Origin of the sequence: Enterococcus sp. AZ091 (assembly GCF_051714805.1) — a bacterium.
GTDB classification, from domain to species: domain Bacteria; phylum Bacillota; class Bacilli; order Lactobacillales; family Enterococcaceae; genus Enterococcus_D; species Enterococcus_D gallinarum.
Window position 1 is genome coordinate 635,001 of the sequence record NZ_JBIOSO010000001.1, and the last position, 57,671, is coordinate 692,671.

General features: G+C 40.5%; 54 protein-coding genes and 1 riboswitch (2 of these 55 cut by a window edge). Of the genes, 46 read left to right on the forward strand and 8 right to left on the reverse strand.

The window, feature by feature from the left end; all coding sequences use genetic code 11:
- The 13 genes from rsgA to IGJ28_RS03310 all read left to right on the forward strand — a co-directional run.
- On the forward strand, positions 1–730 hold the 3' portion of the coding sequence (gene rsgA / locus IGJ28_RS03250) for a ribosome small subunit-dependent GTPase A (RefSeq protein WP_081131190.1). 155 nt of this gene lie to the left of the window's left edge; 730 of the gene's 885 nt are visible here — the last part of the coding sequence; its start codon lies beyond the left edge, outside the window; it ends in the stop codon at positions 728–730.
- Between the two features lie 11 nt (positions 731–741).
- Positions 742–1,395, forward strand: a complete 654-nt coding sequence (gene rpe / locus IGJ28_RS03255) for a ribulose-phosphate 3-epimerase (RefSeq protein WP_081131189.1) — start codon at positions 742–744, stop codon at positions 1,393–1,395.
- On the forward strand, positions 1,396–2,028 hold the full coding sequence (locus tag IGJ28_RS03260; RefSeq protein ID WP_431382501.1) for a thiamine diphosphokinase: 633 nt from the start codon (positions 1,396–1,398) through the stop codon (positions 2,026–2,028).
- A gap of 146 nt (positions 2,029–2,174) precedes the next feature.
- Complete coding sequence (gene mreC, locus IGJ28_RS03265) at positions 2,175–3,032, forward strand: rod shape-determining protein MreC (protein ID WP_005469711.1); 858 nt, start codon at positions 2,175–2,177, stop codon at positions 3,030–3,032.
- Between the two features lie 2 nt (positions 3,033–3,034).
- The gene (gene mreD, locus IGJ28_RS03270) at positions 3,035–3,544 is read left to right on the forward strand and encodes a rod shape-determining protein MreD (protein WP_060815004.1); all 510 of its coding nucleotides are present in this window, start codon (positions 3,035–3,037) and stop codon (positions 3,542–3,544) included.
- A 187-nt stretch (positions 3,545–3,731) separates the two neighbouring features.
- Complete coding sequence (locus IGJ28_RS03275) at positions 3,732–5,045, forward strand: C40 family peptidase (protein WP_347082952.1); 1,314 nt, start codon at positions 3,732–3,734, stop codon at positions 5,043–5,045.
- A gap of 144 nt (positions 5,046–5,189) precedes the next feature.
- On the forward strand, positions 5,190–6,860 hold the full coding sequence (locus IGJ28_RS03280) for a PTS transporter subunit EIIC (protein WP_409531050.1): 1,671 nt from the start codon (positions 5,190–5,192) through the stop codon (positions 6,858–6,860).
- Positions 6,847–8,877, forward strand: a complete 2,031-nt coding sequence (locus IGJ28_RS03285; RefSeq protein ID WP_438845137.1) for a BglG family transcription antiterminator — start codon at positions 6,847–6,849, stop codon at positions 8,875–8,877. Before IGJ28_RS03280 ends, IGJ28_RS03285 begins: the two co-directional genes overlap by 14 nt.
- A 13-nt stretch (positions 8,878–8,890) precedes the next feature.
- Positions 8,891–9,328: a PTS sugar transporter subunit IIA gene (locus tag IGJ28_RS03290; protein ID WP_175413567.1), complete on the forward strand. Its 438-nt coding sequence runs from the start codon at positions 8,891–8,893 to the stop codon at positions 9,326–9,328.
- A gap of 158 nt (positions 9,329–9,486) precedes the next feature.
- Positions 9,487–11,250, forward strand: a complete 1,764-nt coding sequence (locus tag IGJ28_RS03295; protein WP_347082955.1) for a PTS mannitol transporter subunit IICBA — start codon at positions 9,487–9,489, stop codon at positions 11,248–11,250.
- Positions 11,251–11,262: 12 nt separating this feature from the next.
- Entirely contained in the window at positions 11,263–11,700 is a 438-nt protein-coding gene (locus IGJ28_RS03300) for a PTS sugar transporter subunit IIA (protein WP_438845138.1), read from the forward strand.
- 12 nt (positions 11,701–11,712) lie between these two features.
- On the forward strand, positions 11,713–12,861 hold the full coding sequence (locus IGJ28_RS03305) for a mannitol-1-phosphate 5-dehydrogenase (protein ID WP_003128816.1): 1,149 nt from the start codon (positions 11,713–11,715) through the stop codon (positions 12,859–12,861).
- Between the two features lie 132 nt (positions 12,862–12,993).
- The gene (locus IGJ28_RS03310) at positions 12,994–13,287 is read left to right on the forward strand and encodes a hypothetical protein (RefSeq protein ID WP_003128817.1); all 294 of its coding nucleotides are present in this window, start codon (positions 12,994–12,996) and stop codon (positions 13,285–13,287) included.
- Between the two features lie 120 nt (positions 13,288–13,407).
- Here IGJ28_RS03310 and IGJ28_RS03315 read toward each other — a convergent pair whose 3' ends face one another.
- Complete coding sequence (locus tag IGJ28_RS03315) at positions 13,408–13,929, reverse strand: type 1 glutamine amidotransferase domain-containing protein (RefSeq protein WP_003128819.1); 522 nt, start codon at positions 13,927–13,929, stop codon at positions 13,408–13,410.
- 126 nt (positions 13,930–14,055) lie between these two features.
- On the opposite strand from IGJ28_RS03315, the gene IGJ28_RS03320 reads away from it, so the two are divergent.
- The 3 genes from IGJ28_RS03320 to IGJ28_RS03330 all read left to right on the forward strand — a co-directional run bounded on the left by IGJ28_RS03320 (position 14,056) and on the right by IGJ28_RS03330 (position 15,963).
- Positions 14,056–14,607 carry a hypothetical protein gene (locus tag IGJ28_RS03320; protein ID WP_003128821.1) on the forward strand — a complete coding sequence of 184 codons (552 nt, stop codon included), beginning with the start codon at positions 14,056–14,058 and terminating at the stop codon, positions 14,605–14,607.
- Between the two features lie 169 nt (positions 14,608–14,776).
- Positions 14,777–15,202 (forward strand): hypothetical protein, encoded by a 426-nt coding sequence (locus IGJ28_RS03325; protein ID WP_003128822.1) that lies wholly within the window; start codon positions 14,777–14,779, stop codon positions 15,200–15,202.
- Between the two features lie 8 nt (positions 15,203–15,210).
- On the forward strand, positions 15,211–15,963 hold the full coding sequence (locus IGJ28_RS03330) for a DUF6681 family protein (RefSeq protein ID WP_003128824.1): 753 nt from the start codon (positions 15,211–15,213) through the stop codon (positions 15,961–15,963).
- 68 nt (positions 15,964–16,031) lie between these two features.
- On the opposite strand, the gene IGJ28_RS03335 is transcribed toward IGJ28_RS03330, so the two are convergent.
- Entirely contained in the window at positions 16,032–16,439 is a 408-nt protein-coding gene (locus IGJ28_RS03335; RefSeq protein WP_005469744.1) for an Hsp20/alpha crystallin family protein, read from the reverse strand.
- A gap of 169 nt (positions 16,440–16,608) precedes the next feature.
- Here IGJ28_RS03335 and ispE point away from each other — a divergent pair, with 169 nt between their 5' ends.
- The 8 genes from ispE to thiT all read left to right on the forward strand — a co-directional run bounded on the left by ispE (position 16,609) and on the right by thiT (position 24,569).
- Complete coding sequence (gene ispE / locus IGJ28_RS03340) at positions 16,609–17,460, forward strand: 4-(cytidine 5'-diphospho)-2-C-methyl-D-erythritol kinase (RefSeq protein WP_003128827.1); 852 nt, start codon at positions 16,609–16,611, stop codon at positions 17,458–17,460.
- A gap of 235 nt (positions 17,461–17,695) precedes the next feature.
- Positions 17,696–18,640, forward strand: coding sequence for a metal ABC transporter substrate-binding protein (locus IGJ28_RS03345; RefSeq protein WP_438845139.1), 945 nt, complete (start codon positions 17,696–17,698; stop codon positions 18,638–18,640).
- A 12-nt stretch (positions 18,641–18,652) separates the two neighbouring features.
- On the forward strand, positions 18,653–19,333 hold the full coding sequence (locus IGJ28_RS03350) for a metal ABC transporter ATP-binding protein (RefSeq protein WP_003128829.1): 681 nt from the start codon (positions 18,653–18,655) through the stop codon (positions 19,331–19,333).
- On the forward strand, positions 19,306–20,139 hold the full coding sequence (locus IGJ28_RS03355) for a metal ABC transporter permease (RefSeq protein WP_003128830.1): 834 nt from the start codon (positions 19,306–19,308) through the stop codon (positions 20,137–20,139). Before IGJ28_RS03350 ends, IGJ28_RS03355 begins: the two co-directional genes overlap by 28 nt.
- Positions 20,140–20,275: 136 nt before the next feature.
- Complete coding sequence (gene purR / locus IGJ28_RS03360) at positions 20,276–21,100, forward strand: pur operon repressor (protein WP_003128831.1); 825 nt, start codon at positions 20,276–20,278, stop codon at positions 21,098–21,100.
- 125 nt (positions 21,101–21,225) lie between these two features.
- Positions 21,226–22,614 (forward strand): bifunctional UDP-N-acetylglucosamine diphosphorylase/glucosamine-1-phosphate N-acetyltransferase GlmU, encoded by a 1,389-nt coding sequence (glmU, locus tag IGJ28_RS03365; RefSeq protein ID WP_003128832.1) that lies wholly within the window; start codon positions 21,226–21,228, stop codon positions 22,612–22,614.
- Positions 22,615–22,715: 101 nt separating this feature from the next.
- Positions 22,716–23,690, forward strand: coding sequence for a ribose-phosphate diphosphokinase (locus IGJ28_RS03370; protein ID WP_003128833.1), 975 nt, complete (start codon positions 22,716–22,718; stop codon positions 23,688–23,690).
- 142 nt (positions 23,691–23,832) lie between these two features.
- Positions 23,833–23,934, forward strand: a riboswitch (TPP riboswitch).
- A gap of 92 nt (positions 23,935–24,026) precedes the next feature.
- Positions 24,027–24,569 (forward strand): energy-coupled thiamine transporter ThiT, encoded by a 543-nt coding sequence (thiT, locus tag IGJ28_RS03375; protein WP_218927495.1) that lies wholly within the window; start codon positions 24,027–24,029, stop codon positions 24,567–24,569.
- A gap of 39 nt (positions 24,570–24,608) precedes the next feature.
- On the opposite strand, the gene IGJ28_RS03380 is transcribed toward thiT, so the two are convergent.
- Positions 24,609–25,391 carry a hypothetical protein gene (locus tag IGJ28_RS03380; protein ID WP_438845140.1) on the reverse strand — a complete coding sequence of 261 codons (783 nt, stop codon included), beginning with the start codon at positions 25,389–25,391 and terminating at the stop codon, positions 24,609–24,611.
- Positions 25,392–25,620: 229 nt separating this feature from the next.
- On the opposite strand from IGJ28_RS03380, the gene IGJ28_RS03385 reads away from it, so the two are divergent.
- The 18 genes from IGJ28_RS03385 (at position 25,621) to gor (ending at position 45,808) form a co-directional block, all read left to right on the forward strand.
- A complete protein-coding gene (locus IGJ28_RS03385) occupies positions 25,621–26,334 on the forward strand; it encodes a class A sortase (protein ID WP_003128837.1) in 714 nt (237 codons plus the stop codon).
- An 80-nt stretch (positions 26,335–26,414) separates the two neighbouring features.
- Complete coding sequence (locus tag IGJ28_RS03390) at positions 26,415–28,073, forward strand: patatin-like phospholipase family protein (protein ID WP_081131178.1); 1,659 nt, start codon at positions 26,415–26,417, stop codon at positions 28,071–28,073.
- The gene (locus tag IGJ28_RS03395) at positions 28,066–28,281 is read left to right on the forward strand and encodes a YdbC family protein (protein WP_003128839.1); all 216 of its coding nucleotides are present in this window, start codon (positions 28,066–28,068) and stop codon (positions 28,279–28,281) included. Before IGJ28_RS03390 ends, IGJ28_RS03395 begins: the two co-directional genes overlap by 8 nt.
- A gap of 13 nt (positions 28,282–28,294) precedes the next feature.
- Entirely contained in the window at positions 28,295–29,179 is an 885-nt protein-coding gene (locus IGJ28_RS03400; protein ID WP_438845141.1) for a YicC/YloC family endoribonuclease, read from the forward strand.
- A 12-nt stretch (positions 29,180–29,191) separates the two neighbouring features.
- Positions 29,192–29,473: a hypothetical protein gene (locus IGJ28_RS03405; protein ID WP_003128841.1), complete on the forward strand. Its 282-nt coding sequence runs from the start codon at positions 29,192–29,194 to the stop codon at positions 29,471–29,473.
- Positions 29,474–29,592: 119 nt separating this feature from the next.
- Entirely contained in the window at positions 29,593–30,207 is a 615-nt protein-coding gene (gene gmk, locus IGJ28_RS03410; protein WP_003128842.1) for a guanylate kinase, read from the forward strand.
- Positions 30,208–30,212: 5 nt separating this feature from the next.
- On the forward strand, positions 30,213–30,518 hold the full coding sequence (gene rpoZ / locus IGJ28_RS03415) for a DNA-directed RNA polymerase subunit omega (RefSeq protein ID WP_005469752.1): 306 nt from the start codon (positions 30,213–30,215) through the stop codon (positions 30,516–30,518).
- Between the two features lie 131 nt (positions 30,519–30,649).
- Positions 30,650–33,049 carry a primosomal protein N' gene (gene priA / locus IGJ28_RS03420; RefSeq protein ID WP_003128844.1) on the forward strand — a complete coding sequence of 800 codons (2,400 nt, stop codon included), beginning with the start codon at positions 30,650–30,652 and terminating at the stop codon, positions 33,047–33,049.
- Between the two features lie 10 nt (positions 33,050–33,059).
- Complete coding sequence (def, locus tag IGJ28_RS03425; protein WP_438845142.1) at positions 33,060–33,551, forward strand: peptide deformylase; 492 nt, start codon at positions 33,060–33,062, stop codon at positions 33,549–33,551.
- Positions 33,544–34,497: a methionyl-tRNA formyltransferase gene (fmt, locus tag IGJ28_RS03430; protein WP_003128847.1), complete on the forward strand. Its 954-nt coding sequence runs from the start codon at positions 33,544–33,546 to the stop codon at positions 34,495–34,497. The genes def and fmt overlap by 8 nt, the downstream gene beginning before the upstream one ends.
- A complete protein-coding gene (gene rsmB, locus IGJ28_RS03435; RefSeq protein ID WP_438845143.1) occupies positions 34,487–35,845 on the forward strand; it encodes a 16S rRNA (cytosine(967)-C(5))-methyltransferase RsmB in 1,359 nt (452 codons plus the stop codon). Before fmt ends, rsmB begins: the two co-directional genes overlap by 11 nt.
- 15 nt (positions 35,846–35,860) lie before the next feature.
- Positions 35,861–36,604 carry a Stp1/IreP family PP2C-type Ser/Thr phosphatase gene (locus IGJ28_RS03440; protein ID WP_103300522.1) on the forward strand — a complete coding sequence of 248 codons (744 nt, stop codon included), beginning with the start codon at positions 35,861–35,863 and terminating at the stop codon, positions 36,602–36,604.
- Complete coding sequence (gene pknB, locus IGJ28_RS03445; protein ID WP_438845144.1) at positions 36,597–38,588, forward strand: Stk1 family PASTA domain-containing Ser/Thr kinase; 1,992 nt, start codon at positions 36,597–36,599, stop codon at positions 38,586–38,588. Before IGJ28_RS03440 ends, pknB begins: the two co-directional genes overlap by 8 nt.
- 239 nt (positions 38,589–38,827) lie before the next feature.
- Positions 38,828–39,295: a CtsR family transcriptional regulator gene (locus IGJ28_RS03450; RefSeq protein ID WP_003128852.1), complete on the forward strand. Its 468-nt coding sequence runs from the start codon at positions 38,828–38,830 to the stop codon at positions 39,293–39,295.
- A 5-nt stretch (positions 39,296–39,300) separates the two neighbouring features.
- Positions 39,301–41,775 (forward strand): ATP-dependent Clp protease ATP-binding subunit, encoded by a 2,475-nt coding sequence (locus tag IGJ28_RS03455; RefSeq protein ID WP_438845145.1) that lies wholly within the window; start codon positions 39,301–39,303, stop codon positions 41,773–41,775.
- 299 nt (positions 41,776–42,074) lie between these two features.
- Positions 42,075–42,995 (forward strand): peptidase U32 family protein, encoded by a 921-nt coding sequence (locus IGJ28_RS03460; protein WP_003128854.1) that lies wholly within the window; start codon positions 42,075–42,077, stop codon positions 42,993–42,995.
- Between the two features lie 12 nt (positions 42,996–43,007).
- Positions 43,008–44,249, forward strand: a complete 1,242-nt coding sequence (locus tag IGJ28_RS03465) for a peptidase U32 family protein (RefSeq protein WP_005469760.1) — start codon at positions 43,008–43,010, stop codon at positions 44,247–44,249.
- Positions 44,250–44,461: 212 nt separating this feature from the next.
- The gene (gor, locus tag IGJ28_RS03470; RefSeq protein WP_438845146.1) at positions 44,462–45,808 is read left to right on the forward strand and encodes a glutathione-disulfide reductase; all 1,347 of its coding nucleotides are present in this window, start codon (positions 44,462–44,464) and stop codon (positions 45,806–45,808) included.
- A 160-nt stretch (positions 45,809–45,968) separates the two neighbouring features.
- On the opposite strand, the gene IGJ28_RS03475 is transcribed toward gor, so the two are convergent.
- The 4 genes from IGJ28_RS03475 to IGJ28_RS03490 all read right to left on the reverse strand — a co-directional run bounded on the left by IGJ28_RS03475 (position 45,969) and on the right by IGJ28_RS03490 (position 50,063).
- On the reverse strand, positions 45,969–46,955 hold the full coding sequence (locus IGJ28_RS03475) for a polyprenyl synthetase family protein (protein WP_029487375.1): 987 nt from the start codon (positions 46,953–46,955) through the stop codon (positions 45,969–45,971).
- Between the two features lie 11 nt (positions 46,956–46,966).
- Entirely contained in the window at positions 46,967–47,527 is a 561-nt protein-coding gene (locus IGJ28_RS03480) for a Gx transporter family protein (RefSeq protein WP_003128859.1), read from the reverse strand.
- A 10-nt stretch (positions 47,528–47,537) separates the two neighbouring features.
- A complete protein-coding gene (locus IGJ28_RS03485) occupies positions 47,538–47,954 on the reverse strand; it encodes a NusG domain II-containing protein (RefSeq protein WP_003128860.1) in 417 nt (138 codons plus the stop codon).
- Between the two features lie 165 nt (positions 47,955–48,119).
- Positions 48,120–50,063, reverse strand: coding sequence for an NAD(P)/FAD-dependent oxidoreductase (locus IGJ28_RS03490; RefSeq protein WP_438845147.1), 1,944 nt, complete (start codon positions 50,061–50,063; stop codon positions 48,120–48,122).
- Between the two features lie 269 nt (positions 50,064–50,332).
- Here IGJ28_RS03490 and pplA point away from each other — a divergent pair, with 269 nt between their 5' ends.
- The 3 genes from pplA (at position 50,333) to menA (ending at position 53,573) form a co-directional block, all read left to right on the forward strand.
- Positions 50,333–51,274: an extracellular electron transfer flavoprotein PplA gene (gene pplA / locus IGJ28_RS03495; protein ID WP_431392034.1), complete on the forward strand. Its 942-nt coding sequence runs from the start codon at positions 50,333–50,335 to the stop codon at positions 51,272–51,274.
- 249 nt (positions 51,275–51,523) lie between these two features.
- Complete coding sequence (locus tag IGJ28_RS03500) at positions 51,524–52,600, forward strand: FAD:protein FMN transferase (RefSeq protein WP_060815027.1); 1,077 nt, start codon at positions 51,524–51,526, stop codon at positions 52,598–52,600.
- A 13-nt stretch (positions 52,601–52,613) separates the two neighbouring features.
- A complete protein-coding gene (menA, locus tag IGJ28_RS03505) occupies positions 52,614–53,573 on the forward strand; it encodes a 1,4-dihydroxy-2-naphthoate polyprenyltransferase (protein WP_029487376.1) in 960 nt (319 codons plus the stop codon).
- 100 nt (positions 53,574–53,673) lie between these two features.
- On the opposite strand, the gene IGJ28_RS03510 is transcribed toward menA, so the two are convergent.
- Positions 53,674–54,633 carry a biotin--[acetyl-CoA-carboxylase] ligase gene (locus IGJ28_RS03510; protein ID WP_138371378.1) on the reverse strand — a complete coding sequence of 320 codons (960 nt, stop codon included), beginning with the start codon at positions 54,631–54,633 and terminating at the stop codon, positions 53,674–53,676.
- A gap of 439 nt (positions 54,634–55,072) precedes the next feature.
- Between IGJ28_RS03510 and rpoB the strand changes: the two genes are divergently transcribed.
- Positions 55,073–57,671, forward strand: partial view of a DNA-directed RNA polymerase subunit beta gene (rpoB, locus tag IGJ28_RS03515; protein WP_438845148.1) — the 5' portion only. The gene runs 1,019 nt beyond the window's last position; the window shows 2,599 of its 3,618 coding nt (coding positions 1–2,599); it begins with the start codon at positions 55,073–55,075; the stop codon falls past the right edge of the window.

Below are 57,671 nucleotides of genomic sequence, written 5' to 3' on the forward strand. Positions count from 1 at the left end.
TGGATACTTGTTAGAGATACTGCCGAGAAAAAATGAATTGATACGTCCACCAGTGGCCAATGTGGATCAAGGTGTAGTGGTGACAAGTTTGATCCAGCCTAATTTCTCATTTAATCTATTAGATCGGTTTTTAGTTACACTGGAGTATAAAGAGATTGAACCAATTATCTTTTTGAGTAAAACAGACTTAGTGAGTGATCAAAGTGAGGTTCAAAAAATTGCCGCTTTGTACCAACAAATTGGTTACCAAGTCATTGTTTCAAAAGCAGATAATAGCGATCTTCTGGAGTTACAAAGAATTTTCCCGGAACGACTGACAGTTTTTATGGGACAATCTGGCGCAGGAAAATCCACATTGCTTAACCGAATAGTCCCAGAGCTAGATTTGGAAACGGCCGAAATTTCTGAGTCATTAGGTCGAGGGAAACATACAACGCGACATGTAGAATTATTGACATTATATGATGGGTTAGTGGCTGATACCCCTGGATTCAGCTCAATCGATTTTTTGGAAATCGATAGTGGACAATTGCCCAAACAGTTTCCAGAATTTTTAGCATTGGCACACCAATGTCGTTTTCGTGAGTGTATGCATCTAAATGAGCCAAATTGTGCTGTAAAAGAAGCAGTTGAACAGCAAACAGTTGCACTTACCCGGTATAAAAACTATATTCAATTTTTAGAGGAGATTGAAAATCGTCGTCCAATTTATAAAAAGAAAAATAAGTGAGGGAAACGAATATGATTAAACTAGCACCATCAATTTTAAGTGCGGATTTTGCGAATCTGCAACGGGACATTGAACTTGTAGAAAAAAACGGCGCGGATTACATCCATATAGATGTAATGGATGGCCAATTTGTTCCTAATATTACTTTAGGACCAAATGTTGTCAAAGCTATTCGTCCGATAACTAAGTTGCCACTGGATGTTCATTTGATGATTACTCAGCCAGAAAATTATATTCATGCGTTTGCCGAAGCTGGTGCCGATATAATTGGAGTTCATGCCGAAGCTACTCCCCACATTCATCGCGCAATTCAAATGATTTTAAATGAAAATGTAAAGGCGGAAATTGTTATCAATCCTGGTACGCCAGTAGCTGCTATCCAACATGTACTATCCATGTGTGATCAAGTATTGGTAATGACTGTGAACCCTGGATTCGGTGGCCAATCTTTTATCGAAGAAACAGTTGCTAAAATCAAGGAATTAGCACAATTGAAAGAGAAAAACGGGTATCACTATGATATCGAAGTAGATGGTGGAATCGTTCCAAAAACAGCTCGGATCTGTTTAGAAGCTGGTGCCAATGTGTTTGTTGCTGGTAGCTACATCTACGACGCGGACAGTCCTGCTGATCAAATCAAAGCATTGAAAGAAGTGTTGCAATAAATGAATATTCTTCTAGTTGCAGGTGGCAAAAAGCAAACTTGGCCGTCTCTAAAGAAGTATGATAAATACATTGGTATTGATCGGGGATCATTTTATCTGCTTGAGGAGGATTTACCTTTAGACTTTGCGATTGGTGATTTTGACTCTCTTTCTTCTGAAGAAAGAGAACGAGTGCGACAGAATGCAAAAAATTTTTTTCAAGCTCCGGCAGAAAAAGACGATACGGATACGCAACTCGCATTATTGATGGCTATTGAGCATTTTCCCAATGCAAAGATTGATATTATCGGTGCAACTGGTGGAAGAATCGATCATTTTTTAGCAAATTTATGGATTGTAATGGAGAAACGGTTTCAGCCTTTCGCTCATAATATTAGTCTATTAGATAAGCAAAATGTCATTCGGTTCTTTTTGCCAGGGAAGTATTCCATACGTAAAGAAAAGGGCATGAAATATCTGGCATATTGTTGTCTGACTCCCATTGACAATCTTTCATTAATGGAAAGCAAATACCTATTGGAAAATGTGAAGGTTGAACATCCTACATCATTTGCTAGTAATGAATTCATAACGGATGAAGCATCCTTTATATTTGAAACGGGAATTATTGCTGTTATTCAAAGCAAAGATTAAGAGACATTCAAGTCTCTTTTTTTATTTTTGAAAATTTCAGAAAGCTAATTACAAAAAAAGCATTAAGACGTACAACTTAACTTTTGTTTACATCGTTTTAGTGGTAAAATTAAGGCTATCAGTTTGGAACTCATTGAGGTGTCTTTGTGAAAAAGTTTAATCCTAATAAAAATATCATAATCACATTAATTATTGTGATTTTAGTTGTTTCTGTGTTGAGTGTGACGATTGCTAGAAGAGCAGTTGGGAATTCATCCAGTTTTGTGCAATCGGCAGTCAACGACACGATTGGTATCGTGGACAAGGTGATTACAGCTCCAGTACGGTGGATCGAAACCGGTGCAAACTCTGTAAAGAAACTTTTTGTCACGTATGAAGAAAACGAACGTTTAAAAGAGAAAATCGATAGTTATGATGAGATCGCTCGATCAAATGAAAATTACAAGCGAGAAATCGAATCATTGAAAGAAGAGCTTGAGTTAAACGAAACATTGACTAACTATGAAAAAATTACTGCCAATGTTATTAATCGTTCACCAGATACATGGCAAGACATGCTTGTTGTGGATCGTGGCACGAAAGATGGTGTCGAAGTAAATATGGCGGTTATGTCCCAAAAAGGTTTGATTGGGCGTGTGATTGAAGTGAATGCAGCATCTTCAAAAATCGAATTGTTGACTTCTGAAAATCAAAATTCAAATCATTTTCCTGTTCGAATCAGCGGGAAAGACGGCGAAACTTTTGGAATTCTAAGTAGTTATGATCAAAAAGAGAAGTCCTTGGTTATTAGTCAATTGACTGGAAGTACACAATTGAAAGAAGGCGATGTTGTACAAACCTCGGGATTAGGAGGGAATTCTCCAGCCGACCTTGCTGTTGGGACAGTTGTTAGTACCACCAAAGATGAATTTGGATTAGATACAAAAGTATATGTAAAACCTTATGCACAAATGTATGATATTCAAGCAGTTACTATTATCAAACGTTTGGCGGGTGACAAATAGGCATGAAAAAAAATACGTATTTAAAGTACTTTGCCGGAGCATTTTTTTTCTTGATGATGTTGTTAGATGGACAATTAACCCGTTTACTTGAGCGCTGGACGCAAGATAATTATATAGCGAGTGCACATTTACTATTGATTGCCTTCCTATGTGGTGCCAGATATTTGCCTAAAAACTACTTGATTATAACTGCATTGATCATTGGATGCTTGTATGACCTTTACTATATTGGCATAATTGGTATTTATGCTGTCGCATTCCCGATGATTGTGTGGATCATGTATATTTTAAATAAAACGCTATACCAAAACATATTCACCATGTTTTTTGGAATGATTATTTTCGTTACGGGTCTTGAAATGGTAACTTTGGGGATACAGTTGTTATTTAAAATAGCAACAGTCAATACTTCATTTTTTGTCTCTCGTTTCTTAGCACCGACACTGCTATTAAATATTATTTTATTTGTTATTTTAGTTATTCCATTCATGAAGCTATTCAAAGAAGAATAGCTTCATTTTTTTGTTATGTTTTATATCGAATCTGGTAGATTATTTGAAATCTGTTTGTAACATTCTTTTTATCTGCTTGACATGTATCTATGTTACAATCGCTTTATCGTAAAAAGACTTTAGATATTCTTATATATTTTAAAATTAACTTAAACTTTCAATGAAAAGTCAGGCGGAGGAATGAAGGGTGAAAAAACGTATTCTATCAGTAATATTAGTGAGTTCCATTGCGCTTACTTCAGTTGTAGCACCAACACTTGTCGCGGCAGACGACTTTGATAGCAAAATCGAACAAAAAGATCAAGAAATCAGTAATCTAAAAAATCAACAAGCTGATGCTCAAGCACAAATCAAAGCATTGGAAAATGATGTTGCAGCTATCAATGAAAAAGCTGAAGCATTATTGACGCAACAATCTACTTTACATGCTGATTCAGAAAAATTACAAAAAGAAATCGACGACTTGAATGTTCGTATTGAAAAACGGGAAAAAGCGATTCAAGAACAAGCAAGAGATGTCCAAGTGAATGGACAAAGCACCAATTTTATCGATGCCGTTCTTGCAGCAGATTCTTTAACGGATGCTATCGGTCGCGTTCAAGCTATGACGACGATTGTTAGTGCTAATAACGAATTGGTTCAACAACAAAAAGCGGATCAAGAAACGGTTAAAACGAAAAAAAATGAAAATGATAAAAAACTAAAAGAAATTGAAGCAAATCAACTTGAACTTGAGAAACAAGTAGGAGCACTTCAATCGAAGCAAGCAGACTTGAATGTTTTGCAAGCAGATCTTGCTTTGCAACAATCATCTAAAGAAGATGAAAAAGCCGACCTAGAAAAACAAAAAGAAAGCTATCAGGCTGAACAGGCACGAATTGCTGCCGCAAAAGAAGCGGCAAAAGCAGCTCGAGAACGTGAAGAAGCTGCGCAAGCCGAATCAAGCACAAGTAGTACAACAAAAACAGGCGAATCAACTTCGTCGAATGAGTCAAGCTCAAATGAATCAAGCTCAACAAATGAATCTTCCAGTACTAACAGTACCGGAACAAGTGACTCAGTAGAAAATGATACACCAAAACAAGAAACAATTGTAAATAAGCCTGAAAATAAACCAGAAAACAATACAAACGTTCCTTCACAATCTGTAAACGGGTCAGCAATTGTTTCAGAAGCAATGAAATATCTTGGTACACCATATGTCTGGGGCGGAACGACACCGAACGGATTCGATTGTTCTGGTTTTACTCAATATGTGTTTGCAAAAGTAGGAATTTCATTACCTCGTGTGACCTATGATCAAGAGTATTCTGGCACGGTTATCTCAATCAATGAAGCAAAAGCTGGTGACCTATTATTTTGGGGATCGCGCGGAAGTACGCACCACGTGGCTATTGCACTTGGTGGGGGACAATACATTCATGCACCTACCACTGGACAAAGCGTTTCAGTTAGCAGCTACTCTTATTACGCACCAAGTTTTGCTGTGCGTGTTAATTAAATAAAAAATGGTAAAAATAAGGCAATAACTTAAGCTGACGTTTTTCGTCAGCTTTTTTGGTACATTCAAAAGGAGGAAGCATAATCTATGGTTATTCCTTTTTGGAGAAAACCAAATTATACTAGTGTTAGGTAGGTGAGGAGGATGAAGGGAATAAAAGACAGAGGACAAACAATTCAATTTTTAAAACTCTATACTCATTATTTTTCTGATATGATGATGCCAAATGTAAGTATTTTTATTGCATGGGCAGTCATTGCGTTTGCCGTACCCGTACTAGATGCGGATCAGGGGGGGTTGATCAAGTCAGAAGAAGCTATTTTACATTTTCTCTTACCAATATTGCTTGCTTACACTGGCGGAAAAATGGTTGAACCAACAAGAGGTGGAGTTTCAGGAGCAATTGCAATTTTAGGGATGATTTTAACCTCTCAATTTCCACAAGTTTTTGGAGCAATGATTATCGGTCCGTTAACGGGTGGCATGCTTCGATTCTTTGATCATATCTTTTCTCGAAAAGTAAAGACTGGCTATGAGATGCTCTTTCGTAATTTTTCTGCAGGCTTAATTGGAGGTCTTCTATTTTTATGTAACTTTTTTGTATTTGGCCCTTTGCTCGATCAGCTTAGTCAACAAAGTTATCATTTAGTTGATTTTTTTCTCAAGCAGAATTTATTTCCTGCTATTCATCTTTTTCTGGAGCCACTAAAGGTTCTTTTTTTTAATAATATTATCAATCATGGTCTATTTACGCCGTTGGGTGTTGAAGGCGCCAGTATTCATGGAACGTCGATTTTATTTCTGCTTGAAGCCAATCCTGGTCCTGGTTTAGGCGTCTTGTTTGCATGTATGAGGTATGGTTCTAAAAAAGCAAGAAATGGGGCGACTGCTGCTGCATTTGTGCAAGCAATAGGAGGTATTCATGAAGTTTATTTCCCATTTATTTTAATGAACCCATTATTGATTATCGCACCGATTTTAGGTGGAGCTACTGGTACATTTATTTTTCAAATGAGTAAAGTTGGCTTACGATCACCGGCTTCACCAGGTTCTATTTTGGCTATCTTAACAAATACGCCAAATCACATGTGGTCAGGCGTATTAGCTGGAGTATTGGTAAGCACGCTTGTTTCTTTTTTTGTTGCCTATTTTGTTTTGACCTATCACTCAGTGAATGAAAAAAGTACGGAAGGAACAATATGTATGGATAAAGTAAAGAGAATTATCGTTGCATGCGACGCAGGGATGGGATCTAGCGCAATTGGGGCAAGTTTATTAACTAAACATTTAGAAGAAGCAGCCATTTCCATACCTGTCGATTATAAATCAATTTATCAGTTGAAGGATGGAGAAGATCTTTTAGTTATTACCCAATCAGGGCTTGGTGCTTTAGCTCAAACTAAGACACCTCAAGCACAACATTACTTCTTGAGTAACTTTTTAGCGGAATCAGAGTATGAAACACTAGTTAAACTTTTAAAGCAAGAGCAAGAAACGGTAGCAAATGTTTCTTTTAAAGTTGGGGAAAAAATCCCAACATTGATTTTTTTGTATGAAGGCAAGAAAAGAGGCGCTCAAACGATGGCTGTTGCAATCGTTCGTAAAATTGCCAATGAATTAGCCATACCTATTGAGGTAAAGAAAGAAGATATTGAGACAACCCAGTTTAATCCAGAGGCATTATATATCGTTCAAAAAGATTTTCAGCAAATGGCTGCATTAACAAATGTCACCCACTTAGTTGTCGATGATTTAGTGACAACTTCCAAATATCGTCAATTGATGACAGAAGGAGTCGCCTATGTTCTTGACTAAGCGTGAAACTATTTTGTTGACTGAGCTAATGAACAGTAACGGTCCTGTTTCTATGGACCGAATGATGCAGCTTTTGAAAGTAAGTAAGCGGACTGTCTACCGCGAACTAGCCAATTTAGAGAATTCGTTGCGTACTGTAGGGGCATCCTTAGAAAAAGAAGGTCGTGGACATTTTCGAGTCATTGTCGGGAATAGTATCACTCAGCTGCAAGAAGCAATTATGTCTGATCCATCCCAAGAGTTTGCGTCAATAGAGCGACAACATAGGATTTTGCTGCAATTAGCAACTACTGCTAAGCCGATTAGTAGCCATCGTTTTTTAGAGCTCTATCAAATCAGTAATACTACTTTTTTTTCTGATATTAAACAATTAGAAGAAAGTTTGGCGCGCCTTCCGTTGACAATTGTCCGTAATCAAGGATATGAGCTCAAAGGACCAGAAAAACATCGACGTTTAGTAGCAGCGAATACGTTGATGATGGAAATAAATGAATACCAGTTTTTTCATTTTCCTGAAGCAGAACAAACGGCGCATTTTTTATTTGAGTTTATTGAAAAACAGTACTTGATTTTAGCGCAAGATCTTATAAGAGAAGTGGTTGAACCTAAATATCCTGAGTTAAGTGATCGCAAGTTGGCTTTTATTGGTATTATGCTTGCTTTAGCCATGGAGCGAGTAGCAACAGGATTTTCAGTAGAGGAAGAAAGTTATCCAAGTCAAATCAACAAAGATTTGCTGAAGGTAGCTAAACAGATTTTTGCTCAAGTTGCTGAACAAACGAAGCGGTTGTATTCGGTTAATGAAATAGTTTTTTTTGCGATTTTATTAGGGGATTTTTCTAATTCTTTTGACCGCGATTTTTTTGAAGAGAATTTTGATACAACTTTGGCATATCAGGTAAAACGGTTGATCGAACTGATTAGCCAGTACACTGAGGTTGATTTTTTTGAAGATGAAATTTTATATAAAATGTTGCTAACACATATTTCTGGGGTAATGACCCGAGCGATTTTGGAAGAGAACCATCTAAACAATCCAATTTTAGAAAAAATAATGAAACAATATGAGGAGATTGCAGAAGCAATCCGTTTAAGCTTACCGCTTGTTTTCCCACAACAGCAGTTTTCAACAGAAGAAATTGCCTATATGGTATTGCACTTCGCAAACTCATTAGAAAAGAATCCTAAAGTGATGGAAGTCAATATTGCAGGTGTATCACCAAGCGGACTGGCTTCAATTAGTTTGTTAGAGATGCAGCTAAGAAAGCAATTTCCATTTATCAATAAAATTACTTTTTTCCGTGTGGGGGATATCGAACAGGATAAAATTGAGGGCAACTACGACTTGGTGATTTCCACATCTTTGTTGCCAGGTTATCGAGGAAAATATAAGCTAGTATCTCCTATTTTATTGGAAGAAGACATTCAGGAACTAAAAGAAGAATTTCGTCTGCTTAGTCAGAAAAAGAGACTTTCTCATGCAATACCTACGCCAGTTTCTACTAGGGAAGATACCTATGAAGATGTTCTAGCATTTATTGAGGAGATTAACCGCTTATTAGAATTGTTTACTCTTCAAACGATTGACAATGGCCCCAACTTAGAAGAAACATTATCTGAAGTGATGAAACATTTTTCCAAAGCGTTAGTGCAAGACAGAAAAAAAGTAGCCAATAAATTAGTGAAGCGCTATTTACAAGCCCCTGTTGGAATACCGAAGACTCACTTTGCCCTTTTTCATGCGTCAAGTACAGAAATTTTGCAACCAGTTTTCAAAATCTTTGATTTATCACAAGGACTATCACTTTATGCGATGGATAAACAAGAGATTAACGTAACTCGCTTGTTAGTTATGCTCGCTCCTTATCCAATCGATGAGCAAAGCAGTAAAATCTTAGGGAGGATTAGCGGTTCCATCATTATGAATGATCTCAATACAGAAATATTTAATTCAGGAAATTTTTCCATCATTTATCAATTGCTTGCTACGCTTTTGATTGAAGAAATCAAACAATAATGGGGAGGAGAAAATAGTGGATATTCCAGCAACACATATTTTGTTAGATCAGCGATTCCAAAGTGCAGAAGAAGCATTGCATGAGATAGGTACATTCTTAGTAGACCAAAAAATGGTTCAACCTCAGTATATAAACAGTTTAATTCAGCGACACAAAAAATATGGTGTTTATATAGGAAACTTTGTAGCCTTGCCTCACGGAGAAGAAGAGGCAGACAAATGGATTAATGAAGAAGGGATTTGTCTTGTTCAAGTACCAGACGGTGTCGATTTTGGCGATGCAAAAGAATCAAAGGTTACTACGATTCTGTTTGTGGTTGTTCTCAAAGAAAAGCAGTTGTCATGCTTGCAAGAAATTGCTTTTTTTTGTTCAGATATCCAAAATGTAAAACTATTAAGCGACGCCGCTACAATAGAGGAAGTCCAAAAAATACTATCGCTAGAAGAGTAGAAAAGGGCATTTATTGATTAGTCATGCATTATGCATGGCTTTTTTTTGTAGATAAGAGACAAATTTTGGCACAGTTTCCTGTGACAAAGTACGACTTTCGAAGCTTTGGGAAAGCGCCTACAATCAAGGTGTAAAAACAAGTTGGGAGGAGAATGAAGATGGAACAAGTACAAGCAGACAGGAAGGCGTCTTTAAAGTCGAGGGTCCAAAAACTAGGTAGTACATTGTCGAGTATGGTAATGCCCAATATTGGCGCATTGATTGCATGGGGCGTGTTAACGGCTCTCTTTATTCCAGATGGCTATCTGCCAAATGAATCCTTTGCTTCAATGGTCGGTCCGATGCTGACTTATCTAATACCGATACTGATTGGATACACGGGCGGGAAAGTAATTGCTGGAGATCGGGGCGCAGTTGTTGGGGCAATCGCTACAATGGGGGTCATTGTGGGAACAGACATCCCGATGCTTTTAGGTGCAATGATTATGGGGCCATTAGGCGGATATACGATTAAGAAGTTCGATGAATTTTTTCAAGATAAAGTGCGGGCAGGTTTTGAGATGCTGGTCAATAATTTTTCTGCGGGTCTTCTAGGTTTTGCTTTGGCTCTGTTGGGCTTTGTTGTCATTGGACCTGTTGTAAACACATTGACAGAAGCAATGGCAGCAGGCGTTGCAGTGATTGTCAATGCACATCTGATTCCATTAGCAAATATTTTTATTGAACCTGCCAAAATCCTATTTTTGAATAATGCCATCAATCACGGAATTCTGACTCCATTAGGTACGGAACAAGTAAGCGAGTTTGGTAAATCAATTCTATATTTATTAGAGGCAAACCCAGGGCCTGGATTAGGTGTTTTATTAGCATTCACTTTCTTTGGCAAAGGCGCGGCAAAATCATCTGCTCCAGGAGCAATCATTATCCACTTTATAGGTGGTATTCATGAAATCTATTTCCCATATGTGATGATGAAGCCATTAATGTTTTTAGCTGTTATTGCAGGAGGTGTTTCTGGGAGTTTCACTTTTCAATTATTAGGTGCAGGTTTAAGGGCACCAGCTTCTCCAGGTTCGATTATTGCTATTTTAGCGATGACACCGTTGAATTCAGTGATGAGTGTCGTCTCTGTTTTAGCAGGGATTGCTGTTGGAGCAACCGTATCGTTTCTTGTGGCGGCAGCAATTCTAAAAGCCGATGCCAAAGACACTGTAGATAATTTTGATGAGAAGGTACAAGAAATACACCAAGCAAAACAGCGTTCAAAAGGAGTGGCTCTAGAATCGTTAACAGGCATTCAGAAGATTATTTTTGCCTGCGATGCTGGTATGGGTTCAAGTGCAATGGGGGCTTCCATTTTGCGTAAGAAAGTTAAAGATGCTGGTTTGGCTCAACAAGTCACCAATCAAGCAATCAATAATCTGACAGATGATGCGCATACATTGATTGTGACACAAAAAGAGTTACAAGAGCGGGCAAAATTAAAAGCACCAAATGCAACATTTGTTGCTGTAGAAAATTTTTTGAATTCTCCTAAATATAATGAGATCGTGGCCACATTGTCGGGCTCAGGAGTTGAGGAAGAGAAAAAAACGAAAGCAGTAAATTATAAGCCACTGCCTCTAGAGGAATTAAAGGGCATTCATGAAGTTATTCTTGCCCATGACGATCGTGAAGGCTCAGCGACCATGGCGAGAAAGGTTTTTCAAGACTTATTAGCGAAAGAATCTCTCTCATTATCACTTAAAAAGGTTCATATCGATAATCTAAAAGCGGATGCTTCATCATTGGTAATTACCAAAGAAGAGCTGACAAAGCAAGCGCGGTCGCTAGCACCAGATGCAGTCCATCTATCTGTCAGCAATTTGATGCGAACGTCAAACTACCAGCGTGTAATCACAACACTTAAAGAAGCTCTTTAAGGAGGAAGAAAAATGAAACTATTAGAAAAAGAAATGATTGAGCTGAATCAACAGTTTGCGAACAAAGAAGAAGCGATTCGTTATTGTGGGAAAAAACTTGTTGAGGCCGGATATGTTGATCCGGAATACGTCAACGCTATGATCGAACGAGAAGCAATGTTATCTGTCTACATGGGGAATTTCATAGCTATACCACACGGGACAGATGAAGCAAAAAAATATGTCAAAAAATCTGGTATCTGCATTGTTCAAGTGCCTGAAGGCGTAAATTTCGGGACAGATGAGGATGAAAAAATCGTTACGGTATTATTTGGCATTGCTGGAATAGGTGAAGATCATTTGCAGTTGGTACAACAAATCGCTCTCTTCTGTAGCGATATCGATAATGTGGTTGAATTAGCGGATGCTTTGAGTAAAGAAGAAGTCGCCGCTAATCTAACAGTGGCATAGGAGGGGAAAAAGATGAGAGCAGTTCATTTTGGTGCAGGGAATATTGGTCGAGGGTTTATCGGAGAGATTTTGGCAGCAAACGGTTTTGAAATAACCTTTGTTGATGTAAATGAAACGATTATTGCTGCGCTTCAGCAACGTAAATCCTATACAATTGAATTAGCAGATGAGAACCGCGAACAGATTTTTATTGAACACGTGACAGGAATCAATAACGCAAAAGAACCGGATGCGGTTGTTCAAGCAATTGTCGAAGCCGATATTTTAACCACTGCCATTGGTCCTGCAGTATTGCCTCGCATTGCACCGCTCATTGCAAAAGGGCTGGATCAGCGAGCAATCAAGAAAAAGGAGCAAGCAATTGATGTCATCGCTTGCGAAAATATGATCGGTGGATCCACTTTTCTAAAAGAGGAAGTAGAAAAGTATAGCCAACAACTCGCTTACCTGGAGAATAGTGTTGGTTTTCCAGATGCAGCAGTGGATCGCATTGTTCCGATGCAACAACATGATGATCCTTTGTTGGTTCAAGTAGAACCATTTTGTGAGTGGGTAGTTCAAGAAACAGCAATGAAATCAGTACTTCGTCTACAAGGCGTACAATACGTACCAGATCTGAAACCTTATATCGAGCGTAAATTGTTTAGTGTGAACACAGGTCATGCTACAGTAGCTTATACAGGAGCTCTACAAGGCTATGAGACCATCGATGAAGCCATGCGTGACCATCTAGTTGTGATTCAGCTGAAATCCGTTCTAGAAGAAACTGGTCAACTTTTAGTCGCCAAATGGGATTTTGATCCTGATGAACATGAACAGTATATTGAAAAAATTATTCAACGATTCAAAAATAACTACATTTCGGATGCTATTGCTCGAGTAGCCCGCACCCCTTTGCGAAAATTAAGCGCACAAGAACGATTTATCCGCCCCGTCCTTGAATTGCAAATGAGAAATGTGCAACCGTTCCATCTCTATGAAACGATTGGTATGATTTTCAACTATCATGATCCTGAGGACGAGCAAAGTCAACAATTGAGAGAGTTACTGGAAGCAGCTAATCTTTCTCAAGTGATCACAGAAGTCACAGGTGTAGAGGATCAGAGAATCATTGAGAAGATCAAACAAAACATTGAAAAATATGCTTATGTAGCTGCATGATCATTGGCTGCCGATTGCTATTCCAAATCATGGATAAGCCATCGGTAGCCAGTGTTTTTTAGTCTATTTTGGCAGGAAGTTTGACCTTCTGAATCATTCACGTGATAATAAAGGGAGAAATGAGGGATCGGGATGGAGAGATGGTTTGAAGAAGCCCAACTACATGTGATTGAATTACCTATCAGTTGGCAAGATGGTCGTCCTTGTTATAGTGCGTTTATTCGAGAATTGCCAATGCTGCAGGCAGAAGGTGGTTCACGGAAAGATGTCTATCGACAATTGGCGGAAGCCTATCAGATCTATTGGGAAAAACACCAACAAACGGAAGAAGAGGAGATGACTCCTTCTTTGCTATCACTCGATGAATTACTTAAATATTATGATGGTGAGACATTTGATGGTTTTGACATTTCTATGGATGAATAGAAATATTAATAAAAAGAACTTGCGAACAAAAACAGCAGGTAAAATCGCTAAAGGATAGAAAAATAGGGAGTACGATATTCGTACACCCTATTTGTGAGTTCTTCGTTTAAAATTTAGGCTTTATTTGTTGCCTTCAAGTGCTGTTGTAATGGCTTGATTAAATGCATCCAAATCATCAGGATTACGACTAGTGATCAAATGATACGTGTCGTCAATCACCACAGGCTCATCTTTGACAGTAGCACCTGCATATGTTAAATCTGGACGAATGGAATCATAGCCAGTCAATGTTAATTCTTTTGTCAATCCGGTTTGAATAAAGAGTTGAGGTCCATGACAGATAGCAAAAACTGGTTTTTCAGATGTCAGAAACTCTTTGGTCAAAGTGACATAGCGTTCATCTGTACGTAATTGGTCTGGAGAAAAGCCACCAGGAATCAACAAAGCATCAAAATCGGAAAAATTGATTGTATCAATAGACGCGTCAACTGCAAAAGTGGTTCCTTTTTTTCCTGTGACAGAGTCCACGCCTTCATTACTGATAATGACAACTTCATGTCCAGCATTTTCCAGTGCTTCTTTTGGTGAGGTTACTTCAATATCTTCAACTAGATCGGTAATGATAGTGGCAATTTTACTCATCAAATCTCCTCCTTAAAAATTAGCTTTTATTCATCTTCAATTTCTATGCTAACGAAGATTCATACCGTTGACAAATAATCTGTTTAGAGCAAAAATAAATTAGATAAAAAAGAAAGAGAGAAAAAAATGGCAACAATTCAATTATTTATTACAGATGAGCCGCTCGTTTTTGAAAAAGCTGTCTTGCAATTTATGGGCGAAGAGCAAATAGTCGAAAAGAATCTGAGGTTCAAAGATGCTACTATAGAATTATCAAAGGAAGTAGAATCTACATGTGTCTCATTGGTCAAGCAAGGCATTCTATGGCTGGAAGAAACAGGTGAAGAAGAAGACTACATTGACTTGCTTTATTTGGATTTTCAAAATACAACCCACTCAAAGACAACGGCATCTATTTTGTCACGACCTTTTTATCAAGTAGAAGAGACTCTCCAACCTGTTCTTGAGGAAGTTGGAGATGTGCTCGCGGAGAAATTCTTCGAGGAGTGGAGCAATCAACTAGCCGAATTGTCTGATGATGAACTGTCCTATGCTTATTTCATCGACGGTGCTCGGATCACTTTAGAATTGACTGAGCCATTTGAGCTACAAGAATTGATCTTATTAAAAGAGCTGATAGTGGATTATCACTCTGCGTTAACTCGTTCTGTACAAAAGTTTTACGAATTTCTTATTTAGAGCCTAGCAAAAGCTAGTTTTTGTTTGTAACCGAAAACATTTTTACTTTTTTTTAAATCTGTTCCGTTAATCCTTCGTAGTCTTGACCATTTCCAAGGAAAGAACTATAAAGAAAGTAAGTACTCAATGAGTGCAAAAAAGATAAGAATCAAGACAAGGATGGAAAATTATGCGAAAAGTACCTCCTATTTTGAAACCAATTGCTCTCTTGACCATTTCAACCATCATCGCTACTGCAACTGGTGTTGTGAATTCCAGTAGCTATCGGCAGTCAAATGGAACTAGTCACTCGACTGAGATTACTGAAACGACCGAAACCAGCGATGTTAGTCACTCGCAATCGGTAGACAGTCAACCTGTGTCTGAAAGCACAGAACCTTCAACATCAGCTGAAGATCATGGAGGCACTACATCTTCCACAACAAATAATCAGCGAACTGTTCCTTCATCTTCGATAGAGGATAGCTCTACACCACCAGCTACAGATGTCCCTTCTTCAGAGAACGGGCAAAGCGAGGAAACGACGCCGTCAAGTCAGGATCAGAATGCGGCTGACCAAGAAGCAGTCATCAATGAGGATCAAGAAAATGAGTAGGTGAATAAATGACTTTTTTATTAGATATGATCAATGGGATTCATAAGTTCTTAGGTTATCTGGATATTAGTCCTAAATACTTGAATCGGGCCTATACATTACTTAGTTTGATTCCAACGGCTTATATTCTGCGTATTGTTTATGGTCTCTATCTCAATCAAAATTATTTACAGATGGCTTTATACGGGATAGGATTCTGCGTGTTGCTCTATTTCTGGGTTCTAAATATTTTTTATTACTTTTTTGATAAAAATCTTAAGGTAGATATTACTCAGCTTTTTGTGAAGTATTTACCTGATGAAGTATTCAATATTGAAGGAGAAAAAATTAGCACCACACAAATCGATCGTTTATCAACAGAGAAAGCAGTTATTGATTTTGAAGAAGACTATCAACTGGTATTGGCTGACTATTTACAGAAACTCATTTCAAAAGATGAATTAGCAACGAATGCTATCGCACAAGGATTTGTGATTCCTAAAAATACCCTTTATCCCTACTACTTTGTCAAACAACGGTCAGATTCTGAATACTCGTTGCAAATTGGTACGAGCTATAGTGACTTAACAACAATTGGCCGTATTCATTGGAACGGGGAAAAAGCTTTGGAACCAGTTGGGTTGTTCATTACTGGCGGAGATTTTGTCAAAAATGATGTAAAATATCATGAACCTTATAGTTTGAAGCTTTATGTCAAAAAAGAAGAAATACCCACAGCAACAACTCGACAAGCTTATCGTCAAACTGGTAAGGCAAGGTAGAAATACAAAAAAAAAGACTTCAGAAACTGATATTTCTGAAGTCTTTTTTACTTTTTGCGATAATTCAATTATTCGATTGGAATATGCTTACCTGGCGCGTCTTTGTAACTTGCCTTTGGTAAATTCAAGGAAAGGACCCCATCTTCGAACCGTGCTTTGATCGCTTCTTCATCAATGTCAGGTATAGTGAATGCACGTTGATAAGCACTGCTAGATCGTTCTTTACGCAAGTAGTGACCAAGATCATCTTTCTCTTCGCTTTCTTCAATTTGGGAAGCAGAAATTGTTAGAGTATCATTCACGAAACTAACACGGATATTTTCTTTTTTTATACCAGGAAGATCAGCTTTGACTACATAATGATCTTCATATTCTTTAATATCTGTATTCATTTGTCGTTCTTGCCAGAAACTGTTCATCAATTTGCCTAATAGTTCTTCTCCACCAGGTAGATCTCTAGGAATTAGATTTGCCATAATTTCCCCTGCCTTCTTGATCAAATTTGTTACTCTTATTTTACGAGGAACGATTTCAAAGAGCAACCCAAAAGCTGATAAAGATCAAAAACAGGAGAAATATCTCAACTATCTCTAAAGAATCTGCTATGATAGAACTAGTTAACTATCAGATGATTGGGTGAATAAGATGGAAATTATTGAAAAAGCGCCTGCTAAGATAAATCTAGGACTTGATGTTTTGGGTAAGCGAGCAGACGGTTACCATGAATTGGAAATGGTGATGTCCAGTGTTGATCTAGCCGACCGTCTGATAATGGAAGAGCTAGAAGAAGATAAAATCATTATCGAAACCAATAAGGCCTTCTTGCCGATCGATAAACGCAATAATGTATATCAAGCAGCCAGTATTGTCAAAAAACGCTATGGTATCAATAAAGGTATCTTGATTCGGATCACGAAAAATATCCCTGTAGCAGCAGGCCTTGGCGGTGGCAGTACAGATTGTGCAGCAGCGCTAAGGGGGATGGACCGCTTATGGCAATTAGGTCTGACGATGCCGGAATTGATCGATATAGGAATGGAAGTAGGTACTGATGTCCCTTATTGCATTTATGGAACGACTGCGTTCATCTCTGGTAAAGGAGAGAAAGTCACGCCGTTGCGCCCGATGCCGCAGTGCTGGGTGGTCTTAGTCAAGCCCCGACTAAGTGTTTCAACAGGTAAAATTTTTCAAGAAGTTGATCTAGATCAGTTGCATCATCCAGATATTCAAGAACTTTCTGATGCAATTCTTGCTGAAGATTATCAACGAATGATTGCTGCAATGGGAAATAGTTTGGAATCGATCACGATTCCTAAGCATCCAGTCGTACAACAAATCAAGGAACGAATGATGAAATATGGTGCGGATGTGGCACTGATGACTGGAAGTGGACCGACTGTTTTTGCCTTGTGCCAGAAATACTCACGGGCTCAGCGAGTGTATAATGCTTTAAAAGGTTTTTGTGAAGAGGTTTATCTAGTTCGCACATTAAAATAGTAGGAAACAAAAGGACAAATTAAAAAGCAGATGCACACATTCAAAAAATGTGACATCTGTTTTTTGCTTAGCGGATATATGAATCAATTTTCCCATGTTTTCCGATTTACTGGCAGAGGAACGCTCTAAATCGGAAAACATACGATTTGTCTTGACGAATGAGGTTTCCTTTGGTAGAGTAATTTTTGCTGATAAATCGGATTAGTTCCGTTTTAATAAGAAAAGAGGAATCATCATGAAAAAATTACTAGCTCTATTTTTGCTTACCAGTACTGTTTTATTAGGGGCTTGCGGAAAAGGATCAGAACAAGTCGCAGAAGAAAGTCAGGATTTGCAGGTTATTACGACTTTTTATCCAATGTATGAGTTTACCAAAGAGGTTGTTGGAGATACAGGTAAAGTATCTTTGCTTATACCGGCGGGCACAGAACCCCATGATTATGAACCTAGTGCGAAAGATATGGCAAAAATTATGGATGCAGATGCTTTTGTGTACAATAGTCCGGAATTGGAAACATGGGTGCCAACAATGACAGATTCGATCGATACTGACAAAACAGTTGTGATCGAAGCGGCCAAAGAGATTGATTTAGCTGAAAATGAAGACCATGGAGAAACGGAAGCAGAAGCAGAACATGGGACAGACGCCCATACCCATGAATTAGATCCGCATGTGTGGACAGATCCAGTAATGGCAATCAAAGAAGTTGAAACGATTCGAGATCAGTTAAGCGAGAAATTTCCAACGAAAGCAGCTACATTTAAAAAGAATGCCGCTGCTTATATTGAGCAATTGAACGCATTGGATCAAGAGTACACTGCTGCTTTGAAAGATGCGGTCAATCGAACATTTGTCACACAACATGCCGCTTTTGGATATTTGGCAAAACAATATGATCTAGTCCAAGAATCGATTGCTGGATTATCTCCAGATCAAGAACCATCTCCTAGTCGGTTAGCAGAGCTAAAAGAATATGTTGAGGATCATCAAGTCAAAGTTATCTATTTTGAAGAAAATGCTTCTTCTAAAGTCGCGGAAACTTTAGCGAATGAGACTGGGGTTGAATTGGCTGTATTGAATCCGTTAGAAAGTTTGACGGAAAAACAGATTAGTGATGGAGAATCATATCTCACAGTAATGAAGGAAAATCTGCAAGCTTTACAAAAAAGTATCAAGTAAGGAGGCACATCTGTGCGTTATATCGATGTAAAAGGACTAACGTTTTATTATGATGATGAGCCTGTATTAGAGGATATCTCTTATTTTGTTGAAGATGGGGAATTCGTCATTCTAACAGGAGAAAATGGGGCTGCAAAATCTACCTTGATTAAAGCAACATTAGGGTTGTTGAAACCATCAAAGGGAGAAGTAATACTGGCTACCAAAAACAGAGAAGGACAAAAGCTAAGTGTAGGCTATATTCCACAACAGATTGCCTCGTTCAATGTAGGCTTTCCAAGTACAGTCTTAGAATTGGTCCAATCTGGCCGTTATCCGAAAGACCGATGGTTTAAGAAGCTGACAAAGCGGGATCATGAACATGTTCGGCGAGCATTGGATGCAGTAGGTATGTGGGAAATGCGCAAAAAACGGATTGGCGAACTGTCCGGAGGGCAAAAACAGCGAATCAGTTTAGCACGTATCTTTGCGACTGATCCAGATTTATTTATTTTGGATGAACCAACGACAGGGATGGATGAGCAATCACGAAATTTATTTTATGAATTACTGCGTCACAATGCACACGATCATGGGAAATCGATTTTGATGATCACCCACGATCACGAAGATATTAAGGAGTATGCGGATCGACAAATTCGGTTGGTTCGAAAGGAGGATTCACCATGGCGTTGCTTTCATATGAATTCATGAGGCGTGCTTTTTTGGCTGCAATTTTTATTGCCGGAATCGCACCGATGCTAGGTGTGTTTCTTGTGATCCGAAGACAGTCTTTGATGGCCGATACACTCTCACATGTTTCATTAGCTGGTGTAGCATTAGGCTTTTTTCTTAATTTGAATCCAGATCTCACGACCTTATTAATCGTAATCATCGCCGCGGTCATTTTGGAATATTTACGAACACTTTATCGGAGTTATTCAGAGATCTCAATTGCGATTTTGATGTCAGGCGGTTTGGCATTAGCATTGGTCCTTATGAATCTGAGTGGAGGAAACTCAGCGACCAGTATCCAATCCTATCTCTTTGGTTCCATCGTGACCATTACTCAGGATCAAGTTTGGTTTCTAGGCTTTTTATTTTTAGCTGTATTCGTTCTCTTCTTTCTATTCAAACGTCCGATGTATGTCCTGACTTTTGACGAGGATACGGCTCATGTAGACCGTTTGCCAGTGCGGATAATGTCGATGCTTTTTAATGTTTTGACAGGGATTGCTATCGCTATGATGATTCCCATCGCTGGTGCGTTACTGATTTCTGCGATTATGGTATTGCCAGCTGCAATCAGTATGCGTTTAGGCAAGAGTTTTAATGCGGTGATTTTGATCAGTGTCTTGATTGGTCTATTCGGTATGCTGTCGGGATTGACTAGCTCTTTTTATCTCGATACACCTCCAGGCGCTACGATCACATTAGTATTTATCGGTTTGTTTTTAGTCATCAATGTGGTCAAGCGTATTGTCATTCTTTTCCAACGAAAACAACGGTTAAAACGATAAGAAACGAAAATTTTTCGTTTCTTTTTTTCTTTGATTGAATGAAAAGCGAACAATTCTTTAGATTTTCAAGATAATGCTCGCATTTATACGCAAAAAGCCTTATAATAAGACGAATAAATTAAAGGAGTGGGCATGTGTGAAAATTCGTCGAAGTGAACGATTGATAGATATGACACATTATTTATTGAATCATCCGCATGAATTGATTTCATTGTCATTTTTTTCAAAACGCTATGCTTCTGCTAAATCATCGATCAGTGAAGATCTAGCGATTATCAAAAAGACCTTCAAAGAACGTGGTACGGGAACTCTCGATACAATTCCAGGTGCAGCTGGCGGTGTTTTTTTTGTGCCTGAGATTTCAAAAGAAGAAGCCTATGCCTATGTTGAAGGGTTAGCGGAACGCCTTTCTGAGCAAGATCGACTGCTGCCTGGTGGTTACGTTTATCTCTCGGATTTGCTTGGAGAACCTGAGCTACTGCGGCAAGTAGGCCGTATCATTGCTTCGAAGTATCTGGATAAACAAATTGATGCAGTCATGACTGTTGCTACTAAAGGAGTGCCAATCGCACAAGCGGTATCTTATTATTTAAATGTTCCCTTTGTGATCGTTCGGCGAGATTCTAAAATTACGGAAGGGTCAACAGTCAGCGTGAACTATGTTTCTGGGTCATCTGAACGAATCGAGAAAATGGAATTATCAAAGCGTAGCTTAAAACGCGGTTCCAAAGTCTTAGTCGTAGATGACTTTATGAAAGGCGGCGGCACTGTGAACGGTATGAAGAGCTTGATCGAAGAATTTGAAGCTGAACTTGTTGGCATAACGGTTTTTGCGGAAGCTAAATTTAAAGGAAAACGTGCTATTTCTGATTATAGTTCGCTGCTGTTTGTTGAAGACGTTGATACTCAGACGAAAACGATCTCGGTCGTGCCGGGGAATTATTTTGAAACAAAAGACTGATTTTGAATCAGTCTTTTTTAATTGGTCTAGTTGTGTTTTTCCTTATATATTGAAAACCATCCTTAGTTGGGCTAAACTGGACATATACAGAAATCAATCAGTCGGAATCGATAGGAGTGGAACACGTGGAATCACGTTTTGCAATTATACTTGCCGCAGGCAAAGGTACTAGAATGAAATCCAAGTTATACAAGGTTTTGCATCCCGTTTGCGGAAAACCTATGGTAGAACATATCATGAATCGCGTAGTGGAGACAGAACCTGATGCAATCGTAACAATCGTCGGACATGGAGCAGAAATGGTCAAGCAACAATTAGGGGACCGCAGTGAGTATGCTTTACAAGCAGAACAGTTAGGAACTGGTCATGCAGTTGTTCAAGCAGAGCCTTTCTTAAGAGAAAAACGGGGAACAACGTTAGTAATCAGTGGAGACACCCCTTTGTTAACGACTGAGACATTGAATAATCTTTTTGAGTTCCATCAGGAACAAAAAGCCTCAGCAACGATTCTAACTGCGCAAGCTGAAGATCCGACCGGATATGGTCGGATTGTACGCAATCAAATGGGTGTCGTAGAAAAAATCGTGGAACAAAAAGATGCCTCTGTGGAAGAGGCGATGATCCAAGAAATCAATACGGGAACGTATTGTTTTGACAATGAATTATTATTTGATGCATTGGCAAAATTAGATACCGATAATGCACAAGGGGAATATTATCTAACAGATATTATTGAGATCTTGAAAGCAGAAGGGAAGATTGTAGCTGCTTATCAAACGGATGATTTCAATGAGTCGTTAGGAGTCAATGATCGATTAGCGCTGGCAGAAGCGAATCGTTTGATGCGCAAGCGTATCAATCAGCAGCATATGCGCAATGGTGTGACATTGATTGACCCTGATACTACTTATATTGATGATGGCGTGGAAATTGGAGCAGACACACTGATTGAAGCTGGTGTCGTCATCAAAGGTGCAACGAAAATTGGTGAAGACTGTGTCATCACTGCATCTTCTCAAATCATAGACAGTCAAATCGGTGATGATGTAACGATCAAGGCATCTGTGGTGGAAGAAAGTCGAATCTACAACGGGGCAGATGTCGGACCAAATGCACATCTGCGTCCAAAAGCAGACATTAAAGAAAGAGCCCATATTGGTAATTTCGTAGAAATAAAAAATGCAACGATCGGTGAGGGAACAAAAGTAGGGCATCTCTCTTATGTCGGAGATGCAACGCTAGGGAAAAATATCAATGTTGGTTGCGGCGTCGTCTTTGTAAATTATGATGGCAAAAATAAATTCAAGACAGTTGTCGGAGACAATTGTTTTATCGGCTCTGGTTCGAATTTAGTGGCGCCATTGCAGATTGAGGAAGAAACCATGATCGCTGCTGGCTCTACAATCACAAAAGATATTCCTAAACATAGCATGGCGATTGCCCGAGCAAGGCAGGAAAACAAAGAAGGCTATGCAAAAAAATTGCCTTATTTGAATGAAGAAACTGCGAAATGACTTGATTTATTTAGCAAAAATGACTACTATTTACTAGGAAGAAGATTCTGGTGAACTAGTAGTCTTTTTGCCAGATGAACGCAAAGAAAGTGGAGGTTCTCATGTCAAATCATTATTTTGATCCAAGATTGAAGATTTTTTCGCTGAATTCTAATCGTCCGTTAGCTGAAAAAATCGCAGCTGCAGTAGGTGTGGAATTAGGTAAGTGTTCAGTGAACCAATTTAGCGATGGCGAGATTCAAGTTAACATTGAAGAAAGTATCCGTGGTTCACATGTCTATGTTATTCAATCCACAAGCAGTCCAGTAAACGATAACCTAATGGAGCTACTGATCATGATTGATGCCTTGAAACGTGCAAGTGCGAAAACAATCAATGTAGTGATGCCTTACTATGGTTATGCGAGACAAGACCGTAAAGCTCGTTCCCGCGAACCAATCACTGCTAAATTGGTGGCGAACATGATCGAAAAAGCTGGCGCAAATCGTATGGTTACCTTAGATCTACATGCTTCACAAATCCAAGGCTTTTTTGATATTCCTGTAGATCACTTGATGGGTGCACCATTGATTGCTAATTATTTCTTGGAAAGAGATATTCAAGGAGATGACGTTGTAGTCGTTTCACCAGACCACGGCGGAGTGACTCGTGCGCGTAAATTAGCAGAATTCTTGAAATCACCAATTGCGATCATTGATAAACGACGTCCAAAAGCAAATGTTGCTGAAGTAATGAATATCATTGGTCACGTAGAAGGCAAAACGTGTGTCTTGATCGACGACATGATCGATACGGCCGGAACAATTACTCTAGCAGCGAACGCATTAAAACAAGCTGGTGCAAAAAGTGTTTATGCTTCATGTACTCATCCTGTTTTATCAGGACCTGCTTTGCAACGGATCGAAGATTCAGCTATCGAGCACTTAGTAGTTACTGATTCAATTTTCTTGCCAGAAGATCGTAAATCTGAAAAAATTGACGAAATCAGTGTTAGTGCATTGATGGGAGAAGCAATCAAACGAATCCATGAGAATAAACCTGTTAGTCCACTGTTTGAATCAAAATTATCGATTTAAAAATGATAACCCAAAAGAAGCATCTCGTCTAGACGCGGTTGAGATGTTTCTTTTTTTATCAGAGCGAGTTTTCTTTTCTTTTTTTTATTTTGTGGTATTCTTGAAGATGACTTGCAGCAGTGCAAGCAAAATAAAATAGAATCTAATCACAAAGGGGAGTCTGAAAAGGCTGAGAATGAGAGTACTCTAAACCCTTCGTACCTGTTTCGATCATGCGAACGTAGGAATTGTGACGAGTTGAAGTGTCTAACACTTCTCCTTTGTGAATTGTGATGATTCTAAAGGAGGAGTTTTTTTGTGGGAAATGGTACAAAAATTTGGATAGAGGGAACGATTATGGCGGCACTGGCGATGGTACTATCGCTGATTCCTTTAGACTTTGGAAGTAGTTTTTCAATTTCTTTAGGACAGATTCCATTAACAATATTTGCTATCCGTAGAGGCTGGAAGCCAGGATTAATGGCAGGATTGGTTTGGGGATTGCTGCATTTCCCATTAGGTAAAGTCTGGTTTTTGAGTGTTCTTCAAGTATTGATTGAGTACCCATTTGCTTTTACATTTGTGGGTTTTGCCGGACTTTATGCAAATAAAATTCATTTGGCGATTAGAAATGGTTCGAAGGGTAGCGTGCAACGACTACTTGTACAAGCAACATTCACAGGCGCATTTGCTCGTTATTTTTGGCATTTCCTTGCCGGTTGGGTTTACTGGGGCGCATATGCTCTCTGGGGGATGAAACCTTGGCTTTTCTCTCTGGTAATGAATACCGCCAGCGGATTTGCTACGGCAATCGTCACGGCAATTATCTTACTAATTGCTTATCGAACATCCCCAGAGGTATTTGTACCTAAGGACGATTATTTAAATCGGACTGCTTAAAAAAAGACTTGTTCTCCAAAATCAAAATAGGAGAGCAAGTCATTTTTTATCGATAAAACCAAAAGCTAGATCATCTTGATCCAATTCCAACTGCCATTCTTTTTTATTTGCAAAGTAGCGAAGCGTTGCCACTTGATAGTCTTCTTTCAGAGAGAGGTGACTATTTTTGAGCCCAGATTCCTCGACTAAGTAAATCGGGATTGTGTAGGTTTTATCGACCAATTGTTCTTGATGGAAACATAAGATGATTCCTTCCTGCATGACCCCCCGCAAGTCTTTGAGAAGATTTAAATCAAGTTTAGAGACCGGAGTAGGCTTTTTGAAGAAAGAAAGTCGATCATTTTTTTTTTCTAGAACGATGTGCGTGATTTTGTCAGCTAAAATTCGGTAATATTCTTCCAGGTAGCGGTAGTAAACACGGGAACGCTGATCTTTGAGGTCGAAATAAACAAAGTTGTTTTGCAGTTTGTAGAAAAACGGAGAATGAAGATGCGTTTTCATATGCCCAAAATATAACAATTCTGAAATTTCTAGCGGTGTTAGCTCTTTTACCATTTCTAAATCATTAAAGTCGATCCATTTGATTTCTTCTGTGATTCGTCCGCGGTTGAGTTGTTGAAAGAAAAGGTGGACATCTTCAATGCCTCGGATAATCTTTAGCCCTGTATGCGACTCAAATTCACCAAATTCACTAGAGGGATCAAGCAACAATAGATTTTTTGGCTGGTGAACGATGCTCTTGTTGAAATCTTGAGCATCCACTCCGCGAGTCGAAACGGCATTGCTGGTTGTATCAATATGTACATAAATCGTGTTCGACATGCCAATTAATCCCTCCCTGATAATAAGTTTATTCTACAATAAAGTGTATCAAATTGCTTGTATCTTTTCGTTTAAAGTTATATTACAAAATAACGGAAAAAACAATTTTTAAGATTGCGTTTTTTTATGAAGCAAAAATCTTTGCTTTTTTATTAAAAAAAATCCAAAATTGGCGCTTCTGCAATGATTTTGTTATGATAGGAGTAATAAAAATTGGAGACGAAAAACGATGAAAAAGAAACGAACTTTGTTCCATTGGCTCTCGAATCTATTTTTGGTCCTTTTGTTATTGATTGGTCTTGCTTTGATTTTTAATAATCAAATCAAAAATTTTCTGATCAAACACAACGGAGATGCTTACGCAGTTTCCGAGATCTCTAGAGCCGATGTCAAAAAGAATATGGAGGCAGACACTACTTTTGATTTTGATGCCGTTGAACCGGCCAGCTCAGAAGCAGTTCTTAAAGCTCAACTAAGTAACAGCACATTACCAGTGATCGGTGGTGTTGCGATACCTAGCGTAGCGATTAATTTGCCGATTTTTAAGGGGTTATCGAATGAAGCTTTGCTATATGGAGCAGGAACTCTTAGCCCAACACAAAAAATGGGCGAAGGAAATTATGCACTAGCTAGCCATCGTGCGCAGTCGCCAGACCTTTTGTTCACACCTTTAGATGATGTGGCTATTGGCGCAACAATTTATATTACGGATTTAGAAAATATTTATACATATACAGCAACTTCAACCGTGCGGGTTCAACCAACAGATGTTTATTTATTGGATGAAGTAGCAGGGAGAAAAATGATCACATTAATTACATGTGGTGAAATGGGTGGAGTAACCAGACGTGTGGTTCAGGGTGATCTTGAATCGGTTACACCAGTTGCTGATGCGACAGACGAGATGCGGGCCGCATTCAATATGGAACAGCGGACTTTTTAAATGATAAGAATACCACGAATGATGTCAGAAATTTTCATTGATCATCCGTGGTTTCTTTTTTGCATTTGAGGAGGAGTCGGATGAAGACAACAAAAATTTATTTTTCTGATTTATATGTATCCCAAGATGTGTTTCAACAAAGCCGACTAGTTTTTCCTTTTTTTTCTAGTCATTCGGAGGCGCGAGCCGCTTTTCAATCAGTGGTCAACGAACAGGGGTGGCGATTGACGAATCAACACGGCACAGTCTATCTGTCTTGTGTCCATGAAGGGCCGCTTCTGACCATTCAGAATTTGTTGCAGGTGCCAAGTGATGCATTTACTTGGGAGACACTTGTTTCGATGACTGAGAGTTTTGCTAGAAGCCGTTTCGTAGACCAGATACTTTGGGAAATGACAAGAAACCCCATCATGGATCAGTGGTTTGTGGGACGTGGATATGGTAGGGTGACACAGGGGTACCACAAGCAACTGGACTACCATACAGCTTTCGTCCTAGGTGGAGGAGGCGCCCATGGCGCCTATCAAATTGGCGTATGGCAAGCGCTGAAAAAACATGGAATCATATTTGAGTGGGTAGCGGGGACGTCAGTTGGTGCATTGAATGGTGCATTGGTTTTAATGGACGATATTGAAGCTGCTGAGCAATTATGGACGAATATTTCTAGTGAACAGGTCCTCCAATACCCAAAAGCTGCTGCTAAAAAAGAAACCTTATTAGATATGATGGAGCAATTACGCTCACTCGTAAAGACAGCACTTAAAGACAATGGTGCGAGTACAAAACCATTAGCACAGCTGTTAGCAGCGACTTTTGATGCAGAAAAATTTAATGCCAGCAAAAGCCAGCTCTTACTTTGTACGACTCGTCTGCCGGATTTCAAAGAGGTTGTTTATCAGTTTGATTCCAGCAAAATTGATTATAGTTTGCAATGGTTGCTAGCATCAGCGTCTTTTTATCCAGCAATGCAGGCACAATTGATTGATGGGATCTATTATATTGATGGAGGGTACCGCAACAATCTGCCAATTGATGTAGCCATTGAGCGAGGCGCTACAGAAGTCATTGCCGTCGATGTCCAAGGGCCTGGAATCAATAAGAAGGTTCAGGTCTCAGAATCAATTGCGCAGATTCAAATTGCTTCACCTTGGACTCTAGGTAGTTTTTTGATTTTTGATGCCAAACGTTCTCTAGAAAACATGACTCTTGGGTATTTAGAAACGATGAAATACTTTGGCAAGTTCAGTGGCTATTGGTATACTTTTGATGAAGAGGTCTTCAACGATTCGTGGAAGCCATTCGTTCATTTGCTTCGACAAGATGCACCGCGATTGTACGCATTTATGAAAAAAAAGGAATTTTGGAAGAAAGTGCGTAAGTTATATCAGCAAGAGGTCCCCTTGGAAATTTGTGGGCGCGTCTTTTTTGAATGCATAGGCAGATTACTACATCTTACACCGACCGTCATTTATACAAAGGAATCTTTCCTGCAAGCGATACGTGAGAAAATCATGACAGAACCAACGAAAGAAACAGAAGTATGGTCAGTGTCAGAATGGTTGTATTACTATCGCGAACAGTTCTTTTTGTTATCTGAACAAAAACGGTTCTTGTTTTTCTATCGAACCCAACAAATTGAAACACCGGCATTTCAGCAGATTCGTGCGCGGTATCCAGAATTGGCTGTGCTGTCAGCCTATCTGGCTTATTTTTTAAAAGGAGAGGAACACAATGGATAATTTTTCTTATGAGATCGTAGAGGAGATCGCCGTTCTTTCGGAAAATCCTAAAGGGTGGCGTAAAGAGCTTAATTTAGTCAGCTGGAATGGTCGCCCGCCTAAGTTTGACTTGCGTGACTGGAGTCCAGGACATGAAAAAATGGGTAAAGGCTTAACGTTATCAAATGAAGAATTCACCGAATTAAAAAAAGCACTGCTTTCTATGTGAAAGGAAGAAATGAATGAAAAGCATGACAGGTTTTGGAAAAGGGAATGGAGAAACAGCTGATTATCAAATAGAGATTGAGATTAAAAGTGTCAATCAGCGATTTATGGATTTGCAGTTGCGCATGCCCAAACAATTGAATGATTTGGAAGCACTAATTCGACAAGAAGTCAAAAAAGTATTACAGCGTGGTCGGGTGGAGCTTTATCTGACATTGAACGAAAAGAATGCGGCTCATAAAGAAGTTATAGTCCAATGGGATTTATTGGTGCCTTTTTTGAAGCAGGTCGAAGAAGAAGCTGCTCAAAGGTTGGATATAAAAGAGCTGTCGAAAAAAAATCTTTTGGAAAAATTAATCGTCCATGAAGCATTTCTTGATATCCGAGAAAAACAACAAGAAGATACCCAGTTAGAGCAAGGTGTGTTAGATGCTTTGTCTCAGGCTCTAACAGCTATCGATCAAAGCCGTGAAATTGAAGGACAAGGGATTTATCAAGTGTTAAAAGAAAATCAGCAGCAATTACTTGGTAAAATCATGGAATTACAGACGTTTATTGCCGTTTATGAAGCCGATCATCGCCAACGTTTTGAGAAAAAGCTGGCGGAATATTTAGGCGAGCAAGTAGATCAAGAACGTTTGTTGACCGAGATGGCCATCCTGTTGGAACGGGGAGATATTCATGAAGAGTTGGATCGAATGATGATTCATTTAGATTCTATGACTACTTTGTTAGAGGCAAAATCGCCGATCGGCCGGGAGCTGGATTTTTTGATTCAAGAAATGAACCGAGAAGTAAATACTATAGGTTCCAAGTCAAGCCCAATTGAAATCAAGAACAGTGTAGTACAGATGAAGACGATTATTGAAAAAATAAGAGAACAAGTCCAAAATATCGAATAGGAGTGATCAACAATGAAATACTATGATATTACTTTTCATGAATTAAGCGGAAAAAACGTCATTAAGCGGAGCGTCCCATCAGATAAAGCAAACTTTGATGCTTGGCAAGATGCTTGTGTCGCGATTGATCAAGAGTTCTTGCAAATTTTGGTCAATGGAAATGCGGTATCGTTGAATCGTCGGTATATCGTTCGGATTGATTGCCAGGAAGTAGAAGATCCTACGGAGAAAGCTATCACGACAAAAGATGAGTTGGCAGGTGTGATCAATACGCTAAGCAACATGGGGTTCTAAAAGTAGGAGAGATGAGTAGTAATTTCATGAATTTCCCATTATAATAAAGTAGTTCTTGAAAGTTGCTGAAAAAAAGTGCAAAATAGACGTTAAGCAAAAGTCAGTGAAAGGACGTCATTATGTCAGAGCGAGGATTACTAATAGTTTTATCAGGACCTTCCGGTGTAGGCAAGGGCACTGTGCGAAAAGCAATTTTTGAAAGTGATGACAACGATTTTCAATATTCTGTTTCGATGACAACACGCAACAAGCGTGAAGGTGAGATCGAAGGCGTTGATTATTATTTCCGCACCCGTGAGGAATTTGAAGCCTTGATCGAAGCAGGCGAAATGTTGGAATATGCAGAATACGTTGGCAATTACTACGGCACCCCGTTGTCTTATGTTCAAAAAACATTGGACCAAGGGAAAGATGTTTTCTTGGAAATCGAAGTTCAAGGAGCTAAACAAGTCAAAGAAAAAGTGCCTGATGGGGTCTTTATTTTTCTTACCCCACCTGATTTAGCAGAGCTACGCTCACGTATCACTGGCAGGGGGACAGATTCTGCTGAAGTGATCGATGAACGAATGCGTGTTGCCAGAGAAGAAATCGAAATGATGGCTTTATATGACTACGCAGTCGTAAATGATGAAGTATCTAAAGCAGTACAACGGATTCGAGAAATTATATCAAGTGAACATTTTCGCGTTGATCGAGTAATCGGCAAGTATATCAAAATGTTAGAGGAGCTGTAAAACGAATGATGTTAAAACCTTCAATCGATTCATTATTGGATCGTGTGAACTCAAAGTATTCCCTTGTGATTTTAGCCAGCAAACGCGCGCATGAACTAGATGCAGGCGCCCAAGCAACATTGGAACAATTTGATTCGGTGAAAAGCGTAGGACAAGCATTGGAAGAAATCGAAGCAGAGCTTGTTGTTAATGATCCGCATCCAGAAATCAAACGTGCTCGCTTGAAAATGGAACAAGAAGAGCGCAAAGCGCAAAAAGACCAAGAGCAAAAAGAACTGGAAGCCCGGATTCGTGACGAACAGAATCTGTAGACAATTAAAAAAGCTAGAGCACAATGCGTGTTCTGGCTTTTTCTTTTGAGTCGATAGCCGTTAAATTTTCGTAAGGTTTACAGACAAATGTCTGTCATTTTAGTAAAATAAAGCCTGGAGGAGGAGAGAAGATGACCTATGCAGCAGAAGTGATCGTGGATGTACCAACGATGCAGACAGATCAACCTTTTACATATGAAATACCTGAATATTTGCGCGCTGTAGCAGAGACTGGCATGCGAGTCGAAGTGCCATTTGGTAATGGGGATCGGCATATCCAAGGCTTTATCGTAGGATTGACGGATACACCGCCAGGTCAACCATTGAAACCTATTCTTCGCTTGCTGGATCTTTCTCCTGTGGTGAATGAAGAATTATTACAGTTAGCTGATTACATGAAAAAAACGACATTTGCTTTTAAGATTACCTGCTTGCAGACCATGTTGCCTAGTGTGATGAAAGCAGAATACCAGAAGAATATTCTTTTATTGGATGATACGCACCCAATAAAAGCGCATTTTCCTGAGACGAATAGCCTGAGCTGGCAAGCTGCTGAGGAAGCGGGATTATTGTCGCAATTGAAAGTATTGCGTGAAGAAGCAGTCGTTGAATTGCAATATGTGGTAAAAAATAAAAATAAAGCCAAGAAAATCCGTATGGTGAAACGCCTGATCTCTCCAGAAGCAATTCCAGAGGCAATGAAGCAAATCAGGAAAGGGGCTAAACGGCAACAACAACTATTGACAGTCTTACAAGAATCTGATCAGCTTCCTGTTTCATTTTTTGCAGAAGCAGGCATTTCGACAGCTGTCTTGAATCAAGGGCAAGCATTAGGCTGGCTTGAATTTCATGAGGTTGAGACATATCGGGACCCCTTCAAAGATCGATCATTTCCCCAAACTGCAGCATTAGCATTGAACGAAGAACAAACCGATGCGGTTTCAAAAATTCTGTCAGCAGCAAAAAGACAAGAGGCACAAACCTTTCTTTTAGAAGGCATCACTGGCAGTGGGAAGACAGAAGTCTATCTTCAAACGATCGCTGAGCTGTTGGAACAAAAAAAGACTGCCATTATGCTGGTGCCAGAGATTGCTTTAACCCCACAAATGGTGGAACGATTCAAGAGCCGCTTAGGTAACGCTGTGGCTGTGCTTCACAGTGGACTGTCACAAGGGGAAAAATATGATGAATGGCGAAAAATTGAACGGGGAGAAGCCCAAGTAGTAGTCGGCGCACGTTCAGCTATTTTTGCTCCTTTAAAAAACATTGGCGTCATTATTGTCGATGAGGAACATGAAGCAAGCTATAAGCAGGAGGAGGCACCAAGATATCATGCGCGTGATTTAGCGATATGGCGCGGAGGATATCATCATTGTCCTGTTGTTTTGGGGAGTGCCACTCCCTCTCTCGAGTCACGGGCTCGGGCGCAAAAAGGCGTTTATCAATTGTTGCGTTTGAATCAACGAGCAAAACTCAGTGCTCGTTTGCCGCAGATCAATGTAGTAGATATGCGGGAAGAATTTGCCAACAAAAACTACCAGACCTTTTCTCGCCAATTACAGGAAAAAATTCAAGATCGCTTAGATAAACAAGAACAAATCGTTTTGCTGCTGAATAGACGCGGGTATTCTTCTTTTGTTATGTGTCGTGATTGCGGGTATGTTCTGCCTTGTCCGAACTGTGATATTTCTTTGACGCTTCATATGGATACCAAGACGATGCGCTGTCATTATTGCGGGCATGAAGAAAAGATCCCTCACCGCTGTCCTAGTTGTCATGCAGATAAGATCCGTTACTATGGAACAGGTACGCAGAAAGTTGAAGAAGAACTAATTGCTAGATTTCCAGAAGCACGGGTATTGCGGATGGATGTGGATACTACCCGCAAAAAAGGAGCACATGAAAAAATACTTACTTTATTTGGCGAAAAGAAAGCAGACATTTTACTAGGAACACAAATGATTGCCAAAGGGTTAGACTTTCCGGATATTACATTGGTAGGGGTCTTAAATGCTGACACAGCATTGAATCTGCCAGATTTTCGTTCTAGTGAACGAACATTTCAATTGCTGACGCAAGTAAGCGGCCGAGCTGGCCGGGCGGAGAAAGCCGGCGAAGTAATCATTCAGACATTTAATCCGGAACACTATGCGATTCAGCTAGCACAAACCCAAAACTATGAAGCTTTTTACCAACAAGAAATGTGGGTTCGGCATCAAAGCGGATATCCCCCTTATTACTACACGGTAAAAATTACCTGCAGTCATCTCGAAGAGCAGGCAGCTGCCCAAAAGATGTTTGCCATTTACCAAGAAGTACAAAAAGAATTATCGGGTCAAAGTATTTTGCTTGGACCGGCACCTAGCGCGATCATGCGTGTCAAAAATCGCTATTACTACCAACTGATTATTAAATACAAAAATGAACCACATTTGCCTGAACTGTTGACCCGGTTATTGGAACAAAGTCAGATCGATCAGCGAAAAGGACTCTATGTTTCCATTGACCAAGAACCGTTGAATTTTATTTAAAGGAGATATTATGCGCTATCCGATTATTATTCATCCCGACGATCAGCTTCGTCGAAAACCAAAACCGGTATCTATGATTACAGATGAGCTGGTACAACTACTAGAAGACATGTATGAAACAATGGTGGCGCATGACGGCGTAGGTATTGCGGCCCCTCAGATTGGTAAAAACCTGCAAGTGGCAATCGTTGAAGTAGATGAAGAGGATCGTTTCGAACTGATTAATCCAGAAATCATCGAGTCATCAGGAGAATCTGTTGATGTAGAAGGGTGCTTGAGTATTCCTCATACCTATGGTACGGTCAAGCGAGCAGATGAGATTACGGTTCGCTACTTTGACCGTGAAGGAGAAGAAATGGAGGTTCAAGCTTTTGGCTACTTGGCTTGGGCTATCCAGCATGAGATTGATCATCTGAATGGTGTCTTATTTATTGATAAAATGATCGATAAGATCCCAGAATCTGAACTAGAACAATATATGGAGGAACACGAAAATGACTAAAGTTGTCTTTATGGGAACCCCCGCGTTTTCTGTACCAATCTTAGAAGGATTGCTGGCAGAAGGCTATGAAATTGCAGCGGTAGTGACCCAACCGGATCGGCCCGTAGGTCGAAAACGAGTAATCACGCCAACGCCTGTCAAAGAAGCAGCATTGAAGCACCAATTGTTGGTTTTGCAACCAGAAAAAATCAGCGGTTCACCTGAAATGGAAATGATCAAAGAATTAGCACCAGACATTTTAGTCACTGCGGCCTTTGGCCAATTTTTACCGGAAAAGCTGTTGCAAGTACCAAAATTTGGAGCGATCAATGTCCATGCCTCCTTATTACCAAAGTATCGGGGTGGTGCCCCAGTGCACTATGCCATCATGGAAGGCGAACCGGAAACAGGTGTCACCATCATGGAAATGATTAAAAAAATGGATGCTGGGGGTATTTTTTCTCAAGCTAAACTGCCGATCACTAATCAAGACGATGTGGGGACTATGTTTGAGAAATTAAGTTTATTGGGTAAAGAATTACTGCTGAAAACATTACCTAAAATCCTATCAGGAGAACTGAAACCAATGCCTCAAGCAGAAGAGCAGGCAACATTCTCCCCCAATATTACGCAAGAACAAGAAGCAATTGATTGGACAAAGACAGCACAGGAGATCGACAATCAGGTCCGAGGGATGCGACCGTGGCCAATTGCTTTCACGACTTACCAAGGGAGCCGTTGGAAGATTTGGTCAGTAGCAGTAGTCGATGAAACAACAGATGCCGCGCCAGGAACCATCATGCAACGAACGAAAAAGGCGCTATGGATCGCTTGTGGTCAACAGACAGTTTTAGCTTTAGAAGAGCTACAACCAGCTGGAAAAGGTCGTCAATCCATTGCGGCTTTTCTAAATGGCACTGGGCAACACATTCAACTAGGTGATAAGGTTGGTACTCATGAAGCGTAAAATAGGAAAAATCCAATATACTGTTCGCTTTGTTGCATTAGAGGCCTTAGTTCGTATCGAAAGAGGCGGTGCCTATTCGAACTTATTATTGAGAGAACTGATGAATCAAGGCCGTTTAAATGATAAAGATGGACGTTTATTGACAGAAATGGTCTATGGAACCATTAGTCGGCAGCTGCTATTGGATTATTATTTAGCGAACTTTATCAAGAATGCAAAAAAAGTCGATCCATGGGTCAGATCATTATTGCGTCTTTCTCTTTACCAAATGCTGTACTTGGACAAAGTACCTAATCATGCTATTTTAAATGAGGCCGTGGAAATCGCGAAAGCAAAAGGAAATCCAGGGATCGGAAAATTTGTTAACGGCGTGTTGCGTACGATTCAAAGAGAGGGTGTGCCGGCACTTGATCAAATCAAAGATCCCTTGGAGCGGTTAGCTATAGAAATCAGTATGCCATTATGGCTAACTGAAAGATTCGTAGCGCAGATCGGCAGCGATAAAACCCGGGAGTTAGGGCTGTCTTTACTAGTACCTAGCCATGCTAGTGGACGCCTTGATCTACAAAGAATTACTCGTAACGAAGCCATCCTTCAACTACAGGAAGAAGGGATCGAAGCTCGAGAAAGCCAACTATCTCCGTATGGGATTGTGGCTGATAAAGGATTTTTAGCCGGCTCTTCTTTATATCATGACGGATTATTGACAATACAAGATGAAAGTTCGATGTTAGTAGCACCAGCACTGCACATTGCACCAGAGCACCAAGTATTGGATGCTTGTGCAGCGCCTGGAGGTAAAACAACCCATATCGCGTCCTTTCTATCTGCAGAAGCAGGTGGGAAAGTCACTGCGTTGGATATTCATCCTCATAAAGTTAAATTGATCACTGAAAATGCTGAAAGACTTGCAGTTTCAGAGGTGGTTCAAGCGGAAGTGATGGATGCAAGGGAAGTCGCTCAACATTTTGAGGAACAACAGTTTGATCGAATCTTAGTGGATGCTCCTTGCTCCGGTCTAGGATTGATGCGTCGTAAACCAGACATCAAATACAACAAGCAGGCAGCTGATCTAGAGCGTTTACCCGAAATTCAGTTAGCGATTTTAGAAAGTGCCGCCCCAACGCTAAAAAATTTGGGTATAATGATCTACAGTACATGCACTATAATGCTAGAAGAAAATCAGGCAGTAGTGGAGGCATTCTTAGCGGATCATCCAGAATTCGAACGAATCGATGTATCGGTAAATGCTGATATTGCTGCGAATATCAATGATCAGATGCTAACGATTTATCCGCAAGATTTTATGACAGATGGCTTTTTCATAAGCTGCCTTCGCAAAAAGTAATGAGGTGAAAAGAAGTTGGAAATCCATTTTCAAACAGATGTTGGTAAACGTCGGAATACGAACCAAGACTTTGCTGCTGTGTATGTCAACAAAAAAAGTATCACATTGGCGATCTTAGCTGATGGGATGGGAGGACATCGGGCAGGTGATGTAGCGAGTCGTCAGGCTGTGGGTGGCTTGGGAACCGCTTGGGAAAAAACAGAATTGACAGATAGTGAAAAGGCTGCTCAATGGCTGATCCAAAAAATCCAGGCAGAAAGTGTCTCGATCTATGAAAAAGGCATCGAGGATGAGGCGCTGAATGGCATGGGAACAACGATCATTGCTGTAGCACTCTTTGAGGATCAATTTACGATTGCGAATGTTGGCGACAGCCGCGCCTATATTTTGCGGGATCATGAGTTGATACAAATTACTGAAGACCATTCTCTTGTCAATGAATTGGTGAAATCTGGCCAAATTACTGCTGAAATGGCACTGAACCATCCACGCAAAAATGTTTTGACTCGTTCTGTTGGAATGCCTAATACAGTAGAAGTAGATGTAGCGATTCATTATTTTGCTGAAAGTGATTACTTGCTTCTTTGCTCAGACGGACTGACAAACATGTTGGCAGATGAAAAGATCGCAGCCATCATTGAAGGCGCGTCGTCCCTTAAAGAAGCGGTTCAGCAGTTGATCGATGCAGCCAATCAACAAGGCGGAGTCGATAATATCACAGTGTTACTGATCAAAGTTGGAGGAACTGCCCATGATTGAAATAGGGAAAAAGTTAAATGGCCGCTATAAAATCATTGGCAATATCGGCAGTGGCGGCATGGCAAATGTATTTCTGGCTCATGATTTGATTCTTGATCGAGAAGTTGCCGTCAAAGTATTGCGATTTGACTTCCAAAATGATAAAAATGCGATTCGCCGCTTTCAGCGGGAAGCATTGGCTGCCACAGAGTTGGTTCATCCCAATATCGTAACAGTGTATGATGTAGGCGAAGAAGATGGGATGCAGTTTTTGGTGATGGAATATGTCAAAGGCATGGACTTGAAGCGATATATTCAAACCCATTACCCAGTTCCTTATCTACAGATTGTCGATATCGTGCAACAAATTTTGTCAGCAGTGGCATTGGCTCACCAACATCGAATCATTCATCGGGACTTGAAACCACAAAACATTCTGATCAATGAAGAAGGCGTCGTTAAGATCACGGATTTCGGGATCGCGATTGCTTTATCGGAAACATCGATCACCCAAACCAACTCGATGTTAGGCTCTGTGCACTACTTATCGCCAGAGCAAGCACGGGGAAGTATGGCTACTAACCAATCTGATATCTATGCGATTGGAATCATCCTATATGAAATGCTGACGGGGAAAGTTCCTTTTGATGGTGAGTCCGCTGTCACAATTGCCTTAAAACATTTTCAAGATGAGATCCCTTCTATTCGTATCTATGATAAAAATGTTCCTCAATCATTAGAGAATGTCGTATTAAAGGCAACAGCGAAAGAGCAAGCCGATCGTTATAAGACAGCTGATGAAATGCGAGAAGATCTTTCAACAGCGCTGTCACCTGAGCGCTTGAATGAACCAAGGTGGGAGCCACATGCGCTAAACGATGAAACTCGAGCGCTGACCCCTATTACCGATGAAATGATAGCTGAACAGCCTGCAGAACTGGCAGTGACGGAGCCAGAAGTAGAAGAGACCGCAGACCAGAAACAAGAAAAACCAAAGAAGAAGCGGAAGAAATGGTGGCTGATCCTGCCAATACTAGTTATTGCAGCGCTGCTGGTCATTGGCGGCTATTTTGTTTTTGGCGGAGGGCGCGGCGATGTTGAGATCCCTAAAGTCAGCGGAGACACAGAGACCGTTGCTCGAGAAAAGCTGGAAGCAGCAGGATTAAAAGTTGCTGATGAAACCGAAGAAATTGCTGACGATGAGATTGAAGAAGGCAATGTCGTTAAAACGGATCCACAAGAAGGAACCGAAGTCAAAAAAAATAGCGAGATCACTTTGTATATCAGCTCAGGGACTGAAAAAATCACCTTAAAAAACTATGAAGAGAAAAATTTTGAAGATGTAAAAGCCGAGTTGATCAAGTTAGGTTTTTCAGAAAACCAAATCAAAGAAGAGACCAAATCCAGTGATGCTATCGGAGAAGGTCTGATCATTAGCCAATCACCAGATGTCGGCGAGAAAGTTTCTCCGAAAGAGGATGACATTACTTTTGTAGTCAGCACGGGACCTGAATCGTTTGCAATGGAAGACTATTATGGTCAGCGAATCGAAGATGTACGGGCGGCATTGACCTCAAAAGGAGTTCCAACCGAAAATATTTATGAACAATCAGCGCCAAGCGATGAACCAGTGGGGACTGTCATTAATCAAGCGCCAGGAGCAGGAGAATCAGTCATTACCTCTCAAACTGTTATCACGCTGACAGTCAGCAGCGGTCAAGAGATGGTTAATGTGCCACGAATCATTGGACAGAGTCGAAATGATGCTGTAGCAGCACTAAATGAGGCTGGGTTAAAATATTCGATCAAAGAAGAATCGGGCTACAATGATTCTGTTCCTGCTGGAGAAGTCACAGATGTTTCGCCAGGTGAAGGGACTTCGGTGGCTGTTGGTTCTTCAGTAAATGTTACTATTTCTAAAGGACCAAAACCAGAGTCCTCTACGAGTGAATCCTCCGCTAGCAGTGAATCAACAAGTACGAGTTCAACGAGCTCTGAAGATTAATCAATAGCTGAAAAAACTATCCGAATGATTTTTAAGTTTGCTCTATAGGTCGCAGTGAGATGGCAACCAAAGACTGTAGAAGTAACCACTTGAAGATGCGGATAGTTTTTTTGTGATGCGAAAAAAGAGCTAGCTGTTTAAGTTTCTTTTAGTAATTCCGCATCTCTAGGCGTACATCTTTTCAAGTTTTCAAAAATTGGGTATAATGAAGGTCAGAATTAGTCAAGGGAGGGAATGAATTGAATCATCATAACACTTCCGATTTGATTGAGGCATATTTGAAGAAAATTCTTGAAGACAGCGAAACAATCGAGATTCGCCGAGCTGAAATGGCGAATTTATTCAATTGTGTGCCTTCACAAATAAATTATGTGATCAATACCCGTTTCACTATTCAAAGAGGGTATACTGTTGAAAGCAAACGTGGAGGCGGAGGATATATCCGTATCGAAAAAGTAAAGATCACGGATAACCACCACTACCTTGAAGAAATGAATCAATTATTTGATGAAACCATCTCGGAAAAAGATGCTTATGCAATAATCCAAAAACTTTATGAGGAAGGAATCCTGTCGAAGCGTGAGGGCAATTTATTGTTGACCGTCATTGCGAAGTCAGTATTAGGACGTTCTCCTTATGAAAATCGAACACGAGCAGACTTGCTCCATGCAATTTTAGAACGTTTAAGTTATGAAGACAGGAAGTGAATGAGATGGATGAACTATTTACACAACGAGCGAAAGCTGTGCTGACGATCGCACAGGAAGAAGCAAAGTACTTTAAACATCAGTCCGTAGGTTCAGAACACATCTTGCTTGCCTTAGTCATTGAACAAAATGGCATTGCCGGCAAAACGTTACGGGAAATGAATATCACTGAAAATGATATTCGCGAAGAAATCGAGCATTTAACAGGTTACGGAACTGTTCGCCAATACCCAGAGAATGCCTATCTAGCCTATTCCCCACGAGCGAAGCAAACATTTGCTTACGCTGGAGATGAAGCTAAGCGTTTAGGCGCTCTTCAAATCGGCACAGAGCATCTTTTGTTAGGATTGCTTCGGGATGAAGATATTTTAGCCTCAAGAATCATGTTGAACTTAGGGTTGAGTTTGGCTAAAATGCGGCAGTTATTAAAGAAAAAAATGGGTATCAATGACACAAAAAATGCCGGTGGTGCGGGTCGTCGTCGTCCTCAAGGAAAAGCACAAGGAACGCCGACGCTGGACTCACTAGCTCGAGATTTAACAAAATTGGCAAGAGATAAACGCTTAGATCCAGTAGTGGGTCGAGCAAAAGAAGTGAAACGATTGATTCAAATCCTAAGCCGCCGGACCAAAAACAACCCTGTTTTAGTAGGGGAACCGGGGGTTGGTAAAACAGCTATTGCTGAAGGATTGGCACAAAAAATCATTCACGGTGAAGTACCAGAAGATATGCAGAACAAACGCTTAATGATGTTAGATATGGGTGCTTTAGTAGCTGGCACGAAATATCGCGGTGAATTTGAAGATCGAATGAAGAAAATCATCGACGAAATTTACCAAGATGGTCAGATCATTTTATTTATTGATGAGCTGCATACACTGATTGGTGCTGGTGGTGCGGAAGGTGCTATCGATGCATCGAATATATTAAAACCTGCATTAGCCCGCGGTGAATTACAAACAATCGGTGCTACGACCTTAGATGAATATCAAAAGTATATCGAAAAAGATTCTGCATTGGAAAGACGGTTTGCCCGTGTTCAAGTGGATGAGCCAACGCCAGAAGAAGCAGAAGAAATTTTACGAGGATTACGTCCCCGTTATGAAGAGCATCACGGCGTAGAGATTTCAGATGATGCCCTGCATGCCGCTGTCCAATTGTCGGTACGCTATATCAATTCACGGCAGTTGCCGGACAAAGCCATTGACTTGATGGACGAATCGGCAGCAAAAGTGCGCTTGGATAAAACAGACGAAAGTTCTGAGTTGGCCGATTTACAAAATGAAATCGCCAATCTGATTGAAGAAAAAGAAGCAGCGATTCGCCAACAAGACTTTGAAGCCGCAGCTCGTTTGCGCATCAAAGAGAAGAAATTGACCCAGCAGTTGACTGAAGTTGCGTTCATGGAAGTGAAAGAAGCTTCTGGCTACGCAGACAGTGTCACTGGCGAAGATGTTGCGGCAGTCGTGTCGCAATGGACGGGCGTTCCTTTACAGCAAATGGAGAAAAAAGAAAGTGAACGGCTTCTCGATCTAGAAAAAATCCTGCATCAGCGAGTTGTTGGTCAAGAAGAAGCTGTGAAAGCAGTCGCACGTTCGATTCGTCGAGCACGTAGTGGTCTAAAAGATCCGAATCGTCCAATTGGTTCATTCATGTTCCTAGGTCCTACGGGTGTCGGAAAAACAGAGCTGGCAAAAGCCTTGGCAGAAGCAATGTTTGGCAGTGAGGATTCACTCGTTCGTGTGGATATGTCTGAGTTTATGGAGAAATACAGTACAAGTCGTTTGATTGGCTCCCCTCCTGGTTATGTTGGTTACGATGAGGGTGGACAATTAACTGAAAAGATTCGTTCAAAACCTTATTCAGTGATTTTACTAGATGAAGTGGAAAAAGCTCATCCAGATGTCTTCAATATTCTCTTACAAGTCCTTGATGATGGTCATTTGACAGATGCCAAAGGGCGGAAAGTCGATTTCCGTAATACAATCCTGATTATGACCTCAAATATCGGTGCACAACAGATTCGTGAAGAAAAGAATGTAGGTTTCAATGTGGTGGATCTTAGCAAAGACCATCAAGCGATGCAAAAACGGATTCTGGAAGAGCTCAAGAAAACATTCCGTCCTGAGTTCTTGAATCGGGTGGATGAAACAGTTGTCTTCCGTTCATTAGGTGAAGATGAAATTCATGAAATCGTCAAAATCATGAGTAAAGCGATCATCAAACGTCTCAGTGATCAAGACATTCAACTGAAGATCACATCTGCAGCGATTGATGTCATCGGTAAAGCTGGTTTTGATCCAGAATATGGGGCTCGCCCAATTCGTCGAGCATTGCAAAAAGAGGTCGAAGACCGCTTAAGCGAAGCACTATTGTCGGGACAAATCCATTTAGGTGACCGGGTGACGATTGGGGCATCGAAAGGCTCAATTACATTGAATGTAAAAGAAGGCCAATCTCGTATTCTTCAACAAGTATAAGCTCATAAAGAAAAATAAAACTATCTAACTAGCAAACGACTGATGGTCAGCAGAATGCAGGCTGAACCATCGTTTGCTGCTTGGATAGTTTTTTTGTGGGCAAATAGTATTTGTTGGATTTCGAACAATTGAAATGGAGATAAAAACTCATAAAGTTCACAAATTTAAAAGAGTGTTAAAGTTGGATTACCAGTTCTCATCGCTGAGTATTCCTTTTTTTAGTGAAAAAAGTTCAAAAGGAAGTCTTGGAAAGCCGTGTTGCCTGTGATACTATTAGTGAGTTATAGAGGAGGAATATCATGGTTGAGATTATCGCAACGGTGGAGTCGATTGAACAAGCAAAACAGCTCTTACCTTATGTAGATACTATTTTTTTCGGAGAAGAAACTTTCGGTTTGCGTTTGCCGACATCTTTCTCACGAGAGGAACAAAGCGAATTGATCCGCTTAGCGCAAGCAGAAGGAAAACAAGCGATGGCGGCAGTCAATGGCATCATGCACCCGCAAAAAATGACGCTAGTTCCAGAATACTTGGCTTTTTTGAAGGCCAACCATGTTGATAAAATTTCTATCGGCGATCCAGGAATCATTTATCGTATGAAAAAGAATCCGGAATTGGCATTGCCGTTTGTATACGATGGAGAGACGCTGGTCACCAGTGCTAGACAAATCAATTTTTGGGGGCAAAAAGGGGCGATTGGAGCAGTTTTAGCAAGAGAAGTCCCCTTTGGAGAAATGACAGTTTTAGCACCACAGCTAACGATTCCTGCGGAAGTGCTTGTCTATGGGGCAACGTGCATCCATCAGTCGAAACGTCCATTGCTTCAAAATTATTATAATTATACGCAACAGGAAGATGAAAAATCTCGCGAGCGAGGTTTATTTTTATCAGAACCCAAGAAGGAGGATACCCACTACTCGATTTATGAAGACAGTCATGGCACGCATATTTTTGCTAATAATGACATCAATTTGATGAATGAATTGCAGTCTCTTTTTGAAACGGGGTACCAGACTTGGAAGTTAGACGGTTTATTTACTCCAGGGACAGCGTTTGTCTCGATCGTAGCTTGTTTTGCACAGGCGAAGCAATTGCTTACTGAAGGCACATGGACTGCTGAACAAGCAGCTAGCTTGAGTGAACAAGTACGTCAGCTACATCCAGCTCAACGGGGGTTAGATACCGGTTTTTATGCGATCAATCCAGAGGATATCAAGTAAGGAGCAATGGAAATGACAGTCAAACAAAAATTGAAACGGCCAGAAGTATTGGCACCAGCCGGTACATTAGAAAAATTAAAAACAGCCATTCATTACGGGGCGGATGCTGTTTATATAGGCGGCAACGCCTATGGCTTACGCAGTCGTGCCGGAAACTTTACCTATGAAGAGATGGCTGAAGGTGTTGCATTTGCTAAAGCTCATAATGCTAAAGTATATGTAGCAGCAAATATGGTCACCCATGAAGGCAATCAAGAAGGAGCAGGGGAATTTTTCCGTCAATTGCGGGATGTGGGAATTTCGGCGGTGATCGTGTCTGATCCTGCTTTGATCGAGATCTGTGCGACAGAAGCACCAGGATTGCCGATCCATCTTTCAACGCAAGCTTCCGCGACAAATTATGAAACGCTAGAATTTTGGCGAGAAGAAGGGCTTGAGCGAGTTGTCTTGGCTCGAGAAGTATCCATGGAAGAAGTCGCCGAAATCCGCAAAAATACGAGTGTGGAGATTGAAGCTTTTATTCATGGGGCGATGTGTATCTCTTATTCTGGACGTTGTACATTGTCCAATCACATGTCGATGCGAGATGCCAATCGTGGTGGTTGCTCACAATCTTGTCGTTGGAAATATGATCTTTTTGATATGCCTTTTGCACAAGAAAGAAAGAGTTTGACAAAGAATGGAACGATCGAAGAAGAATTCTCAATGAGTGCAGTCGACATGTCCATGATCGAACATATTCCTGACTTGATTGAAAACGGCGTCGATAGTTTTAAGATCGAAGGACGGATGAAATCGATCCACTATGTTTCAACTGTTGCGAATGTGTACAAAGCGGCAGTTGACAGTTATATGGAAGATCCAGAGAACTATGTCTGCAAACAAGAGTGGATTGATGAATTATGGAAGGTAGCGCAAAGAGAACTAGCTACCGGATTTTATTACCATACACCGAGTGAAAATGAGCAATTATTTGGTCCTCGGCGTAAAATCCCGCAATACAAGTTTATCGGAGAAGTCATGGCCTATGATGACGCAACAAAGATGGCCACGATCCGGCAGCGGAATTTGTTTTCGGTGGGGGACGAGATCGAGTTTTATGGACCTGGATTCCATCATTTCCATCAAAAGGTGGAAGTCATGTATAATGAAGACGGTGAATCGATCGATCGCGCGCCAAATCCGATGATGCTTCTAACGATGCCCGTCGCTGAACCTGTTCAGGTTGGCGACATGATCCGGAAGAAAAAATAAAAACTGTGACAGAAGTATCCAAGGCTGATAAAGGAAAAATAATGAGATTCGAGGGGTAGCGCACTGTGCTAAAAGCGAGTTTGAATTTCGTACATGTTATGTTCCTCTCCCTTTATCATTGACTCGGTGCTTTCTGTCGCATTTTTTTGTAAGATTTGAAAAATCCTTCGATATACACCAAAATGAAGTTGTTCCTAAGGAGGAGACCAATAATGCAAGAGTATGATTACATAGTGATTGGCGGTGGCAGTGGCGGGATTGCTTCTGCTAACCGTGCAGGAATGCATGGAGCTAAAGTTTTATTGATTGAAGGCAATGAGCTGGGGGGTACTTGTGTCAATGTGGGCTGTGTACCCAAAAAAGTGATGTGGCAAGCAAGTGAAATGTTAGAAATGATTAAGCGTGATGCCACGAGCTATGGTATTTATCCACATGTGGATAAATTTGATTTCAAGCAACTTGTGGATAACCGTGAAAAATATATTGATTTTTTACACACAGCATATCAAAAAGGCTTAGATAGCAACAGAGTAGAAGTTATCCACGGTTATGCACAGTTTGTGGATAACCATACTGTGTCGGTCGATGGACAAGAATACAGAGCGCCAAAGATCTTAATTGCTACAGGAGGAAAACCTAGTGTCATGTCGATTCCTGGTGGTGAACATGCGATTGATTCCAATGGCTTTTTTGCCTTAAAAGAAGTGCCTAAAGAAATGATCGTCTTAGGAGCAGGATACATTGCGGCAGAACTTAGCGGAATGAGTCAGCAATTTGGCAGTCACGTTTCTTGGGCTTATCGTAAAGAACGTCCATTACGGGCGTTTGATCATATGTTAACTGACAATTTAGTAGAAATTTATCGAGAAGCAGGAATGGACCTTTATTCCGGCTATGTAGCTGAAAGGATCGAAGAACGTGATGGACAATATACGGTTTTCTTTGAAAATGGTCAAACACTGACGGGGGACTGTGTATTGTTTGCTGGGGGACGAGTGCCCAATACCCAACACCTTGGTTTGGAAAATACAGATGTCTCTCTAGATGAAAAAGGCTTTGTCATTGTTGATAAGTACCAAAATACGACTGCTGAATCGATCTTTGCAGTTGGAGATGTGATCGGCAAATTAGAGTTGACGCCAGTAGCGATTGCAGCGGGTCGTCGCTTGTCTGAACGATTGTTCAATGGTCAAACTGAGGCACATTTAGATTATGATCTGGTGCCGACAGTCATTTTTACGCACCCACCAATTGCAACGATCGGTCTTTCAGAAGAAGCTGCAATCGCAAAATATGGCGAAGAAGAAATCAAAGTATATCGTTCACGCTTTACACCAATGTACTTTGCATTGAATGACTATCGTCAAAAATGTGAAATGAAACTTGTTTGTTTAGGAAAAGAAGAGAAGATCATTGGTCTACACGGTATTGGAATTGGTGTTGACGAAATGCTGCAAGGATTCGCCGTCGCCATCAAAATGGGAGCAACTAAGGCAGATTTCGACAATACCGTTGCAATCCATCCGACTGGAGCAGAAGAGTTCGTTACAATGCGATAAACAGTCAAGAGAAAGTGAAGTAAAGAAAAAGAACGATCTCCGATTATAGAAGACGTGTCGTCTAATCAATCGGAGATCGTTCTTTTTTGTCTGAAAGACAGCTAGTTGAAAGCAGCTACCTCTAAATCACTTATCAAACTATTATTTATAGAAAAACCACTCAATTTGTGCGAGCTAGGATTTGGTTTGTGATCTGATACAAATAGTCTTTGGTATTTTTTCCAGGATCAGGTAATTTCTTGATTCCTTGCAGGGCTTTTTTTGTATAACGAGCAGCTAATTGATGTGCTTCTTCAACGCTATGGCTGTCGTGAACGATTTGGTAGACTTGCTGCGCTTCCTGATCGGTCATCTCGGCTTTTTTCTCCAGTAATGGTGTTAGCACTGCCCGCTCTTTTTTCAGTGCCAACAACAATGGCAGTGAGTAGACCCCCTGCTTGACATCTTCAAGGACAGGCTTACCCAAGGCACTTTCGCTTTGGCTGTAATCAAGGATATCGTCCATGATTTGAAATGCTAACCCGATGGATTGACCAATCGTTTTTGCCTGATTGGCTAAACGTAGAGAAGCCCCACTTTCATAAGCCCCGATAAAGCAGCTTAGAGCAAACAGTTCAGCTGTTTTACCGGAAATGTTTTCCAGATAGTCCTCAATCGTCACATTCAGGTCGTAGCGTTTGCTCATTTGTCCTAATTCTCCAGCTAAAATTGTTTCCATGCTGCGAGAATTGATTTGCAGACTTTTGAGAGAACCAGCGTAATCCGCCATTAGTTTAAAACAGCATACAAAGAGATAATCACCCGCGTAAACGGCGACATCATTACCGAATTGTGCACGGATAGTAGGCAAGCTTCGCCGAGTATCGGCTTGATCAACAATATCATCATGAATCAGTGAAGCAGTATGGAGCATTTCGATCGCTGCGGATAGTGCTACTGCTTTTTGAGAATCTTTCTCTTCTCCGAATTCAGAGAACAACAACTGATAGGCCGGGCGGAGCATCTTGCCGCCAGAATGGATCATCGCTAATATCGCTTGTTCTACTGCTTTATTTTTTAGTTTCAAGGATTGTTCCATTAATTGCAGCGATTCAGATAAATCGTTTTGCAACGCAGGATATGCTTGCCACATTGGATGAAGTTTCATAAATGACTCCTTTATTTTGAATCAGAACGCCACTTGACATTGGTTTGCCGTTCATAATCAAGCTGAAATCGCCGTAATGTGTCTACTCTTTGCAAAAGATAGTTGGCGGCGATGCCGATGGCGATCCCTGATAGAATACCGAAAAATGCGAGAACGGGTAGGTAAAGCATGACACTCCAGGATTGAGCAATCCAAGAAGCTGTGACCAATTGGCCAACATTGTGTAAAAAACCACCAGCTGCACTGATCCCGATAATGCTGACGCGCTTAGGTCCTAGTTGTTTTACTAGCAACATACCGAAATAGCTCAAAAGTGAACCACTCATACTATATAAGAATGTTGAAACAGTTCCGCCTAAGAGTGTAGTTAAGATCAAACGTAGCCATATCAGCAAAAAACTGTCTCGTTTAGGCATAGTGAACAAAGCAATGATCGTGATCAGATTGGCTAAACCTAATTTAGCTCCGGGAGCAAAGGCAAAAGGATACGGAATCATATTTTCAATCAAACCGATAACGACTCCTTGAGCAACTAATAATGAGATGAAAATGATTTTTTGTAAACGACTCATAGTATCACGATCAGTAGATTAGATCGTCTGTCTCACTCCCATCTGTTGCACGAACTTCGATCACTAATTTATGTGGCAAACATACGATTGTTTCGCCATTTTTTGAGGCCCAGCCGCGGCGGACGCAAATTTGATCGCCACAGTCAGCTTCTTTGATGCGGATGCGGTCACCAGCGATTTCAATGAGATTGTAATCACCATCTGGATCTTCGTATCGATACGTGTAGCTATCTTGTCCTTCGATCAAATCAAACTCTTTGATCTCCTTGCCATCAACTCGCAAAACAGCTTGTTTGGCGGCAGTAGGGGTACTTTGTGATTGCCCAAAAATCAAAATTGGTAAAAACGAGCTAAGTATCAGTACCAGAATGATGACCCCGTCCCAAGGCTTCAGGTGGGCACGACGGATAAATTCTTTTACTTTCATCAGAAAGACTCCTTTGAAGTTCTGTGTCTCATTCTAGCATAATCCGCTGGTTTTCTACTACTTTTAAGAGAAGGTTTTTCTAGTAGATAAAAAAGTGCTTAACTTGGAAAGAGACTGAGACATTGATCAAAGGATCAGGCTGCCTCAGTCTCGTTTAAAAAGCGATTATTTTTTACCGTATAAGGAACGCGGTGTACCGTACCACCATTTACCAAGTGTACGTTGTAACCATGGGATCACCCAACGATCCAAACCAACGGCACGGCCAGAACCGTTCATTAATGCAAAGGCTACTGGGATGAACCAAATGTTAACCCAATAGAACATACCTGACATACAGAATGTCAAGACTAAAACGATTGTCGTTGCATTCACTAACCAAGTAAACAAACCAGCCATCAATGCTAAAGCTAAAGCAATTTCAAAGAAGACCATGAATTTTTGGAAGAACATTGCTACATCGTTGTTAGGCATAATAAATTGCATCACTTTTGTAAACCAATCTGGTGATTTTTCGATCACGACCATTGGTTGTTCGCCGTAGGCATAACTTAAACCAAAGTGAGCTGCTTGGGTTGCTGCTGCGCCGGCAGCATCGCCTGCACCGCTTGCCGCACTGGCAGCGTCAGCTGCTTCACTCGCGCCGCTTGCTGCATCAGCAACAGTTTGATATTCCCAAGTCCAAGGGAATACGCTGTTTCCTTGGAACCAAGAACCTTCGCCAAACCATGTTCCTGGCTTAAAGACTTCACCATTTGTACCTAGAATTTTCTTGAAGGCTTCCACGAACCATACCAGACCGTAGAAGATTCGCAGTGGAACACTCCAAAGAACGTTTCCGTAACGTGAAGTATGACCACGCGCCACTGTCCGATCATCTTTGATATGGAAGATTTCATGCATCAAGTATTGGAACATGTAGTAGCCAGAACGAATGTCAAAGAAGTATTTCAAGTTGACGATATGTTTCATAATGATTGCTAAGAAACCGCTAAGGTGAATCTTATTGAATAAGTTGGCTACGCCCCATTTAGCGCCAATCGATACCATGAATCCTTGGTAATTTCCTTTAAATTTGTGTTTTTCGCCACCTTTGATCGCTGCGACGATATTTGATGCAGCTGTATGACCAGTTTGTTCAGCGGCTTGAACGATTTGTGGTGTTGGTGTATTTGGAAATTCTTCATAGAAGACCAAGTCACCAATGATATAGATATTTTTGTCTTCATAACCTTTTGCTTCCATATATTCGTTAGCAACAAGGCGGAAACCGCGAGCAGTTTCTAGACCAAAGTCTGCAGCGTCGCTCGTTCCTTTCACACCAGCTGTCCAAATCAGTGTATAAGTTGGGATCGTTGAACCATCTTTTAATTTGATGTGATCTTCAGCCACTTCAACGATTGGTGCGTTCAGAACTAATTCGACATTTTTTTGTTTCAAGTAGCGTTCTGCTTTGGCAGCATCGTTACGATCCAACATGTTAAGGATCGTAGGCATTGCTTCGACCACTTTCAAAGTGATTTCGCTTGGATCCAATTTGTAGTCTTCAGCCAAACGCTCTTTCCAGTCGATCAGTTCACCGATCATTTCAATACCGGTAAAGCCAGAACCGCAGACAACGAAAGTCAACATTGCTTTACGAAGTGCTGCATCAGGATCGATTGCTGCTTTAGCAACAGTTTTTTCGATGTGTTCACGAATGCGAACAGAATCTTCAAATGACCATAGAGTAAATCCGTGTTCTTTTACTCCTGGAGTGCCGAAATCATTTGGTTCGCCACCCATACCTAAGATCAAGTAATCAAAGGAATAGCTGCCTTGTTTTGTTTGTACGACTTTCTTTTCTTTATCGATAGCAGTTACCGTGTCGGTTACTAAGCGAACATTTTTCTTACGTGAAAACAAACGTTGCAAGTCATATTGGATTGCGGTCGGCTCGACACGTCCCCCGGCAACCTCGTGCAGTTCGGTCATCATGGTGTGATAAGAGTGACGATCGATCAATGTTATTTCTACATCATTGTCTTTTTTCAATTTTTTTGCCATGTACTTGGTTGCTGAAACACCGGCATACCCTGCACCGACAACGACAATGCTTTTCTTTGCCATTGCAAATCTCTCCTTAAAAAAAAATAATCTATGATAATAAATACACAATCGTTCCTATTATATATAGAAATCCATCGTTTGTCTAACTTTTCTGATAGGAAAATACGATATTTCATGAAATTCGTGAAAATTTGCGAAAATCAAAAAAAGTTCAAAAATATTCACAAAAGCTATAGGGAAGCGGTTGACATATTTCTAATTTACTTTAAAATGTTAGATGAATCACAAACTTTTTTTGTGGGAAAATAATTAGTAAAAGGTGGAGCATTATGAAAGCAAAGAAATTAATGGTAGGTATGGCGGTATTTTCATTCTCAGCGTTAGTATTAGCAGGTTGTGGATCTGACAACAACACGTCAGCTTCTTCGTCAACAAAAGAAATTACTTCACAAGTCGCTAGCAGCGAATCAGCAACAGCAACTTCTGAATCAGAAGCGAAAGTAGTCGCAGGAGCACCATTGCAAGATGGCACATATAAATTAGAAGAAAAAAATTATTCAAATGATTACCGCGTAGTTTTTGAAATCACTGTTAAAGATGGCAAAATCACTGAATCTAAATATGACAACATCAATGCAGACGGCGAATCAAAAACAAAAAATGCGGAATACAACGAAAACATGAAAGCCAAAGCAGGAATCAGTCCAGAAGAATTTATTCCTAAATTCAATGAAGAATTGGTTGCGGCACAAAGCCCTTCAGCAATTGAAGTTGTTTCTGGTGCGACACACTCATTCGATTCATTCCAAAACTATGCACAACAATTGATCCAAGCTGCTCAAGCAGGCAACACAGATACAATCGAGATCGACAACGGTGCAGACTTGAAAGATGGTACGTATAGCTTAGAAGAAAAGAACTATTCAAATGGCTACCGTGTAGCATTCTCAATCACTGTCAAAGACGGCAAAGTGTCTGAATCTAACTATGACTATGTTAACGAAGATGGCAAATCTAAAAAAGATGATGCGGAATACAACGAAAACATGAAAGCAAAATCTGGTACAAACCCAGAAGAATTTATTCCAAACTTCAACGAAGCATTCGTGACAGCAGTAAATGCTGAAGATGGTTCAGTTGCTGATATGGATGTTGTTTCTGGTGCGACACACAGCTTCCACAGCTTCGTGATCTATGCACAACAATTGTTGAACGCAGCAGAAAAAGGGGACGAAACACCTATCCAAGTGGACAACATCGTCACTGAATAATTCATAAATGAACAAGCGGTATTCTGATGTAGAGTACCGCTTTTTTTATGTTCAAAAGCGCTAAATAACCTACCAATAATAAAAAAATTCTTGTAGAAAACCTTCCTATGTGGACTCCCTCTGACTGATAAAGAAACAGAAGAGATTAAAGAATCGCAAAAGAAACTAAGATTCTGGCGCCAACCCTTTTCATTTTAGAAAAAAAAAGCTATTATAATAAAATTGAATACAACAGAAAAGAGGAAGACCATGAAAAAGAAATTACCGTTTTTTGCATTGATTGTTTTTTTTATCACAATATTATCCGCTTGCGGCAGTGAAAAAGAAACTGTTCAATTAAGAGACGAACCATATTTTCAAGAAGAATTTTTATTAGGCACGTATACACGCATCAGAATTTATGATGAAGGCAAAGAGTCTGCGATGAAACCAGCGTTTGCCCGCATCAAAGAATTGGGAGACAAGATTACGATCAACCAAGCGGGATCAGAAGTTGACGAGATCAATGCCCAAGCTGGAATCAAACCAGTCAAAGTTTCTGATGATATTTATTTTCTATTGAAGGATGCCTATGACTATAGCAAAAAATCTGATGGCGGGTTCAATATGGCTATCGGTGCGATCACCCAATTGTGGCGGATTGGATTTGATGATGCTCGCAAACCGGAACAATCGGAAATTGATGAAGCACTAAAACATATCGATTATCGGAAAGTTGAGTTCAATGATGATGAGAAGACCGTCTATTTAAAAGACAAAGATATGATCATTGACTTAGGAGCGATCGCTAAAGGATATATCACGGATGAAGTAGTCAAAGTATTGAAGGAACAAGGGGTTACCTCGGCAATCGTTGACTTAGGCGGCAATGTCTATGTGTTAGGACATAGCAATCGTGGTGAAGACGAACCTTGGAATGTGGGGATCCAAGATCCCAACGAAGCCCGCGGTTCCATTATTGGCAGTATCAAAGAAACCAACAAAACGGTGGTCACTTCAGGAATCTATGAACGCTATTTGAAAGTCGACGGCAAAACCTATCACCATATCTTTGATTCAGAAACAGGGTATCCGTATGACAATGACATTGCCAGTGTATCTGTGATCACAGATAAATCGATCGATGGCGATGGTTTGACGACGGTGGTTTTTGATAAAGGGATCAAAGCTGGTTTAGAATATATCGAGCAGCACACCGACAAAGGAACAGATGCGATCTTCATCACGAAAGAAGGGATCGTCTATGTTACGGATGGAATCAAAGATACCTTTAAGCTGTCTGAAGAATCAGGTTACACGATGGGCGATCGTGCCGATTTAAAATAAGAGGAGGGATCTTGTGTCTCTTGCAGTATTTTTAGAAGTTGTTGAGATTCGGACTAAGGTTGCCAGTATTTTTCCGTTTATTATGGGAATCTTGTTTTCTCTCGTATACTTCCATGAATTCCATCCATTGAACACCATTATATTTTTTGTAGGGATGATCTTGTTTGATTTAACGACAACATCGATCAATAACTACATGGATTTCAAAAAAGCAAAGTCTAAGGTTTATAAGTATGAACAAAATGTGATCGGTCGGGAAAAGATTCCCGAAACCCTTGTACGGAACATGATTTTTGGCATGTTGGCGCTGACGTTGTTGATCGGTCTTTATCTGACTTGGATGACAGGCTGGCTTTTATTGCTGATGGGATTAGTCGTATGCTTTATCGGGGTGTTTTATACCTTTGGGCCGGTTCCCTTATCTCGGATGCCATTGGGGGAAGTCTTTAGTGGAGTGACGATGGGATTAGGTATTTTTGCCATCACCATCTATCTGAACACTGTCACACAAAAAGTTTTTTATTTAGACATTGATTTTGCGACCGGAACCTTCGGATTAGTGGGTCATCTGTGGGCGGTATGTGCCATTGTATTAGCATCCTTGCCCCTTGTATTTACGATTGCCAATATTATGTTGGCAAATAACTTGCGTGATTTAGAAACAGATATTGAGAACCACCGGTACACATTGGTTTATTACATTGGTCGGACCAACGGCATTCATCTTTTCCAAGGATTGATGCTGGCATCCTACGGTGCGATTTTGATCGGATTTTTGTTTGGTCTTTATCAGTGGCCGATCTTACTCGTCTTTCTAACCTTACCGAAGATTCGCCAAAACTTGAAAGAGCATCAAGCAAGTTTGCCGCACCCAAGAAGTTTTGGTTATTCAATCAAAAACATGATTTTATTTAACAGTAGCTATGCTTTAGGCCTAATTTTATGCCTGATCTGGCAAATGCTCGTTCACTAAATAGCAAGACAAAGACCCGTCAGACAAAGAATGGCTGCATCGTAAGAGCAGTCTTTCTTGATCTGACGGGTCTTTGTTTGGTTTTTTGAAAAAAATGCTGCTAAGAATATTTCTCCAGACTGATTTCACCAGAAGAAAGAACTTTGACATCATCTGTTGTCCGAACCACTAATTCACCAGTAGCAGTGATGGACTCTGCGACTCCTTCATAGCGGATGCCTTGTTGTGTGAAGCAAACGGTTTTACCAAGAACAAATGATTTCTGACGATAAATAGTTAGATAATCATCAGCCGGTAATTGATCCAACAAGTCAAAGAAGCGTGTCCATACTGCTGCGATCAAGCGCGCACGATTGACAGGAGCTTCCCCAGTTGGAAAGAGAGAGGTTGCCCTTTGCTGGATATCTTCTGGGAAAGCTGTCTGAGGGATCGCAAAGTTGATGCCTATGCCGATGACGATCGAAGCGATGCGGCCACTTTCAAAGTCACTAGTGGCTTCAGATAAAATACCGCAGACTTTTTTTCCTTCTATGTAAATATCGTTGACCCACTTGATTTGTGTTTCTTTGCCGGTCAACTCATCGATTGCTTGTGCCACAGCTACCGCTGCCAATAATGTGTATTGAGGCAACTCGCTGAAGGTATGATTTGGCTTCAGCAATAAGCTCATATAGATTCCTTTTCCTTTGGGTGAAAAGAAAGGACGATTGAATCGACCATGCCCGCCTACCTGTGTTTCTGCTAAAAATAGAGCCGGAGTCGAAAGTTCAGATAAAGCAGCTAGCTTTGCTTCTTTCATCGTGGTCTCAACTTGGTCAGCGATTTGGATCGTTGCTACCATCGGCAGTGCTTCCTGTAACGCGCGTTGTTCGTAACGATCTGCTGATAAATAGCGATAGCCGCTGGCTGAATGTTCAAAGTGATAGCCTTTTTTCTCTAATTCTTTAATCGCTTTCCAGACGGCAGTTCGTGATATGTCCAATTTTTGGGCAATTTTTTCTCCGGATAAAACGGAGGTTTCTTGTTGCAACAATGCCAAAATCTTTTCTCTAGTTGTCATAGTTGCTCCTTTCAAAATGTTTCACGTGTAACGCTCATGCTTTTTTTGCTAGCATAGCAAGAAAACAAGAAAATGCAAAGAAATTTCTCGTCATTTTTTCTAATTTTAGAGAATCCTTTCTTAAAGAAAACTTAGAATTTGCATGCATCGGAAAAGTGTTGCAACTTTCAATGAAAGCTTGACATCAATGTGCTTCATCTGTATAATAAGGAGTTGCAAAAACTATCTGAAAGAAAAAAGCAGAAACGAAATATTGTCCGTTTCGGCTTGGGAATAAGGAAACAAAAGTAGAAAATGCCCATTGCATCCGTTCTATTTTTGGTTTTTTTTTGCCTAAAAGCCGCAAAAAATGCTTTCTGTAATCTATATTTAATATTTGTTACAGTTTTGTAAAAAATCGGATAGCCTTTTTGAAAGACTTTATGAAGAGGTGAAGAGCTTGGCTGGACACGTAGTAAAATACGGAAAGCACCGCGAACGTAGAAGTTTCGCACGGATCAGTGAAGTATTAGAATTACCGAATTTGATTGAAATTCAAACCGACTCTTACCAATGGTTCTTAGATGAGGGCCTAAGAGAAATGTTTGAAGATATCTTGCCAATCGAAGGATTTAACGGCAATTTGTCCCTAGAATTTGTAGACTATGAATTGAAAGAACCTAAGTATACAGTGGAAGAAGCTCGTGCACATGATGCCAACTATTCGGCACCTTTGCATGTCACATTGCGTTTAACAAACCGTGAAACTGGCGAAATCAAGTCACAAGAAGTCTTCTTTGGCGATTTTCCATTAATGACGGAACAAGGTACGTTTATCATCAATGGGGCAGAGCGGGTCATCGTTTCTCAGTTAGTCCGTTCACCAGGTGTTTATTTCCATGGCAAAGTCGATAAGAACGGAAAAGAAGGATTCGGCTCAACTGTGATCCCTAACCGCGGTGCGTGGTTAGAAATGGAGACAGATGCGAAAGACATCTCTTATGTACGTATTGACCGTACTCGGAAGATTCCTTTGACTGTGTTAGTGCGTGCCTTAGGGTTTGGTTCAGATGACACGATCTTTGAAATTTTTGGAGACAGTGATTCATTACGCAACACAATCGAAAAAGACTTGCACAAAAATGCAAGCGACTCTCGGACGGAAGAAGGACTGAAAGATGTTTACGAACGTCTGCGTCCAGGCGAACCCAAAACGGCTGACAGCTCACGCAGCTTGCTGAATGCTCGCTTCTTCGATCCAAAACGCTATGACTTAGCAAATGTTGGTCGTTACAAGGTAAACAAAAAATTAGACTTGAAAACACGTCTATTGAATTTGACGTTAGCAGAAACATTGGTTGATCCTGAAACTGGCGAAATCATCGTCGAAAAAGGAACTGTGTTGACTCACCAAGTGATGGAAACATTAGGTGCCTTTATCGATAATGGTTTAAATAGTGTTACTTACTACCCATCAGAAGACGGTGTTGTTACAGAACCAATGACTGTTCAAGTCATCAAAGTCTTTTCACCAAAAGATCCAGAACAAGAAGTGAATGTTATCGGTAATGGCTATCCAGATACGACCGTTCGTACAGTACGTCCAGCGGATATCATTGCTTCTATGAGCTACTTCTTCAATTTAATGGAAGGTATCGGCAATGTTGATGATATCGACCACTTAGGAAACCGCCGCATTCGTTCAGTTGGGGAATTATTGCAAAATCAATTCCGGATCGGACTTGCTCGGATGGAACGTGTCGTTCGTGAACGGATGTCAATCCAAGACACAGAAACATTGACACCGCAACAATTGATCAATATTCGTCCTGTTGTAGCAAGTATCAAAGAATTCTTTGGTTCTTCTCAGTTGTCACAGTTCATGGACCAAACCAACCCATTGGGTGAGTTGACCCATAAACGTCGTTTATCAGCCTTAGGACCTGGTGGTTTGACGCGTGACCGTGCTGGATATGAAGTACGGGACGTTCACTATTCCCACTATGGCCGGATGTGTCCGATCGAAACGCCTGAAGGACCGAACATCGGGTTGATCAATAGCTTGGCGTCTTATGCCAAAGTCAATAAATATGGCTTTATCGAAACCCCTTATCGTCGTGTTGATCGGGAGACTGGCCGTGTGACAGATCAAATCGACTATCTGACTGCAGATATCGAAGACCATTACGTCGTTGCCCAAGCAAACAGCTTGCTGAATGAAGACGGTACATTCGTGAATGATGTTGTTATGGCTCGTGCGACTTCTGAAAACTTAGAAGTGTCGATCGACAAAGTGGACTACATGGACGTTTCACCTAAACAAGTAGTCGCAGTCGCAACAGCTTGTATCCCATTCTTGGAAAACGATGACTCCAACCGTGCCTTGATGGGTGCCAACATGCAGCGGCAAGCAGTTCCATTGATCAACCCTAAATCACCATGGGTTGGTACTGGTATGGAATACAAATCAGCCCATGACTCAGGTGCTGCATTATTGTGTAAACAAGATGGAATCGTCGAATATGTGGATGCTGCTGAAATTCGCGTTCGTCGCGACAATGGCGCATTAGATGTTTATTTGGTAACGAAATTCCGTCGTTCTAACTCAGGAACAAGTTACAACCAACGCCCGCTTGTAGCCCTTGGCGAAAAAGTAGAAAAAGGCGACATCCTTGCAGATGGCCCATCCATGGAAAATGGTGAAATGGCATTAGGACAAAACGTTCTAGTCGCATTCATGACTTGGGAAGGGTACAACTATGAAGATGCCATCATCATGAGCCGCCGTTTGGTGAAAGATGATGTCTACACTTCTGTGCATATTGAAGAATATGAATCAGAAGCTCGTGATACAAAATTAGGACCTGAAGAAATCACTCGTGAAATTCCGAATGTCGGGGAAGACGCATTGAAAGATCTAGACGAAATGGGTATCATCCGCATTGGTGCGGAAGTCAAAGATGGCGATCTGTTGGTTGGTAAAGTAACGCCTAAAGGGGTAACGGAACTATCTGCAGAAGAACGCTTGCTTCATGCAATCTTTGGTGAAAAAGCCCGCG

Bases quoted from the DNA above. Each gene is read 5' to 3' on its own strand.
- rpe (WP_081131189.1), top strand. From the start codon at position 742: ATGATTAAACTAGCACCATCAATTTTAAGTGCGGATTTTGCGAATCTG.
- IGJ28_RS03260 (WP_431382501.1), top strand. From the start codon at position 1,396: ATGAATATTCTTCTAGTTGCAGGTGGCAAAAAGCAAACTTGGCCGTCT.
- mreD (WP_060815004.1), top strand. From the start codon at position 3,035: ATGAAAAAAAATACGTATTTAAAGTACTTTGCCGGAGCATTTTTTTTC.
- IGJ28_RS03280 (WP_409531050.1), top strand. From the start codon at position 5,190: ATGAAGGGAATAAAAGACAGAGGACAAACAATTCAATTTTTAAAACTC.
- IGJ28_RS03285 (WP_438845137.1), top strand. From the start codon at position 6,847: ATGTTCTTGACTAAGCGTGAAACTATTTTGTTGACTGAGCTAATGAAC.
- IGJ28_RS03295 (WP_347082955.1), top strand. From the start codon at position 9,487: ATGGAACAAGTACAAGCAGACAGGAAGGCGTCTTTAAAGTCGAGGGTC.
- IGJ28_RS03300 (WP_438845138.1), top strand. From the start codon at position 11,263: ATGAAACTATTAGAAAAAGAAATGATTGAGCTGAATCAACAGTTTGCG.
- IGJ28_RS03305 (WP_003128816.1), top strand. From the start codon at position 11,713: ATGAGAGCAGTTCATTTTGGTGCAGGGAATATTGGTCGAGGGTTTATC.
- IGJ28_RS03310 (WP_003128817.1), top strand. From the start codon at position 12,994: ATGGAGAGATGGTTTGAAGAAGCCCAACTACATGTGATTGAATTACCT.
- IGJ28_RS03315 (WP_003128819.1), bottom strand. From the start codon at position 13,929: ATGAGTAAAATTGCCACTATCATTACCGATCTAGTTGAAGATATTGAA.
- IGJ28_RS03320 (WP_003128821.1), top strand. From the start codon at position 14,056: ATGGCAACAATTCAATTATTTATTACAGATGAGCCGCTCGTTTTTGAA.
- IGJ28_RS03325 (WP_003128822.1), top strand. From the start codon at position 14,777: ATGCGAAAAGTACCTCCTATTTTGAAACCAATTGCTCTCTTGACCATT.
- IGJ28_RS03330 (WP_003128824.1), top strand. From the start codon at position 15,211: ATGACTTTTTTATTAGATATGATCAATGGGATTCATAAGTTCTTAGGT.
- IGJ28_RS03335 (WP_005469744.1), bottom strand. From the start codon at position 16,439: ATGGCAAATCTAATTCCTAGAGATCTACCTGGTGGAGAAGAACTATTA.
- ispE (WP_003128827.1), top strand. From the start codon at position 16,609: ATGGAAATTATTGAAAAAGCGCCTGCTAAGATAAATCTAGGACTTGAT.
- IGJ28_RS03345 (WP_438845139.1), top strand. From the start codon at position 17,696: ATGAAAAAATTACTAGCTCTATTTTTGCTTACCAGTACTGTTTTATTA.
- IGJ28_RS03355 (WP_003128830.1), top strand. From the start codon at position 19,306: ATGGCGTTGCTTTCATATGAATTCATGAGGCGTGCTTTTTTGGCTGCA.
- IGJ28_RS03370 (WP_003128833.1), top strand. From the start codon at position 22,716: ATGTCAAATCATTATTTTGATCCAAGATTGAAGATTTTTTCGCTGAAT.
- thiT (WP_218927495.1), top strand. From the start codon at position 24,027: ATGGCGGCACTGGCGATGGTACTATCGCTGATTCCTTTAGACTTTGGA.
- IGJ28_RS03380 (WP_438845140.1), bottom strand. From the start codon at position 25,391: ATGTCGAACACGATTTATGTACATATTGATACAACCAGCAATGCCGTT.
- IGJ28_RS03385 (WP_003128837.1), top strand. From the start codon at position 25,621: ATGAAAAAGAAACGAACTTTGTTCCATTGGCTCTCGAATCTATTTTTG.
- IGJ28_RS03390 (WP_081131178.1), top strand. From the start codon at position 26,415: ATGAAGACAACAAAAATTTATTTTTCTGATTTATATGTATCCCAAGAT.
- IGJ28_RS03395 (WP_003128839.1), top strand. From the start codon at position 28,066: ATGGATAATTTTTCTTATGAGATCGTAGAGGAGATCGCCGTTCTTTCG.
- IGJ28_RS03400 (WP_438845141.1), top strand. From the start codon at position 28,295: ATGAAAAGCATGACAGGTTTTGGAAAAGGGAATGGAGAAACAGCTGAT.
- IGJ28_RS03405 (WP_003128841.1), top strand. From the start codon at position 29,192: ATGAAATACTATGATATTACTTTTCATGAATTAAGCGGAAAAAACGTC.
- gmk (WP_003128842.1), top strand. From the start codon at position 29,593: ATGTCAGAGCGAGGATTACTAATAGTTTTATCAGGACCTTCCGGTGTA.
- rpoZ (WP_005469752.1), top strand. From the start codon at position 30,213: ATGATGTTAAAACCTTCAATCGATTCATTATTGGATCGTGTGAACTCA.
- priA (WP_003128844.1), top strand. From the start codon at position 30,650: ATGACCTATGCAGCAGAAGTGATCGTGGATGTACCAACGATGCAGACA.
- def (WP_438845142.1), top strand. From the start codon at position 33,060: ATGCGCTATCCGATTATTATTCATCCCGACGATCAGCTTCGTCGAAAA.
- fmt (WP_003128847.1), top strand. From the start codon at position 33,544: ATGACTAAAGTTGTCTTTATGGGAACCCCCGCGTTTTCTGTACCAATC.
- rsmB (WP_438845143.1), top strand. From the start codon at position 34,487: ATGAAGCGTAAAATAGGAAAAATCCAATATACTGTTCGCTTTGTTGCA.
- pknB (WP_438845144.1), top strand. From the start codon at position 36,597: ATGATTGAAATAGGGAAAAAGTTAAATGGCCGCTATAAAATCATTGGC.
- IGJ28_RS03455 (WP_438845145.1), top strand. From the start codon at position 39,301: ATGGATGAACTATTTACACAACGAGCGAAAGCTGTGCTGACGATCGCA.
- IGJ28_RS03460 (WP_003128854.1), top strand. From the start codon at position 42,075: ATGGTTGAGATTATCGCAACGGTGGAGTCGATTGAACAAGCAAAACAG.
- IGJ28_RS03465 (WP_005469760.1), top strand. From the start codon at position 43,008: ATGACAGTCAAACAAAAATTGAAACGGCCAGAAGTATTGGCACCAGCC.
- gor (WP_438845146.1), top strand. From the start codon at position 44,462: ATGCAAGAGTATGATTACATAGTGATTGGCGGTGGCAGTGGCGGGATT.
- IGJ28_RS03475 (WP_029487375.1), bottom strand. From the start codon at position 46,955: ATGAAACTTCATCCAATGTGGCAAGCATATCCTGCGTTGCAAAACGAT.
- IGJ28_RS03480 (WP_003128859.1), bottom strand. From the start codon at position 47,527: ATGAGTCGTTTACAAAAAATCATTTTCATCTCATTATTAGTTGCTCAA.
- IGJ28_RS03485 (WP_003128860.1), bottom strand. From the start codon at position 47,954: ATGAAAGTAAAAGAATTTATCCGTCGTGCCCACCTGAAGCCTTGGGAC.
- IGJ28_RS03490 (WP_438845147.1), bottom strand. From the start codon at position 50,063: ATGGCAAAGAAAAGCATTGTCGTTGTCGGTGCAGGGTATGCCGGTGTT.
- pplA (WP_431392034.1), top strand. From the start codon at position 50,333: ATGAAAGCAAAGAAATTAATGGTAGGTATGGCGGTATTTTCATTCTCA.
- IGJ28_RS03500 (WP_060815027.1), top strand. From the start codon at position 51,524: ATGAAAAAGAAATTACCGTTTTTTGCATTGATTGTTTTTTTTATCACA.
- IGJ28_RS03510 (WP_138371378.1), bottom strand. From the start codon at position 54,633: ATGACAACTAGAGAAAAGATTTTGGCATTGTTGCAACAAGAAACCTCC.